This window comes from Pseudovibrio sp. SCP20 (assembly GCF_057774105.1).
In genome coordinates, this window is the sequence record NZ_JBYMDH010000001.1 from 1,494,504 (window position 1) to 1,552,174 (window position 57,671).

At 52.8% G+C, this 57,671-nt stretch carries 45 protein-coding genes (1 of these 45 only partly in view); 18 read left to right on the forward strand and 27 right to left on the reverse strand.

The window, feature by feature from the left end:
- Together AC3CB2_RS06565 and AC3CB2_RS06570 are read right to left on the reverse strand one after the other, a co-directional pair.
- On the reverse strand, nucleotides 1-932 hold the beginning of the coding sequence (locus AC3CB2_RS06565; protein WP_352929883.1) for a multiheme c-type cytochrome. It extends 2,410 nt beyond the left edge of the window; the window shows 932 of its 3,342 coding nt (coding positions 1-932); its start codon is at nucleotides 930-932; the stop codon falls past the left edge of the window.
- Between the two features lie 212 nt (nucleotides 933-1,144).
- Entirely contained in the window at nucleotides 1,145-3,178 is a 2,034-nt protein-coding gene (locus AC3CB2_RS06570) for a hypothetical protein (protein WP_352929880.1), read from the reverse strand.
- 516 nt (nucleotides 3,179-3,694) lie between these two features.
- Between AC3CB2_RS06570 and AC3CB2_RS06575 the strand changes: the two genes are divergently transcribed.
- On the forward strand, nucleotides 3,695-4,843 hold the full coding sequence (locus AC3CB2_RS06575) for an iron-containing alcohol dehydrogenase (protein WP_352929878.1): 1,149 nt from the start codon (nucleotides 3,695-3,697) through the stop codon (nucleotides 4,841-4,843).
- Nucleotides 4,844-4,987: 144 nt separating this feature from the next.
- Nucleotides 4,988-5,944 carry a bifunctional Delta(1)-pyrroline-2-carboxylate/Delta(1)-piperideine-2-carboxylate reductase gene (gene lhpI, locus AC3CB2_RS06580; protein ID WP_352929877.1) on the forward strand — a complete coding sequence of 319 codons (957 nt, stop codon included), beginning with the start codon at nucleotides 4,988-4,990 and terminating at the stop codon, nucleotides 5,942-5,944.
- 19 nt (nucleotides 5,945-5,963) lie between these two features.
- Here lhpI and AC3CB2_RS06585 read toward each other — a convergent pair whose 3' ends face one another.
- Both AC3CB2_RS06585 and AC3CB2_RS06590 read right to left on the reverse strand, forming a co-directional pair.
- Nucleotides 5,964-6,731: a transglutaminase-like cysteine peptidase gene (locus AC3CB2_RS06585; RefSeq protein ID WP_352931737.1), complete on the reverse strand. Its 768-nt coding sequence runs from the start codon at nucleotides 6,729-6,731 to the stop codon at nucleotides 5,964-5,966.
- A gap of 75 nt (nucleotides 6,732-6,806) precedes the next feature.
- The gene (locus AC3CB2_RS06590) at nucleotides 6,807-8,162 is read right to left on the reverse strand and encodes an HlyD family type I secretion periplasmic adaptor subunit (protein WP_352929876.1); all 1,356 of its coding nucleotides are present in this window, start codon (nucleotides 8,160-8,162) and stop codon (nucleotides 6,807-6,809) included.
- Between the two features lie 159 nt (nucleotides 8,163-8,321).
- Between AC3CB2_RS06590 and AC3CB2_RS06595 the strand changes: the two genes are divergently transcribed.
- Complete coding sequence (locus AC3CB2_RS06595) at nucleotides 8,322-10,649, forward strand: type I secretion system permease/ATPase (protein WP_352929874.1); 2,328 nt, start codon at nucleotides 8,322-8,324, stop codon at nucleotides 10,647-10,649.
- A 9-nt stretch (nucleotides 10,650-10,658) separates the two neighbouring features.
- Here AC3CB2_RS06595 and AC3CB2_RS06600 read toward each other — a convergent pair whose 3' ends face one another.
- Together AC3CB2_RS06600 and AC3CB2_RS06605 are read right to left on the reverse strand one after the other, a co-directional pair.
- Nucleotides 10,659-11,057 (reverse strand): hypothetical protein, encoded by a 399-nt coding sequence (locus AC3CB2_RS06600; protein ID WP_352929872.1) that lies wholly within the window; start codon nucleotides 11,055-11,057, stop codon nucleotides 10,659-10,661.
- 11 nt (nucleotides 11,058-11,068) lie between these two features.
- Nucleotides 11,069-12,496, reverse strand: a complete 1,428-nt coding sequence (locus AC3CB2_RS06605; protein ID WP_352929870.1) for a TolC family outer membrane protein — start codon at nucleotides 12,494-12,496, stop codon at nucleotides 11,069-11,071.
- A 305-nt stretch (nucleotides 12,497-12,801) separates the two neighbouring features.
- Here AC3CB2_RS06605 and AC3CB2_RS06610 point away from each other — a divergent pair, with 305 nt between their 5' ends.
- Nucleotides 12,802-18,066, forward strand: a complete 5,265-nt coding sequence (locus tag AC3CB2_RS06610) for a beta strand repeat-containing protein (protein ID WP_352929868.1) — start codon at nucleotides 12,802-12,804, stop codon at nucleotides 18,064-18,066.
- Nucleotides 18,067-18,120: 54 nt separating this feature from the next.
- On the opposite strand, the gene AC3CB2_RS06615 is transcribed toward AC3CB2_RS06610, so the two are convergent.
- The 4 genes from AC3CB2_RS06615 to tpiA form a co-directional block, all read right to left on the reverse strand.
- Nucleotides 18,121-18,975 (reverse strand): VOC family protein, encoded by an 855-nt coding sequence (locus AC3CB2_RS06615; protein WP_352929866.1) that lies wholly within the window; start codon nucleotides 18,973-18,975, stop codon nucleotides 18,121-18,123.
- 23 nt (nucleotides 18,976-18,998) lie between these two features.
- Nucleotides 18,999-20,627 carry a CTP synthase gene (pyrG, locus tag AC3CB2_RS06620; RefSeq protein ID WP_014285907.1) on the reverse strand — a complete coding sequence of 543 codons (1,629 nt, stop codon included), beginning with the start codon at nucleotides 20,625-20,627 and terminating at the stop codon, nucleotides 18,999-19,001.
- Between the two features lie 177 nt (nucleotides 20,628-20,804).
- Nucleotides 20,805-21,170, reverse strand: a complete 366-nt coding sequence (secG, locus tag AC3CB2_RS06625) for a preprotein translocase subunit SecG (RefSeq protein WP_014285908.1) — start codon at nucleotides 21,168-21,170, stop codon at nucleotides 20,805-20,807.
- Nucleotides 21,171-21,292: 122 nt separating this feature from the next.
- On the reverse strand, nucleotides 21,293-22,042 hold the full coding sequence (gene tpiA, locus AC3CB2_RS06630; RefSeq protein WP_014285909.1) for a triose-phosphate isomerase: 750 nt from the start codon (nucleotides 22,040-22,042) through the stop codon (nucleotides 21,293-21,295).
- 245 nt (nucleotides 22,043-22,287) lie between these two features.
- Between tpiA and AC3CB2_RS06635 the strand changes: the two genes are divergently transcribed.
- From AC3CB2_RS06635 to lexA, 6 genes are all read left to right on the forward strand, one after another.
- The gene (locus AC3CB2_RS06635; protein ID WP_352929863.1) at nucleotides 22,288-24,174 is read left to right on the forward strand and encodes a SurA N-terminal domain-containing protein; all 1,887 of its coding nucleotides are present in this window, start codon (nucleotides 22,288-22,290) and stop codon (nucleotides 24,172-24,174) included.
- 145 nt (nucleotides 24,175-24,319) lie between these two features.
- Nucleotides 24,320-25,357 (forward strand): anthranilate phosphoribosyltransferase, encoded by a 1,038-nt coding sequence (trpD, locus tag AC3CB2_RS06640; protein WP_352929860.1) that lies wholly within the window; start codon nucleotides 24,320-24,322, stop codon nucleotides 25,355-25,357.
- A 13-nt stretch (nucleotides 25,358-25,370) separates the two neighbouring features.
- Entirely contained in the window at nucleotides 25,371-26,162 is a 792-nt protein-coding gene (trpC, locus tag AC3CB2_RS06645) for an indole-3-glycerol phosphate synthase TrpC (protein WP_352929857.1), read from the forward strand.
- A gap of 59 nt (nucleotides 26,163-26,221) precedes the next feature.
- Entirely contained in the window at nucleotides 26,222-26,725 is a 504-nt protein-coding gene (gene moaC / locus AC3CB2_RS06650; RefSeq protein ID WP_054785298.1) for a cyclic pyranopterin monophosphate synthase MoaC, read from the forward strand.
- The gene (locus AC3CB2_RS06655; RefSeq protein WP_352929854.1) at nucleotides 26,722-27,936 is read left to right on the forward strand and encodes a molybdopterin molybdotransferase MoeA; all 1,215 of its coding nucleotides are present in this window, start codon (nucleotides 26,722-26,724) and stop codon (nucleotides 27,934-27,936) included. Before moaC ends, AC3CB2_RS06655 begins: the two co-directional genes overlap by 4 nt.
- 263 nt (nucleotides 27,937-28,199) lie before the next feature.
- Nucleotides 28,200-28,922, forward strand: a complete 723-nt coding sequence (gene lexA, locus AC3CB2_RS06660; RefSeq protein WP_041768631.1) for a transcriptional repressor LexA — start codon at nucleotides 28,200-28,202, stop codon at nucleotides 28,920-28,922.
- Here the strand turns inward: lexA and AC3CB2_RS06665 are convergent.
- A complete protein-coding gene (locus tag AC3CB2_RS06665) occupies nucleotides 28,818-31,001 on the reverse strand; it encodes a ComEC/Rec2 family competence protein (protein ID WP_352931735.1) in 2,184 nt (727 codons plus the stop codon). The two genes, lexA and AC3CB2_RS06665, sit on opposite strands and share 105 nt — an antisense overlap.
- Nucleotides 31,002-31,522: 521 nt before the next feature.
- Here AC3CB2_RS06665 and gltX point away from each other — a divergent pair.
- The 4 genes from gltX (at nucleotide 31,523) to AC3CB2_RS06685 (ending at nucleotide 35,827) form a co-directional block, all read left to right on the forward strand.
- Nucleotides 31,523-32,947, forward strand: a complete 1,425-nt coding sequence (gene gltX / locus AC3CB2_RS06670) for a glutamate--tRNA ligase (RefSeq protein WP_352929850.1) — start codon at nucleotides 31,523-31,525, stop codon at nucleotides 32,945-32,947.
- Between the two features lie 231 nt (nucleotides 32,948-33,178).
- Nucleotides 33,179-34,471, forward strand: coding sequence for a citrate synthase (gltA, locus tag AC3CB2_RS06675; protein ID WP_008546659.1), 1,293 nt, complete (start codon nucleotides 33,179-33,181; stop codon nucleotides 34,469-34,471).
- A 241-nt stretch (nucleotides 34,472-34,712) separates the two neighbouring features.
- Complete coding sequence (locus tag AC3CB2_RS06680) at nucleotides 34,713-35,165, forward strand: hypothetical protein (RefSeq protein ID WP_352929847.1); 453 nt, start codon at nucleotides 34,713-34,715, stop codon at nucleotides 35,163-35,165.
- A gap of 176 nt (nucleotides 35,166-35,341) precedes the next feature.
- Nucleotides 35,342-35,827, forward strand: a complete 486-nt coding sequence (locus AC3CB2_RS06685; RefSeq protein WP_054785292.1) for a hypothetical protein — start codon at nucleotides 35,342-35,344, stop codon at nucleotides 35,825-35,827.
- Nucleotides 35,828-35,840: 13 nt separating this feature from the next.
- Here the strand turns inward: AC3CB2_RS06685 and AC3CB2_RS06690 are convergent, their stop codons facing one another.
- Entirely contained in the window at nucleotides 35,841-36,305 is a 465-nt protein-coding gene (locus AC3CB2_RS06690; protein ID WP_352929844.1) for a GNAT family N-acetyltransferase, read from the reverse strand.
- 297 nt (nucleotides 36,306-36,602) lie between these two features.
- On the opposite strand from AC3CB2_RS06690, the gene AC3CB2_RS06695 reads away from it, so the two are divergent.
- The 3 genes from AC3CB2_RS06695 to AC3CB2_RS06705 are packed head-to-tail and all read left to right on the forward strand — an operon-like array spanning nucleotide 36,603 to nucleotide 38,043.
- On the forward strand, nucleotides 36,603-37,058 hold the full coding sequence (locus tag AC3CB2_RS06695) for a hypothetical protein (RefSeq protein WP_352929841.1): 456 nt from the start codon (nucleotides 36,603-36,605) through the stop codon (nucleotides 37,056-37,058).
- A gap of 12 nt (nucleotides 37,059-37,070) precedes the next feature.
- Nucleotides 37,071-37,577 (forward strand): hypothetical protein, encoded by a 507-nt coding sequence (locus AC3CB2_RS06700; protein ID WP_352929838.1) that lies wholly within the window; start codon nucleotides 37,071-37,073, stop codon nucleotides 37,575-37,577.
- A gap of 10 nt (nucleotides 37,578-37,587) precedes the next feature.
- Entirely contained in the window at nucleotides 37,588-38,043 is a 456-nt protein-coding gene (locus AC3CB2_RS06705; RefSeq protein WP_014285922.1) for a hypothetical protein, read from the forward strand.
- 135 nt (nucleotides 38,044-38,178) lie between these two features.
- On the opposite strand, the gene lpxB is transcribed toward AC3CB2_RS06705, so the two are convergent.
- The 14 genes from lpxB to rpsB form a co-directional block, all read right to left on the reverse strand.
- A complete protein-coding gene (lpxB, locus tag AC3CB2_RS06710; RefSeq protein ID WP_352929834.1) occupies nucleotides 38,179-39,375 on the reverse strand; it encodes a lipid-A-disaccharide synthase in 1,197 nt (398 codons plus the stop codon).
- Nucleotides 39,372-40,232, reverse strand: a complete 861-nt coding sequence (locus AC3CB2_RS06715; protein ID WP_352929831.1) for an LpxI family protein — start codon at nucleotides 40,230-40,232, stop codon at nucleotides 39,372-39,374. The genes lpxB and AC3CB2_RS06715 overlap by 4 nt, the downstream gene beginning before the upstream one ends.
- A 17-nt stretch (nucleotides 40,233-40,249) precedes the next feature.
- Complete coding sequence (lpxA, locus tag AC3CB2_RS06720) at nucleotides 40,250-41,050, reverse strand: acyl-ACP--UDP-N-acetylglucosamine O-acyltransferase (RefSeq protein ID WP_352929828.1); 801 nt, start codon at nucleotides 41,048-41,050, stop codon at nucleotides 40,250-40,252.
- A gap of 8 nt (nucleotides 41,051-41,058) precedes the next feature.
- Nucleotides 41,059-41,535, reverse strand: coding sequence for a 3-hydroxyacyl-ACP dehydratase FabZ (gene fabZ, locus AC3CB2_RS06725; protein WP_014285926.1), 477 nt, complete (start codon nucleotides 41,533-41,535; stop codon nucleotides 41,059-41,061).
- 123 nt (nucleotides 41,536-41,658) lie between these two features.
- On the reverse strand, nucleotides 41,659-42,723 hold the full coding sequence (gene lpxD / locus AC3CB2_RS06730) for a UDP-3-O-(3-hydroxymyristoyl)glucosamine N-acyltransferase (protein ID WP_352929825.1): 1,065 nt from the start codon (nucleotides 42,721-42,723) through the stop codon (nucleotides 41,659-41,661).
- Nucleotides 42,724-42,790: 67 nt separating this feature from the next.
- Complete coding sequence (gene bamA / locus AC3CB2_RS06735; protein ID WP_352929822.1) at nucleotides 42,791-45,148, reverse strand: outer membrane protein assembly factor BamA; 2,358 nt, start codon at nucleotides 45,146-45,148, stop codon at nucleotides 42,791-42,793.
- A gap of 201 nt (nucleotides 45,149-45,349) precedes the next feature.
- The gene (rseP, locus tag AC3CB2_RS06740; RefSeq protein WP_008547147.1) at nucleotides 45,350-46,486 is read right to left on the reverse strand and encodes an RIP metalloprotease RseP; all 1,137 of its coding nucleotides are present in this window, start codon (nucleotides 46,484-46,486) and stop codon (nucleotides 45,350-45,352) included.
- 39 nt (nucleotides 46,487-46,525) lie between these two features.
- On the reverse strand, nucleotides 46,526-47,698 hold the full coding sequence (gene dxr, locus AC3CB2_RS06745; protein ID WP_352929819.1) for a 1-deoxy-D-xylulose-5-phosphate reductoisomerase: 1,173 nt from the start codon (nucleotides 47,696-47,698) through the stop codon (nucleotides 46,526-46,528).
- Nucleotides 47,699-47,753: 55 nt separating this feature from the next.
- A complete protein-coding gene (locus AC3CB2_RS06750) occupies nucleotides 47,754-48,644 on the reverse strand; it encodes a phosphatidate cytidylyltransferase (RefSeq protein WP_352929816.1) in 891 nt (296 codons plus the stop codon).
- Nucleotides 48,644-49,417 carry an isoprenyl transferase gene (locus tag AC3CB2_RS06755; protein ID WP_008546902.1) on the reverse strand — a complete coding sequence of 258 codons (774 nt, stop codon included), beginning with the start codon at nucleotides 49,415-49,417 and terminating at the stop codon, nucleotides 48,644-48,646. The genes AC3CB2_RS06750 and AC3CB2_RS06755 overlap by 1 nt, the downstream gene beginning before the upstream one ends.
- Before the next feature lie 23 nt (nucleotides 49,418-49,440).
- Entirely contained in the window at nucleotides 49,441-49,998 is a 558-nt protein-coding gene (frr, locus tag AC3CB2_RS06760; protein WP_008546529.1) for a ribosome recycling factor, read from the reverse strand.
- Nucleotides 49,999-50,095: 97 nt separating this feature from the next.
- Nucleotides 50,096-50,815, reverse strand: a complete 720-nt coding sequence (gene pyrH, locus AC3CB2_RS06765; protein WP_008546436.1) for a UMP kinase — start codon at nucleotides 50,813-50,815, stop codon at nucleotides 50,096-50,098.
- Nucleotides 50,816-50,880: 65 nt separating this feature from the next.
- Entirely contained in the window at nucleotides 50,881-51,804 is a 924-nt protein-coding gene (tsf, locus tag AC3CB2_RS06770; RefSeq protein ID WP_054785282.1) for a translation elongation factor Ts, read from the reverse strand.
- Nucleotides 51,805-51,972: 168 nt separating this feature from the next.
- The gene (gene rpsB / locus AC3CB2_RS06775; protein ID WP_014285935.1) at nucleotides 51,973-52,770 is read right to left on the reverse strand and encodes a 30S ribosomal protein S2; all 798 of its coding nucleotides are present in this window, start codon (nucleotides 52,768-52,770) and stop codon (nucleotides 51,973-51,975) included.
- A 358-nt stretch (nucleotides 52,771-53,128) separates the two neighbouring features.
- Here rpsB and AC3CB2_RS06780 point away from each other — a divergent pair, with 358 nt between their 5' ends.
- Nucleotides 53,129-53,815 (forward strand): hypothetical protein, encoded by a 687-nt coding sequence (locus AC3CB2_RS06780; RefSeq protein WP_352929809.1) that lies wholly within the window; start codon nucleotides 53,129-53,131, stop codon nucleotides 53,813-53,815.
- 105 nt (nucleotides 53,816-53,920) lie between these two features.
- Here AC3CB2_RS06780 and dnaE read toward each other — a convergent pair whose 3' ends face one another.
- On the reverse strand, nucleotides 53,921-57,355 hold the full coding sequence (gene dnaE / locus AC3CB2_RS06785; RefSeq protein WP_352929806.1) for a DNA polymerase III subunit alpha: 3,435 nt from the start codon (nucleotides 57,353-57,355) through the stop codon (nucleotides 53,921-53,923).
- Between the last annotated feature and the right edge of the window lie 316 nt (nucleotides 57,356-57,671).

Genomic DNA, 57,671 nt, shown 5'->3' on the forward strand with positions numbered 1-57,671 from the left:
CAAATGGATACTTTCCCAACCATCGCATGAGTAACAATCAGACGACCATCATTCAGCAGTGCTAGACCACGCGGCGTTTCTTCACTCTCCACTTCCTGAAGAACACCACGGTTAGGATCAATTGCAATTAGCTTGTGTGCTTCGAACAGAGACACCCAATAGACATCGTTTGCCTTGTCATAGACGATACCAAACGGACGGTGATCTGTTTTGAACTCAGAAAGCACCTTGTTGGTTTTCAGATCAACAAAGACCACACGGTCGCCTGTGTAATCAGTCAGGCCAACAACACTGCGCTGACCGTCCAGCGCAACACGGCGAACGTCTCCACCAACTGTGATTTCGTGGAGCAAACCTTTAGTGCTGCGATTAAGAACAGACACGCTGCCTGCATCAAAATTTGCAGAAATCAGTTTTGTGCCATCCTTATTGAGGACAAGGGAGCCACTTTCAACGGCAGCATAAGCTGGCACCATGAGTGCCACTAGCGCCAGCAGAAATGGAAAGATCCAGGCTGCAACCTTGACCATGGAATAGCGTTTGGCGTGATGGAACACCAAAATGGATACTGGGAGCGCTGGCAACAGGTGCAGCCAATAGGCCAACTGCCCTAACACGTTGCCTCTATTACCAAAAAACGCGAGATATATGCCGCTCAGCACCAATAAGACCAGAGCAATCTCAATCATTTGTCCTGTTCGGCGCAAGAAAGGACGACCGTTGCGCTTGATAAGATCACGATGAGAAAACCAGAACGGAAGAACAAACAAGGGAAAGAGGATGAGAGAAACAACAAAGTGGACGGCAAGCGTAGGCTGAATGATTTGCCACGGGAGACCAACCACATCCCACAGCATCAATCCGCTGATAGTGAGGAAGTAAAGCACGAACTCAGCATGTTTGCTTTTGTAACCAAGACGCTTCCAAAACACTGCTATTGCGCCGGGTTGTGCTGGCTTAGGTCCGTTTGCAGGTACACTATTTTTGCTTGCATCATCCATGAGTACGGATCGATTCTTTTGTAGGATTATTGGTTTTGTTGTCTCTATAGCTAAATGCGAATGCTTCGCATTTGACTTAAGTTAACAAGCAGAAGAAGCCGGGATGTTTTACACCCCGGCTATCATGATTTTCGGTAAACTACTTATTTTACAGCAGAAACCTTGACCTTACCGGCCATCACCATAGCTGTACCAGCCTGCACGACCTGAGGAACGCCATCTGCATCAGTGTCGATATCCTCACTGCCTGCAACCACGTTCTCACCACTGTCGCCAAGCCACTCCGACAACTGCATGCCTTCGTTCACATTGCGGCCATTGATGACAGTGCGGAACCAGCTCTCATAACGTCCAGTCAGGCTTGCCAGATCCAGCAGAGGCTCGCTTTCACCTTCACTGTTGCGCAGGATCAGCATTGCGCTGCGCAGGCCCGCGCTGATTGCAGCGGCAGTGTATGGTGTGTGCTCAGTTGGCTGACCCGGAACCGCAGCATAAGTGCCAATTGCCTTGTCATACATCTTTGCTTCAATGGTCAGGAACAGCTTACGCGCTGCCTCTTTGTAGGCTTCATCCTTGGTTGCAAGAAATGCTGAAGTCAGGCCATGAACAACTGCAAACTGAGAGCCAAGGCTCTGCCCGGCTTGTGCGCCTTTTCCGATCTCAAAGCTATCAACGGCCAGACCGTTATCAGCAATCAAGTTCTTCAGGATGAAGTCTGCTTGTGCTTTGATCAGCTCCAGAGCGCGCTTACCACGTGCAGTATCAAGGCTTTCACCGGCATCAGCTGAAGCGTAACCAACAGCCAGAGCATCCTGAGAACGCTGGAAGATGTTCAATGCCTGCAAAGCATATGCAGCGTCGTAGGTGGTTACTGTAGCGCCCTGCTTGCCGTCATAAAGATCAACCAGAGTGCCTGCTTCTTTATTGAAGTGAAGCGCATCAAGGTTTTTGAAGGTTGCATTGGTTAGAACACTGGCCGCAGAGAAGACATCATCAGTAGCAACGTCATTCATTGGGTCGTTGTCTTTGTTCAGATCAGCTGCTGCTGCAAACGGAGCACCATCAAACACCGCCAGGAACGCAGGATTCTGGTTGGTGTTCACTGTACGCTGATCGCTATAGGCATAGATCTCAGCCAAAGGCCACAGCATCAGCCATGTATCGCGCAGTGTTGAAGCACCATCGATAACCTTCAAAGATCCGATTGCCTTTACTGAGTTTTCGGTCTTTTCGGTCACTGCCACTTTGCGAGGGAACCAGATTGGTCCGTTTGCAGGATCATAGGACGCAGTCAGCTTCGCACCCAGCATCTTACCATCATAACCAAACTGATCACGCAGTGTGACCAGACGATCATTGATCATTTCAGTCAGGATAACACCGTTAAAGCCATCCGCAGTGGAAACGCCAAGTGCGTGTACGCCGTCCTGATCCATGACAGCGCTTTCAGCTTCGACTTCCAGATCATCAGCAATGGTGTGCATGCCGCCCATAAAGTCCTGCGCCCACATCACGTCCTTCAACATGATGCCGGCAGCAGCACCCGGGTTGAAGGATTTGTCCATGCCATCTTCCTTCCACGCAAGCGATGCGTAGTCGCGGAAGTAAGCCGGAATATCGACCTTTACGATCTTGGACTTTCCATGCGCGTTCAGGATCTCTGCTTCATCACCAGAAACAACCGAAGTGTCGACTGCCTGCCCAAACTCAGGAAGAGCAGAGACATATGGGAAGGTGATCGGATACATGTTGAGCGGGATTTCTTCGGCTGGGAAGGCAACGGATCCAGCCAGCTCAATCACGCGCTTACCAAGACTTTCCAGAGAACCACCACGTGTCTTATTCAAAGGACCATTGACGATATGCGGACCCATTTTGGACTGGTAGTTCACCGCATACATCGCTTCTTCAGAGTACTCGTAGCTCTCGATTCCGGCTGCATAGTCAAAAGCAGTTGGCTGGTTGACGAGGTTTGGATCCAGAACATCAAGATCCAGACCAAGGCCTTCAGCCAATGGCTCACCGGAGAGCTCAAACTCGGTATATGCCAGGAAGCCACCAGCCGGATCGAAGACCTTATCGAGAACCTCGACTTTTACCTCAGGAGAACCAGCCAGTGCTGCGGAGCTGATTGCCACTGCGGACGCGAATGATAGAAGTGCTGTTTTGTTCAACATGCTTTAACTCGGAATCTCTTTATGAGGATGTGGCCCAACATGAGCAAACCTCCCCTATCCCCCTCCAATGCGCCGAACCAACCAGGGCAAAACTGATCGCTTCCCGCAATTGAGAATGATTTGCAATCCGAGAAATATGGAAGAGACTTCCTGTCGCAAATGACAAAAGTCAAATATGAGTTAAATAATCAAGATTTAGAAATACTCAAAAATACAATAGGTTATATGGATTAGTGACTACATTACATATCTTCAGGACCACCTTATTTCAACAATCCCAAAATCAAATCAGCACCTTAAATCATAACAGGGTTGTCACCTTACACCCTACAAATGATGCAGCGCGACGAGCTGGCTTTGGTGTAGAACTTACTCCCCCTCATCAATCACTCGCCTTTCAGAAAACATATCCTCACCCAATCATCTATTTAAGTGAATTAGTTTCACTTCGGCTCTTCAAACTCGGGAAATGTGCATTAAATTCAGGCTGCGCAATTTAATTGTCCGGGCAATCAAATGAAATTTAATTATCAAAACCCGACCAAGCTGCTGTTTGGTCAGGGACAAATCTCTGAAATTCACCACCAGATCCCAGCAGGTAGCCGTGTGCTATTTGCGTATGGTGGTGGGTCCATCAAAGCTAATGGTGTCTACGATCAGGTAACGAGCGCACTGGAAGGCTTCACTGTGGTGGAGTTTTCCGGCATTGAACCAAACCCGCATTTTGAGACGCTGGAAAAGGCTGTTGATCTGGTAAAGGAACATGACCTTAACTTCATTCTCGCTGTTGGGGGCGGGTCTGTCGTTGACGGGTGCAAGTTCGTCGCTGCAGCCGCTCATTATTATGGCGACCATTGGGATATCCCAAGCGGCAAACACCGCATTCAAAAAGCCACTCAATTGGCATCCGTGTTGACACTGCCAGCAACCGGTTCTGAGTCCAACGGCAACTCCGTCATCACGCGCAAGTCTACAGGTGAAAAGCTGGCCTTCGGCTCACCGCATGTCTATCCGGTTTTCTCTGTGCTGGATCCGGACACAATGAAAACGCTACCTGAGCGCCAGATTAAGAATGGCTTGGTCGATGCATTCGTTCATGTATGTGAGCAGTATCTGACTTTCCCGACGGGCGCACTGGTTCAGGACGGTTACGCAGAAGCACTCCTGCGTACGCTCATTCAACTAGGGCAAACATACTCTGAGCGAGACACAGACGAGTGGCGTGCAAATTTGATGTATGCAGCCAATCAGGGTCTGAATGGATTAATCTCCTGCGGCGTACCGCAAGACTGGGCAACTCACCAGATTGGCCATGAGTTGACTGCTTGTTATGGGATCGACCATGCTCAGACACTCTCCATCATCCAGCCAAGCCTTCTGCGTAGCCAGATTGAGTTGAAGCGGGAAAAACTGGAGCAGATGGGCACCACGGTTTTTGCCTTACCGAAAACCGAAGATCTTGCGGAAAAGACGGTTGATGCCATCGAAGATTTTTATCAGGAGCTGGCAATGCCAATCCGCCTCTCCGATGCAAAAATCACGGAGCAGAATGACATCGACACACTGATGCAGATCATTGAGGGGCGAGACTTCTTGCAGGCCATTGGTGAGCACGGCAAGATCACCCCTGACGTGATCAAAGAAATCGTGTACGCAGCACGGTAAACAGATCAGCCCGCCGATCAATCGGCGGGCTTTTTTGTGGGAACCTCTCATCCTCTATGAAATCTCAAGTGACAAACCCAGCCCTCCGCCAGTAATCCTGTGAGATATCAGAGTACTCTTCGCAGATTATGAGGGAGCAACGGGATGTTGCAGCTGTCCGACACTCAAACAAAAGACGCCCTGCCCTTCCAGCCACTGGTGGAAGCCTTGAGAACCATGTTTAGGGAAGGCTGCGAAATGCCGGTTCGGCACCATCACACCATGGGTGTACCGGACAAAGCAGACGCCACTCTCCTTCTCATGCCAGCCTGGCAGTCGGGTGCCTATTTCGGTGTGAAGCTGGCAAGCGTTTTCCCAAGTAACGCAGACTTGGGTATTCCTGCAGTTTCAGCTACCTATCTGTTATCCGATGGAACAACAGGCGCTCCGCTTGCCTTGGTTGACGGAGGAGAACTGACAGCACGCCGCACCGCAGCAGCCTCAGCTCTAGCTGCAGATTACCTTGCGCGCAAAGATGCAAAAACACTGACCATGGTCGGAACTGGCCGTCTGTCCGCCAACCTCATCGAAGCACATTGCGCAACCAGACAGATCGAAACCGTCTACCTCTGGGGCAGGAATTTCGAAAAGGCACAGCAAAATGCACAAGATTTTAGTGCAACGCTCGGCCTCAACGTGATTGCCGAACAGTCATTGCAAAAGGCCGTTGGGCAAGCAGACATTGTTTCAGTGGCAACACTCTCCAATGCGCCGTTAATCAAAGGCGAATGGCTGCCAGAAGGATGCCATCTCGATCTCGTCGGCGGGTTCACCCCTAATATGCGCGAAGCAGATGACACAGCAATCACCCGTTCCAGAGTATTTGTCGATACACGTGCGGGCGCCATGAAAGAAGCAGGTGATCTGACCATTCCGCTCGCAAACGGCACTCTGAAGCCTGAGGACGTAATCGCAGATTTATACGACCTGACCCGAGGTGGAAATCCAGGTAGAACGAGTAATCAGGAGATCACCTTCTTCAAGTCCGTCGGGGCTGCGCTGGAAGATCTGGCAGGCGCGATCCTCGCCTACGAAAACTCAAAGGAACTCCAAAGGGCCTAAATGCAAAGGCTCAGCATTGCTATCCATTACGGTGCTGAGCCCAGAACCTTTGCCGCATCTCAGCAGTTCTGAAGTGAGTAAAGTGCGCATCACGCTGCATGGAAACCAAAGGCTGGTAATGGAGAAGGTCAATTTCTTTTGTAGCCACCGGACGCAGACTATCAAGCACATACCGCTCCCCCTGAAACTGCACTGAAGTCACAGCATGGATAACCTGCCTGCGACTGTCTTTTACCACAATGAAGCGTAAATCCGCTTCCGCGTAGCCCAGCGCAAGCAGGCTGAAGTACTTGGCGATGGCATAGTCCTCGCAATCACCCCTATACCCGAGAAACTGCAAGGGTGCACGCCAGACGTCTGCATGCCCAGCGGCGACAGCTTGCGGGTCATAACCCGCACTTTCATTGATGTAGGAGTTGAGCAAGGAAAGCTGGCGCACCGACTGTGTCTGCCCTACCCCACGCACAATACGAGACCAATAGTCAACCGAGCCAGCACAGCGCACGTTGCCGGCAATGCACTCTTTCAGCGAAGCCAGCTGCTGATCACATTCCGGCAGCACAGCTTCCCATTTTCTAAAAGCCCGGCTGTTTCCGCCAGAAATCTCAACGGAACCGAACAGCCCAAAGCTCTCTTGTGATTTTCGGTTTGCTGGATTGGTGAAGCGGATAAACGAAAACAGACGGCGACGGCGTATTTTGCTGGGATAATCAAGTTTTACAGTATGTGCCTGCCCTCTGGAGATGCTGGACACAATTCCGGAAAGAAAGGCGGCTTTCACCACCATCCCTATAAAACTTCGTCGCAGCAAACCGCGTTTTCTACGATGTTTGCCCCGGTATTCCGGAAGAGCCATAACGCATTACCGTTCTCTTAGCGCCTCCTCACGTGCACGATTAACCGGCTTAAGAATGTAAGAAAGCACACTCTTCTCTCCGGTGAGAATATCGACGGAGGCGACCATCCCCGGCAGGATGGGAAGACTCTTGTTGCGACTTTCTAACTCCGTTTGCTTGGTTTTGATAGTTACGGAGTAAAACTGCTCATGGGTGACTTCATCGTAAACAGTATCTGCAGAAATTCCCTCAACTTCTCCATCAAGCCCACCATAGATGGAAAAATCATAGGCGCTTAATTTTACAAGTGCCTGCTGGCCCTGATGGATAAAAGCAATATCCTGCGGTTTGACCTTAGCTTCCACGAGCAGAATATCTTCAACGGGCACGATGGTCATCAACTGCTGCGATGGTGATGCAACACCGCCAATCGTGCTCACATCAATTGTATTCACAATGCCATCCATAGGAGCGCGAATTTCAGCCCTCTTGACCTTATCGCCAGCCCCTTTTGAGGTTTCGGTAATGATATCCAGCTGTGCCTGTACCTCACTCATCTCAGCTCGGGCAGCTTGACGGAACTTGATGTAAAGGCTCTCAATCTCCTGTTCAGCCTCATCAACAGCTGCTTGCAGCCGACCTTCAGTTACCCGAAGCGTATTGATCTGCCCTTCCAGATCTCCAATCTCCCGCTGCAACTTGAGCATATCAGTGCGCGGGATAATCTGCTTTTCAGCAAGGGGCGCCTTTAACTCACGCTCTTCGTTTGCAAGGCGCAGCAACTCCATCAGTTTACGCTTCTGGTTCTCAGAGGCTTCCAGTTCTGCCATACGCTGCGCAACACGAGATCGATTGATGGCGACCTGCCCTTTCAGCCCTTCTATATTCGCCTGAAACAGAGAAAGCTCTGAGGCGACAGTCTGAGGGGCTTTCTCCTGATAGTGGTCAGTATAAGACAGCTCCTCACCCCTTTGTGGCCAGACCGATTGGAACTCCAGCCGCTCCCGCGCAATCTCCAAAGCAAGTTGCTTGGCGACAAGTTCTCCAAGATTAGAAGAAAAGCCAGTATCATCCAAGCGGATCAGCACATCTCCTTTGCTGACGAGATCTCCGGTCTTAACCAGCACGTCCTTGACGATCCCGCCCTCAAGGCTTTGGATCACCTGTATTTTTGCCGAGGGAATGATCCGCCCGTCACCACGTGTCACCTCCTCCAGTTGAGCCCAACTGGCCCAAACAACAAATGAAACAAGAAGAAGACCGATGAGCAGGATCAACAATCGTGTTCTGGCAAACACAGCATGCTCCAGCCCAACGGAAACCTGAGCAGCTCCTTTGGGAAGCTGGGCAGTTTCAGAGCCCGAGCCAATCCACTTTCTCATCAGCTCCTTTAGATTCAACAGGCGCAAAGATGATCCCCCTAGAAACTCCCCAACAACTTCCAGAGGCACGCAGCCAACCGGAATCAAGCTATCCTGACCAAGGGTAACTCTCCTTGTTTTTTCTGAATACTACGGGGATCTATTGCGGAGAATTGCAGGTTGGAACTGACGGAAACGGCCAAGCCAAAAACCAAAAAAGAAAAGACGCAGGCTTCTGGAAAAGAGGCCAAACCAGACGTGCCCAAAGCGTCTTCTGACCATGACGATGCATTGGTGATTGAAGGACATGTTTTGGAGGTCCCGCCTGAAACTGATAAGCCCCAAGAAAAGAACTCACCAAAAACACAGCCCAAGGAAGATACAGCAGGACCTCATATCTTAACCGAGATTGATCCTCTCAGAGGATGTCTTGAGATCCTGCTTGTTCAGCACAATATGCCCGCTAACTCGGAGAACCTGATCGCGGGACTTCCCTTGGCAGATGGAAAGCTGACTGAAGATCTGCTGCAAAGAGCACTCCAGCGCGCTGGCTTCTCCACGAAGGCATTCCATCAAAAGATCACCGATCTGTCTTCTCTCTTGTTCCCTGCAGTACTCACGCTGAAATCTGGCGGCGCGCTGGTGGTTCTGGAAAAGTACGATGAGCACTCCTATGCCGTTGCATTACCCCATGCAGATGGTGGAGCAGTCCTTGCGAAACTAGATGAACTTCAAGCCCTTTGCAGCGGCACTGTGATTGTCGCCAAGCCTTTTTACAAACCGGAACGCGCTGAAGACGAAGTAAAGGACCAGGAACAGTCTCACTGGTTCTTTGGCGGCATCAAAGCAGTCGCACGCGACTATGTCTTCGTCGCACTCGCAGCAGCCTTCATCAACTTACTCGCTTTGGCCTCACCTCTGTTCACAATGAACGTTTATGACCGCGTGTTGCCCAACTCGGCATTCCCTACTCTCTGGGTTCTTACGCTCGGTGTCACCGGCGCTTTGCTCTTTGACCTGCTTTTGAAGACATTACGCGCATCCCTCATTTTCTTTGCTGGTAAGCGCGCTGATCTGATCATCTCGTCCCGACTGTTCGATCAGGCCATGCATCTGAAGATGTCTCACAGACCTAGCAGCACCGCTGGCTTTCTGAACGAAATGCGCGAGTTTGAGACCATCCGCGAGTTCATGACCTCAGCAACAATCGCCGCGATTACGGATCTTGCCTTTCTGGGAATGTTCCTCGGGCTAATCTGGTACATCGGTGGCCCAATGGTCTATCCGCTTTTAGCTGCCATAATCGGTGTGGTCGCAATTGGTTTGATCATGCAGTTCCCGATTAAGAAAGCCGTTGAAACCACCGTCGCAGATGCCACACTCCGAAACGCCTTACTGGTTGAAAGCCTGTACGGACTGGAGACAATCAAACTCCAGAGAGCCGAGGGCCAGCTGCTGGGCAAATGGGAAAGTGCCAGCGCAGCAGCTGCAGCAGCCCAAAATAAGGTCAGATCCCTCTCCACGTGGGCATTGAACCTGACAGGTTTCCTGCAACAGCTCACCACCGTCGCTCTCTTAGTGACAGGAGCCTATCTCTTCTCAGAAAAGCTCATTTCCATGGGTGGCATTGTGGCATGCGTCATTCTGGGCGGTAGAGCCGTTGCCCCGCTCGCTACGCTTTCCAGCTTCCTTGCTCGCTTCCAGCAAGTCAAAGCCGCATACAAACGCCTTGATGCCATTAATCAGTTACCTAGAGAAAAGCCCTGGGCTTCCAGACATCTGACTAAAACCATTGATGAAGGCCAGCTTGCTCTGAAGAACCTCAGCTTCACATACCCGCAGTCGGAAGAGCCATCTCTCAGAAACCTCAATCTTTCAATCAAGGCAGGTGAACGCATCGCGATCCTCGGTCCGGTTGGTTCCGGAAAGTCGACACTAGGCCGCCTCCTAAGCGGTCTTTATGCGCCAGAAGCAGGCAATTACTCCGTCGACAACCTGGACCATCAACAGTTCGCTCCCACTGAGCTAAGAAGGTCCATTAGCTATATTGGACAGGATGCCAGCCTCTTTTCAGGCTCTATCAGAGACAACATCAAGTTGGGACGTCCGGAAGCCTCTGATGCTGATCTGGTCAAAGCCTGCGAGCATTCCGGCGCTTTAGAGTTCATCGACGCGCACCCCCACGGCTTTGCCAGATTGATAGAAGAAGGCGGAAGAGACTTATCTTCAGGGCAACGACAAAAACTGATACTTGCAAGAGCGTTTATGGGTAATCCAAAGGTGCTCTATCTGGATGAACCAACTGGCATGATGGACGGGCAAACAGAGCAGCAGTTTATCAACGCGCTGTCATCTGCCATAAAACCAGAGCAAACACTGATAATCGCAACACACCGAACCGCGCCGCTCTCACTGGTCGACAGACTGATCATACTAGATAAAGGCCGCATTCTGGCAGATGGACCAAAAGAAAAGGTTATCCATATCCTCTCAAAGGGAAATGGATAACCAGAAGACCTAATACTCTCTCATGTACTCATGAAAGCAAAGGCAGCGGTTGACGGCCTCATCATCCCAAACCGCCTCTTTCATGTATCCAATAGCCACGCCGCACCAATCCCGCGTTTCTAAGGCCCAGTCAAACCGCAGTTGCACAATGGTCGCCTGCTGAGCGGCCACAACGATTGTGTTGGCCTCCTCAAAGTAATCACGCACCCGAATGGAGATCTCATTGTGCAGCTCCTCAGGATGCTGAAGATTGAAGTTATAGCAAACGCCTCCACGGTAATAATCAGAGGTCGCCACTGAAAGGTCCGCACTTGTCGCTTCACTCGCCCAAATGCTAAACGATGCCGCTGCACCCCAAAACAAGAGCGCGGGGCCACTCACCAGCTTTAGCAGCTTATGCAGGTCCATAATCCCCTCCCTCACTGTTTTGGCTTGGGCATAGCAACAGGCGTGCCTCGCACCCACTGAGCAGTAACTCCCGGCAAAGCTTTACCCGGCAACCAGCTCTCTGTCTCTTCATCATCCCGTACTTTGCGATAACCGGCTTCCGCTTGTGCCGGAGGCTGAACGTCAAACGCCTCCAGCAATCCGCCCATAGCAGCAAGTAGCCGGTAATTCGCAAAAGTCTGCGCATACCGCGCAGAAATCTCAGAAACCTCAGTGAAGAACACCGTGTTCTGCGTATCCAGAACATCCAGCAGGGTGCGCTGACCAACTGTGAACTGCCCTTCATAAGAAATCAGCAGTTGCTGTGACGCTGACAGCTGCTTTTTGATGATCGCAAGCTGTTTGGAAAGCTCCACCCGCCGGATCCATGAAGCCCGCGTCTCACGTTCCACTTCACGATACGCACGTGCCGTCCGCATGCGCGCCTCCCCAGCGCGTTCCACCTGTTCTGCACGCCGGTTCTTTGTGATGTTGCCGTTGAACAGGTTCCAACGCATCACGACCAGCGCAGTCGCCTGATTGTTCACGCCGGGAAAACCGTTGAGGTTTTCGCCCACACGTGACGACAGTTCCAGATCAAATCTGGGATAGTAGTCTGCCTCCGCAATCTTAATCTGAGCGTTTGCAGCATCTACATCCGCTTTGCGTAAGGCAATCAGCGGGTTGTTGCGCCGCGCCACATTCAGGACCGCTGGAAGCGTGCCCGGAATGCGGCGCGTCACACTTGGCACGCCCCCCAAACGCCCCACTGGTTTGCCAACCACCTCAATAAACGTCGCCTCGGCCAGTTCCAGCTCTTCAACGACTTCTTCCAGCGCCAGTGTTGCAGCAAACACTCTTTCGCTGGCCTGCTGAACATCAGCCACCGACACGACACCGCGTGACAAGCCCGCGCGCATATCCGACGCAACCTTGCTGTGATAGGCAATATTACGCTGCGCCGCCTGTTTGACCTCAGAAAGTCGGGAGACCTCTACATAAGCCCGCACGGCACTCAAGCCAATGAACTCAGAACGCTCCCATACGCGGAAGGAAGTCGCATCAAGGCGCGCCCGTTGACGTTCAATCTCATAGGTCGTCGCAAAGCCATCAAACAGCTTTTGCCGACCTGTTGCGCGAACTTCATAAGGGCCATAGAAGAACTGATCGCGTTGGCGGGTAAAGCTTCTGTCCGCCCACTCCGCACCTCCACGAAACTCCAGATCAAGACGCGGCAGCCATTCGCCTTTGGCCTGCTTCAACTCAAAGCCGATCGCATTGCGATCAAACACTGCTTCACCAATTTCGGGATTGCTGTAAACGGTCAGATTCACTGCGTCTCTGAGAGACATCGCGTGACCTGCTCCGCTCAACAGGCCAACTGCAGCAACGCCAAGGAAAAAAGGCGTAAACAACTTCATACACACGCCCTCTACGCAATACTTAAGACAACCGGGCAACTGAAGCTTTAATTTACTTTATTTTAATATAATGTCATTCCTCAACCAATTAAGTGTAATAAATATCAATAGCTCAAAAATTAATAACAATAGCACTTCATAAATTCGAACACGAATACATGTCATTTATACGTATTGCATAATGTATATATAAATTTGAACCCTATTTGATTTAGAATTCGGCAACACAATTTCATCCTTGCAACATTTTCCTCCTCGGAGAATGCCCGCCAACATCTTGTTCCTGCTTGCAAAGGAAGACCTGTATGCCGACGATCAGAACTGATGAAACGCAAGTCCCCTCAGCCCCGGACGCTTCTTCAGAACAAGTTGTTGAGCTGCAACCTAATGAGGGCCCATCCGCTCCCCCTCAAAGCCGCCTTATCATTGAACTTCCGCCAGATATTGCAACCGATCTGGAAAACCAGCCGGATGCCCCACCACGCGGCATAAACCTGCTGCTGAATGAGGTTGAATGGGACCCGGTCAGAGAGGTTTTACTGCTTCCCTCAGGCTTGGAACTCGCAGGCATCCAGACAGCCAATAACACCACCCAGATCACACTTGCTGATGGTACACTGCTGATCATCCAGGGACACAGCGAAAATCCTCCATCCATTGAGATTGAAAATCAGATCCTCACTGCACAGGAGATTCAAACAGCGTTTGCCGCTGCAAGAAATGCAGAACCGAGCGCTGGCCCGGAGGCCTCATCAGGTCCGTCCAGTGGGTCAGAACCCTCCAGCGGCAACAACGAGCCACAATCTCCATTACCAGCAAACGAGGACCTGACCGGAAGCGGTAATGATTTTGAGCCTATTCCGATCGCCGTTCAGCCTTCCTTTCCAATCACTCCGCTCCTGTTCCCCTCAGAACGCAGCGAAGAGTTTCTGGAAAGAGACTTCGGGGATGGAGCCTTTGAAAGCAACGAGCCAATCATCTCCAGCGCAGATCCATCTGATCCAACAGTGCGCCCCGCTTTCTTCGAGGGTAACACCGATGATGTGTATGAGGCAGGCCTGGCAACTGGCAGCAATGCTGGTCAGGCTGTGACCCAAACGGCAGGCCCCATGAACATCCAGAGCGGATCATCTCCGCTCCAGACACTCGAAGTCTGTGATCCGACACAGGATATTTGGATTGATGTGACCAATGGCGGCCAAATCATCACACCTCATGGCACCTACACCATCACAGCTCATCCAGACGGAACATACAGTTGGACGTACACCCTCGATGCAGCGGGTGATCACAGCAACAACGCTCAACAAGACATGTTGAAAGTTCGTGTTACGAACGAAGAAGGCAATCAGGCAACCGGCGACATCGCCATCAACATCGTCGACGATGAGCCACTCATCGATATCACCGATAACCCGGCTCAAGTGGCTGAAGGCGATACCCTCACGAGCAGTTGGTCTCTCAATCCCGGAGCAGATGGCGTAACGCACATAACCGTGTCTGTCCCCGGTGAAACGGATCAGACAATCGCACTGTCGGGCAACACATCCGCCACCTTCACGCTACCCAAAGGCACACTCACCGTTAATCCAGATGGCACCTACTCCTTTGAAGCAGCGACTAATCTGGATAACGACGACCCGCAAGAGCAAAGCTTCACCATCACCGCAACCGATGCGGATGGAGATACGACAACCGACACCCAGACCATCACAATTATAGACGGCACATCGCCAACACCGCCAGACAATCTGCCCGGAGAAGCCGTCGACCTGATCCTTACCGTCAATGAAGCTGCTCTTGATACAACGCAGGATCAAAATGATCTGGCCGCTGGAAATATCAATGGATCCGATCCAACAAGCACTGCTGAGACAGAGATCTCCAGCATTCTCACCTTCACTGCGGGCTCGGACAACCTCTCCACCTTTGCCTTTGGTGATCCCTCAGGCATCACCATCACCAACGGTGATGCGGCTCTCAATGTGAGCTGGACGGTTAGCAATGGCCAGCTCATCGGCTCCATAAACGGCACGCCAGCAATCATTCTGGCGCTCAATGCAGTAGAGATCCCTGCAGGCCAACAAGGCGCCGCACAAGTCACCGCAACACTCACAGATGCCTTCCCTCATGATGCAAGCGGAGCCCCCATCAAGATCAACGGCATCACCATCAATGCCTCAGACCACGATGGCGACACTGTCACAGCCGACATTCAGGTCAACATAATCGACGATGCACCGCAGCTAGACATCGCTGATACACCTGCATCAGTTGCAGAGGGCAACACCCTTAACGGAACATGGACGCTCAACCTAGGAGCAGATGGCGTCACACATATAACCGTGTCTGTCCCCGGAGAAGCGGATCAGACAATCACCCTGTCCGGCAACACCCCCGCTACCTTCACGTTGCCGAAGGGAACCTTAACCGTCAATCCAGACGGCACCTACGCCTTTGAAGCAGCAACCAATCTGGATAATGACGATCCACAAGAGCAAAGTTTCACCATCACTGCAACAGACGCAGATGGAGACACAACAACCGATACCCAAACCATCACCATCACCGATGGCACATCGCCAACACCGCCAGACAATCTCCCTGGTGAAGCCATTGATCTGATCCTCACAGTCAACGAAGCTGCCCTTGATACAACGCAGGATCAAAATGATCTGGCCGCTGGAAACATCACCGGTTCCGACCCAACAAACACTGTTGAGACAGAGGTCTCGAGTTCCCTCACCTTCACCGCGGGCTCAGACAACCTCTCCACCTTTGCCTTTGGTGATCCCTCAGGCATCACAATCACCAATGGTGATGCGGCTCTCAATGTGAGTTGGACAGTTAGCAACGAACAGCTCATCGGCTCCATAAACGGCACACCAGCAATCATTTTGGCTCTCAATGCATCTGAGATCCCTGCAGGCCAACAAGGCACCATACAAGTCACAACAACGCTCACAGATGCTTTCCCGCATGATGCAAGCGGAGAGCCGATCAAGATCAACGGCATCACCATCAATGCCTCAGATCATGACGGCGACACTGTTACAGCGGACATTCAGGTCAACATAATCGACGATGCACCTCAGCTGGACATCGCTGATACACCTGCATCAGTTGCAGAGGGCAACACGCTTAATGGAACATGGTCTCTCAATCCCGGAGCTGATGGCGTCACGCATATAACCGTGTCTGTCCCTGGCGAAGCGAACCAGACAATCGCCCTTTCTGGCAACACATCCGCCACCTTCACGCTGCCGAAGGGAACCTTAACCGTCAACTCAGATGGCACCTACTCCTTTGAAGCGGCAACCAATCTGGATAATGACGATCCGCAGGAGCAAAGTTTCGCCATCACCGCAACGGATGTTGATGGAGACACGACAACCGACACCCAGACCATCACAATCACAGACGGTACAACGCCAACACCACCAGATAATCTCCCCGGAGAAGCCGTCGATCTGATCCTCACCGTCAACGAAGCTGCCCTTGATACAACGCAGGATCAGGATGATCTGGCCGCCGGAAACATCACCGGGTCCGATCCAACAAGCACTGCTGAGACGGAGGTCTCCAGCTCCCTCACCTTCACAGCCGGCTCAGACAACCTCTCCACTTTTGCCTTTGGTGATCCATCCGGCATCACCATCACCAACGGCGATGCCGCTCTCAATGTGAGCTGGGCTATTAGCAATGGCCAGCTCATCGGCTCCATAAACGGCACACCAGCCATCATTTTGGCGCTCAATGCATCTGAGATCCCCGCAGGCCAACAAGGCACCGTGCAAGTCACAGCAACGCTCACAGACGCCTTCCCGCATGATGCGAGTGGAGAGCCAATCAAGATCAACGGCATCACCATCAACGCTTCAGACCACGATGGCGACACTGTTACAGCGGACATTCAGGTCAACATAATCGACGATGCACCGCAGCTAGACATCGCCGATACGCCTGCGTCCGTCGCCGAAGGAAACACTCTGAACGGCAGTTGGTCTCTCAATCCCGGAGCAGATGGCGTCACGCACATAACTGTGTCTGTCCCCGGTGAAGTGGACCAGACAATCGCATTGTCCGGCAACACATCCGCCACCTTCACGCTACCGAAGGGAACCTTAACCGTCAATCCAGACGGCACTTACTCCTTTGAAGCCACAACCAATCTGGATAGTGACAATCCGCAAGAGCAAAGCTTCACCATCACCGCAACGGATGCAGATGGAGATACAACAACCGACACCCAGACCATCACAATCACAGACGGCCCCAATCCGTTCGGGGGCGACATCATCGCACTAAGTCTTGATGAAAGCGCGCTTGGAGAGCAGATTGGCAACAATGATCCCACCGGGGATGTCATCGGCTCCAATCCAGCAAGCACAGCAGAAACTCAAAGCGATACACTCAGCTTCACAGCTGGTTCTGACAATATCGTCAGCTTCACTGTAGGAGATACCTCCAGTATCGAGGTTCGGGACGACAGTGGAGCTGTTGTAACTTCTATCAACTGGGCCCTGTCCGCTGACAAGCAAACCCTGACTGGGTCAATCAACGGTCAAAATGTCATCCAGCTGTCTCTAACCGGATCAACCATCCCTGCAGGCTCCACCGGCACAGCTCAGATCACAGCAACACTTCTTGCCGAGTTTCCTCACGTGACCAACGGAACCAGCGACTTCACCATTTTGGGTGTGCCCATCATTGCGACTGATACAGATGGGAGCACGGCTCTTGGTTTCACAAACATTTCGATCAAAGACGATAGTCCTGATGTGGATATTTCAGATACTCAGCTTATTGTCTCTGAAGGTGAAACCATCACTGATACGTTCTCCCTCAGCTCGGGAGCTGATGGGTATAAGCAGGTAACGGTCTATACAGACATCAACAACCAACACATCGTCAGCTTAGCTCCAAACACACAAACTACGCTCTACACGAAACAAGGAGAGCTCACCATCCATTCAGATGGGACCTGGGAGTTCACAGCCAGTACGGGGCTGGACTTCAACCAGACACAAACTCTGCAGTTCTTCATATCCGTTGAAGATGGGGATGGCGACACAGATACGGATAGTCATCTCATTTCTATCAAACCAGCAGCATCGCCTATTCTCGGCACCTCAGGCAACGATGTCCTCACTGGTACCCAGACAAGCGAACTCATCAAAGGCCTTGATGGTGATGATACAATCGATGGTGGAGCTGGGCGAGACAAAATCGCAGGTATGGGGGGTAAAGATACGCTCACTGGTGGAGAGGACAGCGATACGTTTGTACTCGATCTTTCCAACCTCACCGTGGCAGATCTGATTACAGATTACGATTCCACCGGAGAAGATGCAGACAAACTGGATGTAACGGAACTAATTGGCACAGAAGAGATCACGCAGCAAAATGTGGGAGATTATTTCCAGCTCTCAGGCGGTATCCTGAGCTTCGATCAGGATGGAGCTGGCACCAATCATAACATGGTACAGGTTATGGAGTTTTCATCACCACCAGCTCAGCTGGAGCTGATCGTGGATGAAAATCAGGCACCAGTAGTCGTAACTGCATAAGGTTCTCAGCAAAGAAAAACCCCGGAAGCAACGCTACCGGGGTTCAAAACACGATCAGCTGCAGAAAACAGTCACACCGGCCATTCGCTCGGGCTCTATAACCCAGAAATCACCGTGCTTGCGTCCACCAAGAGCCTTGGCATAGGAAGAAAAGCTCTCAAGATCTTCTGCAGCAAATCCCAAGGCAGCCAGCTTCAGACCTTTGCGGTCAACAGGCGCCTTCACACCATAAAGGCTTTCATAAGCGCTTGGTGACAGCACCTTTACAGTCCCACGAGCAGTCTCAATCTCAACACCGAGACTAGAAAGTCGTGCAGTACGCTCTCCAATGAATGCCTTGAGGAACTCATGATGGTCTGCCGGATCATCAGCCACGAAAACCACCTCAGTCAGATCGCGAACAGTGTTCGGATGCGACTGATAGTCAGCCTTCCAGAAGTTCTCAGGAAATTTGTTGTGGCAAGTGAAGAAGCCCATTTCCGCACTGAGCGGATCAGTGGTGAACGTCAGATCAAACGCGACCTGGCGTTCTTCACCTTCTGGCGTCACAGCAATCCGCTCAAAGGAAAATGGCGCGTACTCTGCAAGGCCAGCTGCATTGTAGGCCCTACGATCTTCCGCAGCGCTAGTGCTGTCCATAACAAACATGGAAGCACCTTCGCCCTTCAGCAGAAAGTCACGGTTGAATGCACCGAAAGAGAAAACGCCTTCACTCGGCTCTGTCAGCTCAGCACCTTCGCCAATCGCCAAAACCTCAAGGAAACTACCATTCAGCTGGACGAGACGGTTCTCAGTTCCCCAAGGATGACGCGCAGTTGGCGTCACCTTGAATCCCAGCTGTTCCCAGTGTCCTGCTGCATCCTGCAAAGAGTTTACAGCAAGCACAATGTGGTCAATTCCCTTGGTCAAAGCGTTTCCCCCAAAACAGCAGATTAAACCAGACGGCTGTTGTCGCGCGCAGCACCTACAAATGAGGAGAACAGCGGATGCGGCTCAAACGGGCGGGACTTCAGCTCTGGGTGATACTGCACACCGATGAACCACGGATGGTTGTCAATCTCTACAGTCTCAGGCAGAACGCCATCTGGTGACGTACCAGCAAAGATGAGGCCAGCTTCTTCAAGCTTCTCACGATAGCCGATGTTCACTTCATAACGGTGACGGTGACGCTCGGAGATCTCGGTAGAATCATAGATCGCAGCAATCTTACTGTCAGCTTTCAGAACCGCATCATAAGCACCAAGGCGCATGGTACCGCCCAGATCGCCTTCCGCATGACGCTCTTCTTTTTCGTTTCCGCGAGTCCATTCAGTCATCAAACCAACAACTGGCTCTTTTGCAGGACCAAATTCGGTGGAGCTCGCATCAGCGATACCAGCCATGTTGCGAGCAGCTTCCACAACAGCCATCTGCATACCAAAGCAGATACCGAAGTAGGGAATGTTGTTCACACGTGCATAGTGTGCGGCAGCGATCTTACCTTCAGATCCGCGCTCACCAAAGCCGCCAGGAACAAGAATACCGTTCACATTCGCAAGGAATTCGCTTGGGTCTTCTTTTTCAAAGACTTCAGATTCAATCCACTCAAGATTGACCTTCACACCATTCGCAATGCCGCCGTGAACCAGCGCTTCAATCAGGGACTTATATGCATCTTTCAGAACGGTGTACTTACCAACGATTGCGATGGTGACTTCACCCTCTGGGTTAAACAGAGAATGAACGATGGTTTCCCAACGGGACAGATCAGGAGCCGGAGCACCTGTGATACCAAATGCATCTAGAACCTGCTCATCCAGACCTTCTTTGTGGTAGGCCAGCGGCACTTCGTAGATGCTCTTTGCATCATATGCAGGGATAACAGCTTCTTCGCGAACGTTACAGAACTGGGACAGCTTGCGACGCTCATTCTCAGGGATCTGGCGATCACAGCGAACCATGAGAATATCTGGCTGAATACCGATGGAGCGCAGCTCTTTAACAGAGTGCTGTGTTGGCTTGGTTTTCATTTCACCAGCACTTGCAATGTAAGGCAGCAGTGTCAGGTGGATGTAAACAGCCTGTCCGCGTGGCAGATCGTTGCCAAGCTGACGAATAGCTTCAAAGAATGGCAGACCTTCAATGTCACCAACGGTACCGCCGATTTCGCAGAGCACGAAATCATAGCCTTCATTACCGTCCAGAACGAAGTTCTTGATCGCGTCAGTCACATGAGGAATCACCTGCACAGTACCACCCAGGTAATCACCGCGGCGTTCTTTCGCGATAATGTCCTGATAAATGCGACCAGTGGTAATGTTGTCCTGCTTGTTTGCCGGACGGCCAGTGAAACGCTCGTAGTGACCAAGATCCAGGTCAGTTTCAGCGCCATCATCGGTCACATAACACTCACCATGCTGGTAAGGGCTCATGGTACCTGGATCAACGTTCAAATAAGGGTCGAGCTTACGAAGTCGCACCTTGTATCCGCGCGCTTGTAAAGCCGCACCAAGAGCTGCGGAGGCAAGTCCCTTCCCGAGAGAAGAAACAACACCACCGGTGATGAATATGTACCGTGCCATGGATCGCTACCACGTTAGAAAGGGCGGAATTTATCAGTAGGGAAGCACACTTAGAGTAGTGCCTGATAATCCAATACCCTGGATATTTGAGTTATGTCTGAACGCACGAATGACGGACACTGCACAAGGTGCGGTGCCGTCAAACGTATATTTCAACTGTTTCTGCTTTACAGCAGATTACTGTGCAGGTGGAACCTGCGGGCCAGTTGGCTGACTTTGCTGCTGAAGCTGGTCAAGAAGACCATTGCCGCCGCCCTGCTCTGTACCCTGAGTTGCGGAACCGGCTGGAACCTGATCAAGCAGAGAACCTGGACGCTCGTCGTAGCGTGCCAGCAGAGAAAGAGCGAGTGAAGTTGCAAAGAAGCAGACAGCAAGAATCGCAGTACCGCGTGTCAGCACATTTGCTGTACCACGGCTGCTCATCACACCACCGCCGCCACCGCCGCCAATACCCAATGCGCCGCCTTCGGAGCGCTGCAGTAGAACCATTGCTACCAGCGCAACGACGACCATCAGGTGGATAACAATCAGAACGGTTTCCATAGGTATCCGTAGGTTTAATGAATTCGTTAGTCGGCCTTCTAACCGAATTTGCTGCGCCTTTCTACCCTAAAGGCGCAGCAAATTGGTGGACTGCTAAGAATATTATTATAATCCGACTAATATTAGCCGCGATAAGCCTCAGCGATTCCAAGGAAATCCGCCGCTTTCAGGCTTGCACCGCCAACCAGTGCACCGTCAACGTTTTCAACCGCAAGCAGTTCTTTTGCGTTGGTAGGCTTAACAGAGCCACCATAAAGGACGCGCATTTTGCCGCCAATCTCATCGCCAAACTGCTTAATGAGTGTTGCGCGGATAGACGCATGAACTTCAGCCACATCAGCAGGTGTTGGCGTCAAGCCAGTGCCGATTGCCCAGACTGGCTCATAAGCGATCACAGTGTTCTCAGCGGTTGCGCCTGCTGGCACAGAACCAAGAACCTGCTTGGTAACAACATCAAGAGTGGTGCCTGCGCGGCGCTCGCTCTCAACTTCACCTACACAAACGATGGCAACCAGACCAGCGCGGTAAGCAGCTTCTGCTTTCTCGCAAACATCTGCGTCAGATTCGCCATGGTCTTCACGGCGCTCGGAGTGACCAACAATAACAAATTTGCCGCCAGCATCACGGATCATCTCAGCGGAGATGTCGCCAGTATGCGCGCCGCTTTCTTTAGCGTGGCAGTTTTGGGCGCCAATCGCGATTTTGTCCTGAGAAGCAAGCTGTGCAACCAGCAATGCAGGAGGGCAAATCAGAAGCTCTACTTTTTCGGCAAGTGCTGAGTCGTATCCCGCACCCATAGCTTCCAGCTCTGCAGCAGAAGCTTTGGTGCCATTCATTTTCCAGTTACCAGCAACAAGTGGCCGATTAGTCATTTGATCCGTTCCCCAAATATGAATTCTAGATTCCCATATGGAATGTGTGCTCACTAGCAGAAAAAACACTTAAGTCCCATAGTGGATTACCGCTAGTGCGATGAACTTCGTATCTCACGGCGAATCTCACAGGCTTTATGTTGTGTAAACTTGCCCCACGGCGAAAGGAACACTATTATCCGGCGGCCTTGCATGTGTGCGCGGGGAGACTGTCCCTCGCCTTCAACAAGAGAACGGATAAAATTATGCTCGACGCGCTACGTAATAGCGTAGGTTCCTGGTTTGCAAAGATCCTGATCGGCCTTCTGGTGCTCAGCTTTGCAGTTTGGGGGATCGCTGACGTCTTTACTGGAATCGGCTCCACATCTGTTGCCTCAGTTGGTGACAAAGAAATTTCAGCTCAGGATTTCCAACGAGCTTATTCACGCGAGCTCGACCAGCTGTCACGCCGCGTCGGCCAGCCTGTCACACAGGAACAGGCCGCTGCATTTGGTGTACCAGCTCAGGTTCTGGGCCGCCTAGTCGCTGAAGCTGCGCTTGATAATGAAGCATCAAAGCTGCGCATCGGCGTTTCAGATGAAGCAATCATCAAAACCATTCAGGAGACACCAGCCTTTCAGGGTGTGAATGGTTATGACCGCAATCGTCTCGGTCAGGTACTTTACAATCTCGGCATGAGCGAAGACGAGTTCGTCATGCAGCAGCAGCTCGTCGCAGAGCGCCAGCAGCTCGCCGAAGCCGTTATTGGTGGCATTGTAGTGCCAGAAACCATGCTCGAAGCTTTCGACAAGTACGCAATGGAAGAGCGCACTGTTGAATACCTCGTACTGCCCAAAAGCTCTCTGACCCACGTTCCTGCGCCGACTGACGAAGAACTCAACGCGTTCTTCGAAGAAAACAAAGGCAACTATAAAGCACCTGAGTACCGCAGCGCGACCATCATCGAGCTGACATCAGACAAAATCGCAAAGCCTGAAAACGTAACGGACGAAGAGATCGCTCAGGAATATGAGCGCACCAAAAACCGTTACCAGTCTCAGGAACAGCGCCGCATCTATCAAATCTCCTTCCCAACCAAACAGGAAGCAGAAGCTGCTGTGGTTGAGATGGATTCTGGCAAGACCTTTGAAGACCTGATGAATGAGCGCGATCTGACCGAAAAAGACGTCGATCTCGGCCTCATGAACAAGGCAGGCTTCCTTGATCAGAAGATCGCAGACGCTGCGTTTGCTCTACAAGAAGGTCAGGCAAGTAACGTGGTCGAAGGCCAGTTCACCAACGCCATCCTCTTTGCAAAAGAAATCAAACCAGCTGCTGTTCAGCCAATTGAAGACGTGAAAGACGAACTGCGCACTGTCGTTGCTCAGGCAAACGCCGCTGATGAAGTGGAAGACCTCTTCAACGAAGTGGAAGATGCACGCGCAGGCGGCAGCACCTTTGAAGAGATCGCAGAACGCTTTGATCTGGAGTTGATCAACACCCCTGCTTTCGACGCCTCCGGCAATAACGAAGCAGGCGAAACCGTTGAACTGCCAGTCGCAAACGAGCTGACCACAGCCGTCTTCTCAACCGATGTTGGCATTGAAAACGATCCGCTGGAAATCGGCCGCACCGGTCACCTCTGGTACGAAGTCAAAGAAGTCACACCTTCCCGCGACAGAGAACTCTCTGAAGTCAAAGAGGCTGTGACCGCTGACTGGGCAGCAAACCGCACCGGTGAACTGCTGGAAGAAAAAGCCAAAGCCCTGATTGCGGAAGTGGAAGCAGGAAAATCGCTTTCCGAGATCGCAGCAGCTGAAGGCCTGACAACAACGACCTCTCAGCCATTCACCCGCAACGGTGGCGTACAGGGTCTTTCCGGCTCAGCTGTTACAGCAGCCTTCTCCGGACCTAAAGGCACCGCAGCGCAGGTTCCTGGCAACAATGAAGATCGGATTCTTCTGGTTCTGACGGACACAACAGCTCCGACCTTCATGACAGAGTCAGAGAACGCTCAGCGCATCAACACCCAGCTGACAGGCGCACTGGAAAGCTCATTGCTTAACCAGTTCATCAACCAGCTGGAACAGACTGAAGGCGTCCTCATAAATCAGGCAGTCTTCAATCAGTTGACCGGCCTGGATCGCCAGTAGACAAAACCTTGTCGAAAACAAGCCCGCCACACTTTTAAGTGTGGCGGGCTTTTGTTTATCTCCTAGACAGCCCTCCTAAAGCTATCTAATAGTTAGCCTTTGTGTACATTAAGGAATTACCTGAGGGATTGAGGGAGTTTTCGCCGTGAGCAATTTGAAAAATCTCATTGGAATTGTCGCTGACGGCAACGCACTGGACCGGTCTCAGGCCCGTGAGGCATTCGAGATCATCATGTCAGGCGCCGCAACTCCTGCTCAGATTGGAGGTTTCCTGATGGCCCTGCGCTTGCGCGGCGAAACCATCGACGAAATCTCCGCAGCAGTCGAGACCATGCGCGCCAAGATGATCCCGGTAAAGGCACCAGACCACGCCATCGACATTGTTGGCACTGGCGGTGATGCATCCGGCTCCTACAACATCTCAACCTGCACAGCGATTGTGGTCGCAGGCTGCGGCGTAACAATTGCCAAACACGGCAACCGTTCCCTCTCCTCCAAATCAGGCTCTGCTGAAGCGCTGGCTGAACTGGGCATCAATCTGGATCTGGACGCAAACGGCATCAGTCATTGCATCCACGAGGCCGGCATCGGCTTCATGTTCGCGCCAAACCACCATAAAGCCATGCGCCACGTTGGCCCGGCTCGCATCGAACTCGGCACCAGAACCATCTTCAACTTGCTCGGCCCTCTCGCCAACCCGGCAGGCGCAAAGCGCCAGATGACCGGCGTGTTCGCACAGCAATGGGTTGAGCCGCTCGCCAACACCCTGAAAGAATTAGGTACAGAGAAAGCCTGGATCGTCAACGGCTCCGATGGCATGGATGAAATCACCACGACCGGAACGACCTTTGTCGCCGAACTGAAAAACGGCAGCATCAACACCTTCACCATCTCACCAGAAGATGCAGGCTTGCCTGTTGCAAAGACGGAAGATCTGAAGGGTGGCGATCCAAAAGAGAACGCTCAAGCCCTGCGAGAAGTACTGCAAGGCGCCAAGAACGCGTACCGCGATATCGTCCTGCTCAACTCCGCAGCGTCCCTGATCGTTGCTGATAAAGTCTCCACCCTCACAGACGGTGTAGAGATGGCTGCACAGGCAATCGATACAGGTACCGCCCTTTCCCGACTGGACAAACTTGTTGAAGCCTCCGACGCTGCAACAGCTGCTAACATGAAACTCTAAGACCACGGATCCCATGTCAGATATCCTTAAGAAAATCGAAGCTTACAAACGTGAAGAGATTGCCGCTGCAAAAGCGCAAACTTCTCTGGCTGATCTGGATGCGGCGATCAAGGCAGCAACTCCAACCCGCGGCTTCGCAAACGCACTGAAAGCAAAGCATGCAAACGGTGAGTACGCGCTGATCGCTGAGGTAAAAAAAGCCAGCCCGTCCAAAGGCCTGATCCGCGCGGACTTTAACCCGCCCGCACTCGCAAAAGCCTATGAAAAAGGTGGCGCGGCCTGTTTGTCCGTACTGACCGACACACCGTCCTTCCAGGGCAAGCCAGAGTACCTCGTCGCAGCCCGCAATGAAGTCTCCCTGCCAGTCCTGCGCAAAGACTTTCTTTACGACACCTATCAGGTGCATGAGGCCCGCGCTTGGGGTGCAGACTGTATCCTTATCATCATGGCAGCCGTTGATGATGCATTGGCCAAAGAGCTGGAAGACACAGCTTTTGAGCTTGGAATGGATGCACTGATTGAGGTGCATGATGAGGCTGAGCTGAAACGCGCGCTGAAGCTCACCTCACCACTCGTCGGCATCAACAACCGCAACCTGAAAACATTCGAGACATCGCTGGAGACCAGTGAACGTCTTGCCCCATTGATCCCGCAAGACCGGATCATCGTGGGCGAAAGCGGCCTGTTTACTCCCGAAGATCTTTCCCGCATGGAAAAATCCGGCATCTCCACCTTCCTCATCGGTGAAAGCCTGATGCGGCAGGACGATTTAGAGAACGCCACCAAAGCGCTGCTTAAACGCTAAGAAAATCAACAGCCTGCAAAAGGCAATGACCTGAACAAACTGTGTCCAGAGGCAAGAAAATGTCAGAACTTTCTCCAAAACTCACTCACCTTGATGACAGTGGTGCGGCTCATATGGTCGACATCTCGGAGAAAGAGGTCACCTCACGCATCGCCCGCGCTGGCGGTCAGGTGAAGATGCAGCGTGAGACTCTGGACATGATCCTTTCCGGCAATGCCAAGAAAGGCGACGTACTGGCAACGGCGCGCATCGCCGGCATCATGGCTGCCAAGCGCACCCATGAGCTGATCCCGTTGTGTCATCCGCTGGCTCTTTCCAAGGTACAGGTGGACTTCACACCAAACCCGGAGCTGCCGGGCATTGAGATTGAAGTCTTCGCAAAGGTCTCTGGTCAGACTGGCATTGAGATGGAAGCGCTGACAGCTGCTTCTGTTGCGTGCCTGACGATCTACGATATGGCCAAAGCCGTTGATCGTTCCATGGAGATTGGTGAGATTCGCCTGCTGGAGAAAAAGGGTGGTAAGTCCGGTCACTATCTGGCTGAGGAGGATAACTCCAAATGAGCCTGATCAGCATCGAAGAAGCACTCGACCGCCTCCTCAAGGACGTAAACCCAACCGCAAGCGAAAGCTTACCGCTTCTGGAAGCAGGCGAACGCGTGTTGGCACAAGATGTTGCCGCAACCCGGACCCAACCTCCGTTCTCCGCCTCCGCAATGGATGGTTATGCTGTAAAAGCAGCTGACACAGAAGATCCTGAGCGCGCACTAAAGGTTATCGGTGAAGTCGCTGCCGGGCATAACTTCGACGGCACACTGCAAGACGGCGAAGCCCTGCGTATCTTCACAGGTGCACCGGTCCCAGCTGGTGCGGATGCGATCCTGATGCAGGAAAATGCCCGCCGCGACGGGGATAACCTGTTCTGCCAAGAGAGCGTAACTGTTGGCAAGTTCATCCGCCCTGCCGGACTGGACTTCCAAGAAGGCCAGATCCTCCTCAAAGCAGGCGCCCCACTCGGCTTCCGCGAGCTTTCCCTTGCAGGCGCGATGAACCACGCAAGTTTGCCGGTGCGCAAGAAGCCGGTTGTCGCCATCCTCGCAAACGGAGACGAGCTTGTTGAACCGGGTCAGACACCGGGCCCGAATCAAATCATCGCTTCCAACCAGGTCGGCATCGCAGAGTTTGTGAAAAACTGCGGCGGTATCCCAATGATGCTGGGCATCGCCCCGGACCAGCCTGAAGAAATCACAGCTCGCGTCAAGCAGGCAATTGAGGCCAAAGCCGATGTTCTGGTCACGCTCGGCGGCGCATCTGTTGGCGACCACGACCTCATTCAGGACGTGCTCGGAGCAGAAGGCATGGAGCTCGGCTTCTGGCGAATTGCCATGCGTCCGGGCAAACCACTCATGGCAGGCGCTCTTGGCCCGATGAAAGTCCTCGGCCTGCCGGGCAATCCGGTATCAAGTCTTGTCTGCGCCCTCCTCTTCCTTGGACCTCTCCTCGACAAAATGCTGGGCCGCACAGTAGCTTTGGCAAATCAAGGCGTTACCAAAGCCACGCTGACCGCTGACCTGCCTGCAAACGACCTGCGTCAGGACTACCTGCGCGCCAGCCTGAGCACCGACGCGCAAGGCAATCTGACAACCGAGCCGTTTGGTAAGCAGGATTCCTCAATGCTTGCACTGCTCACCAAAGCAGACGCTCTGATTGTTCGCCCGCCACACGCACCGGCTGCATCGGCAGGCGAAAAAGTTGAGCTTCTCAAGCTACGCTAAATCCGAAAGACGAGAGTGGACAACCCCTGTCCACTCACCCATCAAAATCCAATTCCCCCAGTTCTAGCAGGGCTTAAACGCAACAAACCCATTGCAGAACACAATGAGAACAGGTAGAGTACGTTCGTGTTTTGTCCTCCCAATCGCAGAAGTTGAAGTCTTTCAGCTTGTTGGGAATGCAAATCAACGAATGGTCATCTCCGGAACCGGAGAGTATGGCCGCTCACTTTCAATCTGCGCTTAGGAGCGAACGGGGATAAAAGATGCTTACACAGAAGCAACACGAGCTTTTGATGTTCATCCATCAACGCTTGAAGGAAGCAGGTGTTCCACCCTCCTTCGATGAGATGAAGGACGCGCTGGACCTCCGTTCCAAATCCGGCATTCACCGGCTGATCACAGCTCTGGAAGAGCGCGGCTTCATTCGCCGCCTGCCAAATAGAGCCCGAGCGCTGGAAATCCTCAAGCTGCCTGAATCCATTGCACCCGGCCTGAAGCCTGCGGCCAAGGAAAAGGGCTTTGCGCCTGAGGTCATTGAAGGCTCGCTGAGCAAGAAGGTCGCCACGCCGCCCCCACCACGCACACCGTCTCCTGACGAAGTGCCAACGCTGGAAATCCCGGTGATGGGCCGCATTGCAGCGGGTGTACCAATCGAAGCAATCCAGCATCAGAGCCATTCCATTGCAATGCCTGCAGACCTGATGGGCCGCGGTGAACACTACGCGCTGGAAGTCAAAGGTGACTCCATGATCGACGCAGGCATCTTCGACGGGGATACAGTGCTGATTAAACGCGGCGACACTGCGGATAACGGTGAAATCGTCGTGGCGCTGATCGATGATGAGGAAGCAACCCTGAAACGCCTGCGCAAAAAAGGTGCCTCAGTCGCGCTTGAAGCGGCCAACCCCGCCTACGAAACTCGCATCTTCGGCCCGGGGCGCGTCCGCATTCAGGGCAAGATGATTGCGCTCTTCCGCCGCTATTAAAGCGCTGGTTGCTATAGGCAATTTAGGATTCCAAGGTCTGCGCTGAGCATCATATGCCCAGCGCACTTTTTTTATTTTATGCCCGTTTTCCGCTTGGTCTGACAACCAGATGTAAACCGAGCCTCGTTCTCCAAAAGTCTTCTGATCCAAAACCAGCTCAGCATTGCAGCTGAAAGGGGCTTGAGCTTGGGTCACTATGATGGATGCCAGCTGACAATCAGCCTCCAGAACGCCCTCCACCTTCGACTGCGCCAGAATGACTGACGGCCTTTGCTCCCCTCCACCGCCCATCGCTCCGTGCGGGTATAACGCCAACACACAGCCCTCCTCATCACAGGAACGGTCTGCTGCCCGCGTTTTATGCTCTTTGAAGGAGTTCGCAGAGTATCCCCCTACCCGCAGCAGGCTATCAGCAGCGAACGACATACGTGAAGATGTGAGGCGGAAGGACCCGTCCTCACCATAAAACCCGATATGCTTACCTGCATCGGCAATCATCACATCAGGTGGCTGTTCCACCACAAAGCCTATGAGGCCCGCTGCAAATGCTGGTACGGAAAGCCATTTCAGACGCAGCGGCATGATGCAGAGTGTGATACTTGCAAGGATCACCAACAGGTAACCAGAGACACTGGCAACACCCAGATTGGTGAGCCCATCACTCAGCGCGCTCACCCAGTAGGCTGCCTTCAGCACCAGAGATAACCCCACCTCCATGCCCTGCAGAAAGAACGCATCAGCGCCAAGTGGGATCGTGAGCAGGGCAAGCAGGCCAAGGGGCATAACCACAAAGGTCACCAGCGGCATGGCCAGCACGTTACCAACCACCCCATAGGGTGCGATCTGCTCAAAGTGCATTGCAGCAATTGGAGCGGTTGCGGCGCCTGCGATCAGGGAGGTCATTGCACAGGCAAAAAGCCACTTTGCGGGCTTTCTGAGAGTGCGCAGAACACTAGATTTCCCTTTTAAAACATAGGTTTCCCGATCGTCCCGAAGCCAGTCTTTGCCAAAGGAGTAAGCTGTCAGCAATGCGAGGACGGCGATGAAGGACATTTGGAAGCCCGGGGATAAGATCTCCTCTGGACGCAGGCTTAAAAGGAGGAGGCAGGCGAGAGCAAGTCCGCGCAGGCTGAACGCACGGCGACCAAGCAGTCCAGCGCATAAGATCAGCACCGCCATCATGTAAGCCCGCTGTGTGGCGACAGAAGTCCCTGACAAACTGAGATAAACCGTTGCCGCAATCAACGCGGCGATACTAGCGTAAACGTGAATATGTCCCTTCAAAGCAAGGCTTTGACTAAGAGACAGAACCAGCCGCGCCGCGAGGAAAACCAGAGAGGTCACCAGCCCCATATGCATACCGGAAATAGCGAGGACATGTGCGAGGCCGGCGTTGCGCAGGGCGTCTTTATCAGCGGAAGCCAGATAGTCCCGTTTACCTACAAGGAGAGCAACAGCAAAAGCACTTTCTGGCGAATAATCCAACACCCGCCGGATGCGTCCAGCGATACTGCTTCGTATCGTATCCACATGCTGCAGAAATCCAGTGCCCCCATCACGGGTGAGCACAACAGGCCTGGAAAGCGCATAACCAACCGCGCCGATCCCGTCAAAAAACGCAGTTCGGGCAAAATCATAGCCGCCGGGTCGCACAGCCCCACCAGGCGGCAGAAGACGCGCCTTCAGCTGCATCTTATCCCCCATCACCGGAGCTTCTTTCATCCCTTTCAGGCTAAGCCGGATTTTGTAGTAAAGCGGAGTTGTCCCCCTCTTGGAATGTTCCAGCACCTCTCCGAGGATCACAGAGTAAGAGTGCTGCCCAGACTGCTTGAGACCGGTGACAACTCCCTCCACCTTCCGCGTAACAGGACGCTCCAGCGGGTCGCCGCGCGCAAATTCCACGCGCAAATCCGAGAGAAAAAAGCCGAGCGCAAAAAACAAAAGCGCTGTAATACCGATCGTAGACCGCCCACGCTTCATTCTGCGAAAAACAAACAATCCCAATAAGATAGCGGAAAGTCCGCTTAAAACACTGTAAGGCTCGGCAGGCAGCGAAAAATATACCAGTACGCCCGCCATATGGCTCAGCGCATACCATACAATGCCCTGCCCGCGATCCCAATCCTGAGAGAGAGCCGTGCGGGCATAACTTATTACCGCCGGCCAATCCGGCCTCACTATCCAGAAAAATGCAGCACGAATGGCCAACGCAGCCGCAACACATCGCTCCCACACCCCAACACGCTGATTTCCCTCATGAAAGCACTCAGTTGCGTTACTATGTGCGTTTTTTGCGTTGATTTGCGTTTTTCTGCGTTGCTGTGTTCTCACAGGCTCCAGAACATCCTCAGCGGGCAACAGATCCCCCTCAAAGGCTGAGGAAGAAAACTTATCCCCCTTCAGGCAAAGCGCGTCTATTCTGGGAGCCGAACCACCAGATTGCGTCTTGTCTGAGGATGATTGCCCCTCGCGCACCCTTAAGTCCCTTTCTGCCACTTGGGAACTTTTCAATGCTATGGTACACAGCCCGCAGAGATACGGCGCCCCGCCGTAATTACCCCAAACTATTCGAAGTAACTTGAAACTTTTCCGGACGAGCTATGACTAAACCTGTCGTCACGCGCTTTGCGCCTTCTCCTACCGGCTACCTGCATATTGGTGGCGCCCGTACAGCCCTGTTCAACTGGCTGCTGGCTAAACACAGCGGCGGCAAAATGCTGCTGCGTATTGAAGACACAGACCGGTCCCGCTCCACCGAGGAAGCTGTAGACGCACTTCTGGATGGCCTGTCCTGGCTGGGCATGGACTGGGACGGCGAGCCGATCTCCCAGTATGGCCGTGTTGATCGTCACCGCGAAGTGGCGGAGCAGATGGTTAAGGAAGGCACAGCTTACTATTGCTACTGCACGCCGGAAGAAGTGAACGAAATGCGCGAGAAGGCCCGCGCAGAAGGCCGTCCGCCGCGCTATGACGGCACATGGCGCGATCGTGACCCGTCTGAAGCTCCGGACAGCATCGCTCCTGCAATCCGCCTGAAAGCGCCGCTGGAAGGCGACACCATTGTAGAAGATCAGGTTCAGGGCACAGTCAAATTCGCAAATGAGAATCTGGACGATCTGATCCTCGTGCGCTCTGACGGAAACCCGACCTATATGCTGGCTGTTGTTGTCGACGACCACGACATGGGCGTAACCCACATCGTGCGCGGTGATGACCACCTGACCAACGCTGCACGTCAGACCCTGATCTACAAGGCTCTGAACTGGGATGTGCCAGTTATGGCGCATATCCCGCTGATCTACGGTCCGGACGGCGCAAAGCTCTCCAAGCGCCATGGTGCGATTGGTGCAGAAGCATACCGTGCAATGGGCTACCTGCCGTCCGCGATGCGCAACTATCTGGCACGCCTCGGCTGGTCCCACGGCGATGACGAGATCTTCTCCACCGAGCAGATGATCGAATGGTTCGGTCTGGACGCATGCGGCAAGTCTCCTTCCCGCTTTGACTTCAAGAAGCTGGAAAACCTGAACGCACACTACATGCGCTCTGAAGGCGACGAAGAGCTCTACCAGCACTTCCTCACCTACCTGATGGATGTGGAAGGCGGCGCTGACGTGATGGCGTGGCTTGCAGGAGATGGCAACCAGGACAAGTTCATGGCCGCCCTGCCAGGCCTGAAAGAGCGCGCAAAGACCCTTGTAGAGCTGCAGGAATCTGCACGCTATCTGTGGGTTCAGCGCCCGCTGGATCTGGATGCAAAGGCTGAAAAGATCCTGTCTAACGAGGCAAAAGCTGTTCTTGGCAAGGTGCTCCCAGCTCTGGAAGCCCTCACCGACTGGACCGTGGAAAGCACTGAGACTGCCGTTAAGGCAGTAGCGGAAGCAGAAGAGCTGAAACTCGGCAAAGTAGCTCAGCCATTGCGCGCTGCACTCACTGGTCGTGGGACATCCCCAGGCATCTTTGATGTGCTTGTCGTGCTCGGAAAAGACGAATCTTGCGCACGCATTCGTGATTTTGCAGCGTAATCCGCTGAAATTTCAGAGAAACTACCGCTACAAATGCCCGTTGGTCGTAGCGGTAGTTTCACTTATAACTAAAAGCGGTGGTTGCGGGTGCTTGCCCCATCGCGGCAAATGATATAGGCAGTTCCACGACAACACTCTCCTCCGGGCGGAAACGTCAGATCATGCAGTGTATTCATTTGTACACAAATGGAACAAGTCGCATGAGGAGATACAAAATGGGGGTTGCCTGATATGAGCGACAAAACAGCGAAACTGACTATTGGAGACAACAGCTGGGACTTTAACGTCCACTCTGGCTCCATGGGCCCTGATGTTCTGGACATCGGTTCGCTTTACAAGCAAACTGACCACTTCACACTGGACCCTGGTTTCACATCAACTGCCTCATGCGAATCCAAGATCACTTTCATCGATGGTGACGCAGGTACTCTGCTTTACCGCGGTTACCCGATTGAACAGCTCGCTGAACACGGCGACTTTTTGGAATCCTGCTACCTGCTGCTGTACGGCGAACTGCCAACACGCGCAGAAAAGGACGACTTTGTTCACCGCGTAACCTACCACACCATGATCCACGATCAGATGAGCTCTTTCTTCAAAGGCTATCGTCGTGACGCCCACCCAATGGCAGTCATGACCGGTACCGTTGGAGCTCTCTCGTCCTTCTATCATGACAGCACCGACATCTCCGATCCACACCAGCGCATGGTTGCTTCCCTGCGCATGATCGCGAAGATGCCGACCATTGCTGCAATGGCCTACAAATACCACGTTGGCCAGCCTTTCGTTTACCCAAGAAACGATCTGGACTACGCATCCAACTTCCTGCACATGTGCTTCGCAGTTCCATGTGAGGAATACAAAGTAAATCCGGTTCTGGCTCGCGCTATGGACCGTATCTTCATCCTGCACGCTGACCACGAGCAGAACGCTTCCACCTCTACAGTCCGTCTTGCTGGTTCTTCAGGCGCGAACCCATTTGCATGTATTGCAGCTGGTATCGCATGTCTGTGGGGTCCATCCCACGGTGGTGCAAACGAAGCAGCTCTCAACATGCTCTCCGAAATCGGCTCTGTTGACCGTATTCCTGAGTACGTTGCACGTGCAAAAGACAAGAGCGATCCGTTCCGCCTCATGGGCTTCGGTCACCGCGTCTACAAAAACTACGACCCACGCGCACGCATCATGCAGAAAACCTGTCATGAAGTGCTTGCTGAGCTGGGCCACCAGGACGATCCGCTTCTCGAAGTGGCAATGGAACTGGAAAAAGTTGCTCTCACCGATCCTTACTTCGTTGAGAAGAAGCTTTACCCGAACATTGACTTCTACTCCGGCATCACCCTGCGTGCTCTGGGCTTCCCAACCACCATGTTCACCGTGCTCTTCGCACTGGCTCGTACAGTAGGTTGGATCGCACAGTGGAAGGAAATGATTGAAGATCCTTCCCAGCGTATCGGTCGTCCACGCCAGCTGTACACCGGCTATTCCGAGCGTGACTATCAGCCAATCGACCAGCGTCGTTAAAAACATTCTGTCGAAAAGCGGTCTCCGGTTTTCGGCAAATGTAGCGAAGCTCAAGAAGCTGATTAGCGATACTTCAGAAAAAGGAGGCATTTTGCCTCCTTTTTTATTTGAAACATTCCGTTTGCATTCAGCCCCTGCAAACCATGAGGCATCTTAATCCTGTTCTTGCCTCGCCACTTCCCTATCCTCAACCTTTGAGCCAGCGTCTGGCATGCCACCGGCATCAGGAAAGGAAGTGTTGATGCGCCTTGTACCTCTCCCCGTTTTTGCGGCTGTTGCCCTCTTCTCAACCGGCCTGGCACCCTACGCATTAGCCAACACAGACGTTACAGAAGCGACCAGAGACGTTTCCATCTCCGAGCTCAGCATGCAGGACGGCACCTCAGACAACTCCATCTGCGTTGAGCGCTACGGTGACGGCTACACGGTCTCCCCCTCCAAGGAAGCGCCAAAGCGCACCTACATCAGCGACAAAGGCCACACAGTCACTCTGGTAGACCGCAGCGAGATCATGGGACAAGGCATCTTTGCTGAGCATGACCGGTTCATGATGACATTCCCGGGCAATGAAGAGGAAGAAATTGAGGTCACACAGTTCGTCACCGGCCTGATTGGCGGAGACAGCTACAGCGGTGTCTTCACGGATGGCACCTGCACAGGCAAGGTTTCCGTTGGCCCATGGACGCTGCCCTAAGACTCTCTCAAACCCAACCGCAGAGCCTAGGATTTTTCTCAAACACAGGCTGGTTCAGAACTGATGCGTTAAGCGGCACTCTCTAAACTCCGCAGGCAGGCAACTGGCAGCAACGCAGCCGCCACACTTTCCGAAATGAGAGGTAGGACACAGCAGGGATCGAAATGGGAGTGTATATGCGCCTAAACCAACTGAAGTATGCAGGTGTCTTGCTCGCCGTCACCCTTGCTATGCCGGGGCCAGCCCACAGCCAGTTCATTCATCGCGACAACCGGGCAAATCCGTTCACCGACCTAAAGCGCCTCTCCACATCCCGCCAGATCTCCATTCAAAGCCTGACTGTCCTTACAGATGCGGTGGGCGTTGAGTTCTGCAAAGAGCGTTATGGCAACGGCTACACCGTTTCTCCGAACCCCAATGGACGGCGCGGCCAGTTTGTCAGCGATAAAGGCCACAAGTTCAGCCTCTACGCCCGCAGTGAGCTGCGTGGGGATGGCATCTATGCCGAGCACTCACAGGTGCTGATCACCTTCCCCAACGAACCGGATCAGGAAGTAGAGATCACCCAGTTCATCACCGGCTTCATCAACTCAAAAATGTTCAGCGGCGTCTTTTCTGACGGCGTCTGCTCCGGCAGGTTCTCCGTCATCAATGTTAAATGACACCGTCTGCTGACTACGCGCTCACTTCCAGACACTTGCTGATGGATGTCTCGGAGGTTTTGTAGGTCCGGAACCCAATCGCTTCATAGTAGCCCAGCCCCTCCGGATTGCTCGCCCCAATGGTCGCATCAATCTTCTCAAGGCCAGCCCCTTGCGCAGCTTCCAACGTGGATACAAACAGCACCCGCCCAACACCACGGCGCGCCGCACTCGGGCGCACATGCGTGCCAATAATGCCCCAACCCGGCGTCACATCGTATGGATTGCCTTCTGAAGCACGTTTCAGGATCTGCAGGCCGAGCAGAGCCCCATCCTCACCTTCAACCACAGAGCAGCGAATTCTGTCTGCATGGGCAATGTAGTTCGAGCGCACATACTCTTCATCGCTCGGCAGGCTCCGCTTTCCAAGCGCTGCCAACTCCTGCAAAAATCCGCTGACTTCCGCAGCATCCGCCAGAACGGCTTCTCTGACTTTCATGAAAGACCTCAAAGTGTGGATGTGCCCTAAACCACGACTGCGGCGGGCAATAAGAACAACAGAGCGGCAACTCTAGCACAATGCCTCAGGCACAAACGCCTACCCAACGCGCAAACCTTCAGTTTTCACCTATGTTTATGTGTAGTGCATTAGAAACTGGCTAAATCCAAAAGCACGCTTCAAACCTATTCTTCATCCTAATGAAAATCAAAGCGCAACAGGAGCATTTGCGTTAACGCAGCAGGACTACTCTTTGCGCGGCCTTTGGCCGGAAAAAGCAACGAGTGGTGGCACCCCATGAAGAAAATTCTCTGCGCAGCAGCAAGCCTCGGCGCAATCGCCTTTGTCAGCACCGCAGCACTGGCAGACAATCACAGCCTCGGCAGCGACAACGAAACCGTCACATTCTCCGACCTGACAATGGCAGATGGAACGCCCGATGACGGCACCTGCGCAAAACGCTATGGATCAGGTTACAAAACCACCGATCACCCCGACACAAACTCACAGGAAGCCCAGAAAACAACGACTGAGGGCCACGACATCATCATCTCCTCCACCGGAGGCACCATTGGTGATGGCATCCTGTCCATCGAGAATGAGTACGAGATCATCTTTCCCAACGATGAGCACAAAGAAGCCATCGACGTGAAGATGTTTGCCACCGGCCTGATCGGCAGCGGCACAGCCTCCGGCGTCTTTTCCGACGGCACCTGCCGCGGCAAGGTCACCATCCAATCTGCGCAGCAATAGGATAAACGCCCGATGAAAGCTGTCATATGTGCAGCTCTGAGCTTGTTTATTTTTGGCCACGCAACAACCGTGGCTGAAGCGCTAAGCATTCGTGTTGGCCTCGGCGATAAAATCACGACCTTCTCGAATGTCACCCCGCTCCACAACAAGGCAGATGCAAGCATATGCAAACAGCGCTACGGCAAGAGTTTCATAACAAAAGGCCATGCAGCGACGATTGAAAAGGAACGTCTGGTTACCACCTCCGAAGGTCAAAAGATCGAACTCATTTACCTAGGTGGATATGTCGGAAGCGGAGTGTACTCCATTGAAAACCAGTACAAGTTCACCTTTCCAAATGAAGGAAACCGACAGCCAGTCAAACTGCAACTCGCAGCAACAGGCTTTATAGGCGCAGGCCGCGCCACCGGCGTTTTCTCAGACGGCACATGCGTCGGCGAAATAACAATCGAGCTGACAACCTTGCACAACGGCAAGACCTACTCGTCAAAACAGAGCAATGGCCCAGACAAGAAGTAGTGAGAATATCATGAAAGCTCTATTCTATCCCGCGATCATCCTTACGACACTGGCCATCACCAGCACCTCTGCGCTGGCCGTCGCCCAAAGGTTGGGTCCGGGCGACAAAGAAATCACCTTCTCCAACCTCTCCATGACAGACGGCAGCCCGGATGACGGCACCTGCGCCAAGCGCTACGGCGAAGGCTTCACCACCAAGAACCACCCAGACTCCACCAATGACGCCCTCAAACGCGGAACCGACAAAGGCCACGACATCCTCGTGATTTCCATCGGCGGCAGCGTGAGCGCTGGCATTTTCTCCATTGAGAACGAGTATGAAATCATCTTCCCGGATGACGAGAGCAAAACACCCGTTGATGTGGAACTGGCCGCCACAGGCCTCGTGGGAAGCCAGGAAGCCACCGGCGTCTTCTCAGACGGCACCTGCCGCGGCACTCTCGATATCAAGGTGCTGAGTAACTGAGCACATACAAAAAAGGCCTGAAGTTCCCCTCAGGCCTTTCAGATTTCAACTTAAAGCACCGCTTTAAGTGACAGATCAAATGACTCTTCGTTTTCAATGGACTACACCCACTTTATGAATCATTTTGAAAAGCACTTAAACTGAGAGACCAGCCGTCTCCAGAATGATCCGCGCAGCTTTACCCGCCTGGCTTTCACCTTCAGGCAAACGCATCTTTTCATCAATACGAGAAAACGCATCCAGCTGCGCCTGCCGCTCCGGACTGTTAGAAAGCAGCGCCAGAACACCCTTACTGAGAGCTTCAGGGCTGGCCTCTTCCTCAATGTACTCTTTGATGCTGTAATCACCCAGAACAAGGTTCGGCAGCACAATAGTGTCCACCGCAACAATCTTGATAAAGCGGTTGATCTGCTTCAGACGGCGGAAGAACCAGTCCAGCTTATACGCAATCACCATAGGCACACCGGCAATCGCCAGCTCCAGAGAAACCGTTCCACTCGCCGCAAGCGCTGCATTGGCACGCCGCAGAGCTGCAAACTTTTCAGCCTCTCCCGTCACAATACGCGGCTGCACACTCCAAGACTTTACGCCTTCGCGAATGCGCTGTTCCTGATGCGGCACCGCCGGAATGGTCACCTCCACATCCGGGTCCTGCGCACAGATCAGCTCAACAGCTTTGCCAAACGGCTCCAGCAACCGCGAAACCTCGCTGGTTCGAGACCCCGGAAGCACCACCAGTTGCTTCTTGCCATCTCCCAACTCAGCACGCTCACCCGCAGCAGGACGCAGATCACTCAAACGCTCAATCAGCGGATGCCCTACATAATCGCAGGGCGGCCCACCAAGGCGCTTATGTGCATCCGGCTCAAACGGCAGCAGCGCAAGCAGCTGATCAACATAAGCCGCCATCTTCTTCGCCCGGCCCGGACGCCACGCCCAAACAGACGGGCTCACATAATCCACCACCGGAATATGCGGCGCTTTCTTGCGTACACGCTTGGCCACATTATGCGTAAAATCCGGGGAGTCGATGATAAGCAGCAAATCCGGCTGCTCGGCAATCACTGCATCAACTGTCTGATGCACGCGGCGTATAATGGTTGGCAAACGCTCCAGCACAGCCGTGATGCCCATCACGGCAATATCGTGCAGCGGAAAGATGGACTGAACACCCTGCGCAGCCATCCGCTCTCCACCAAGCCCGCAAACCTCAAGGCGATCACCAATGCGCGCCCGCAAGGCTTTGATCACTTCAGCACCGAGCTGGTCACCGGATTCTTCACCAACAACAAAGAACAGTTTGAACGGCTTTACGGCTTTCAACTCGCTCATGTGTCAGCCTCTTCGCCGCGTGTACAGCCATAAAGAAACACACCCAGCTCATCGCAGAGGCGCTCAACTTCATCGCGATGAGCAACAAGCACACGCCCGGCCTCCACGCAAACGCCTTGCAGCTGCGCCTCAGCGGCTTTGCGGATGGTTTGCGGCCCAATGCCCGGCATATCCAAACGAAGGTCCTGCTGCGGCTTAGAACACTTCACAAGCACACCCGCAGCCCCTTTTGAGCGAACCCGTCCGTTTTCACGCAAGGCGGCAACACGTTCAAGCATGGCATCCGTGCCTTCCGCCCCTTCAACGGCCACAACGCGCGCATTAACAGCAATCGCGCCCTGCCCGATATCCAGCCGGCCCAGTGCATCCACCGCCTCAATGGCAAGCGTCATATCACTCAAGGCTTTTTTGCTCGGCTTAGGACCAGCCACATGCCCCGGGCTTGCAACCAGCTCAGGAGCAACTTCATGAGCACCAACCACGTGCAGTCCCTCTCGCTCAAATATCCCAGCAACTTTCACCAACAGATGATCATCACCGCCAACCACAGCAGCAATAATACGCGGCAAGCGCCACATCGTACCAAAATCCCCAAGGATGGATGTGAAATCCGGGCGCCGCTGCACACCGCCGATCAAAACAACGTCACGCACGCCTTTAGATTTCAGCGTCGAGAACAGCTTTCCAATCTGCCCCCAGCCAAGCTCGACGGGATTAAACGCAGAAAGGGAGGCATCTGCCTCCCCCTTAATCGCAATAGTAACGACTTCACGCCCTTGCGCCATAGCTGAACGAATGACCAGACCCGGCAAATCGCCACCACCAGCAATCACAGCAATAGGTGCCTGTTTCACCATGAACTCAAAACAGACCCTTATTCGCCATTGTTGCGCGGCGTACAAAACCGGCGCTTCTCATCTTCCAGCATGAACGACGTCATCGTCTGCACACCTTCAAACTCAGCGTATTTGGTGCGCGCAGCCTCAGCGCGGGACCGCAGCGTTCCTTCCTCGCTGTTGAAGACTTCCTTATAGGCTCCACGAAGAGCATGGATTTCTTCACGAGAGAAGTTGCGGCGCTTCAAACCAATCAGATTAAGCCCGGCAAGGCGCGCGCGATCACCAATAACGGAACCATAAGGGATCACATCAAACTCAACGCCGGTCAAACCACCAACGATGGCATGCGAACCAACACGGCACCACTGACGCACAGCAGACAGACCACCAAAGATCACAAAGTCTTCAACTTCCACATGACCGGCAAGCGTCGCATTGTTCGCCAAAATGACGTTATTGCCCACGATGCAGTCATGCCCCACATGGGTGCCCATCATGAACAGACCGCCACTACCAACCCGCGTGACGCCACCACCACCGGCAGTGCCAGGGTTCATGGTCGCGTGCTCACGGATCTGGTTGTCTTCACCAATCTCCAGAAGCGTATCTTCGCCGGAAAATTTCAGATCCTGCGGCTGATGCCCCAAGCTTGCAAATGGAAAGACCTTTGTCCGGGCACCAATGGTTGTCCGTCCTGCGATCACCACATGTGAAACAAGCTCTACATCATCGCCAAGTGTTACCTTGGGCCCCACCATGCAGTAAGGACCGATCTTGACATTCTCTCCAAGTACGGCCCCATCCTCGATAATTGCGGTGGGATGAATCTGTTGCATCAATGACCTCAATTCGCCTCGTCTGAATCGACAAGCATCGCGCTGATTTCAGCTTCAGCGACCTTCTGACCATCAACCATTGCAACACCTTCGAACTTCCAGATGGTTGCGCGGTTGCGGATCTTCTTCACATGAAAGCGGACCTGATCACCAGGAACCACTGGCTTACGGAACTTACACTTATCGATGGTCATAAAGTAAACCAGAGAAGGCACATCCGTCTTTTCACGGGCATGAACGCAAAGCGCACCAGCAGTCTGAGCCATCGCTTCGATAAGCAGAACACCCGGCATTACAGGCTGGCTAGGAAAATGCCCCTGAAAATGTGGCTCATTGATGGTTACATTCTTGATACCAACACCAGAATTATCACCGTCCATATCTACGATACGGTCAATCATCAGGAATGGATAGCGGTGGGGCAGCAGCTCCATAACCCGCATGATATCCGCAGTTTCCAGTGTTTTGGTCTCTACATCACTCATAATAATGCCTCAGCAATATTGGTTGGACTGGCGCTCGCCTCTCATAGAGACAGTGAGGACACGCCCTCCTCGTTCACCAGCCACCCCAGTTAACTTTCGGGAGAAACTCCCGGTTCTAATCTGTTACTTCTTGCCGCTCTGAGACGTCAGACGACGCAGTACGGTCATTTCCTTGAACCACTCACGGATCGGCCGTGCCGGAACACCACCATAACGCCCACCTGGCGCCAGATCGTCGTGTACAGCACTCACACCAGCAACCTGCGCACCCATTCCAATGCGAACATGACCGGAAACACCAGCCTGCCCGCCCAGAACGACGTAGTCCTCAAGGGTCGAACTTCCGGAAATCCCCACCTGAGAAACAATCACACAGTGCTTGCCGATATTCACGTTGTGGCCAACCTGAACCTGATTATCAATCTTGGTCCCATCGCCCACAGTCGTATCACGGTTCGCACCGCGGTCTATACAGGAGCCAGCACCAATTTCAACATCATTTCCTAGCATAACTCGGCCCAGCTGGGGAACCTTGATATGTCCGCCTGGACCCATCGCAAAACCAAAGCCATCCTGCCCCAAGCTTACGTTTGGGTGAATAATGACGCGGTCACCAAGCACGGAATGCTGCAGGCTGGCGTTTGCTCCAATGGAACAATTCTCACCCAACTGACAGTTGGCAGCAATCACTGCATTCGGACCAATGCGAGACCCAGCCCCAATCACCACGTCAGCGCCAATCACGGCACCCGCTTCAACAACAACACCTTCGCCCAGCTTAGCACTCTCTTCAACATAAGCACGCGGGCTAACAGAAGTTTCGCAAGTTACAGGAAGCGGCCGCATAGCATCCGGATAGAGCTCCGCCAGAACCTTCGCCAACGAACGATACGGCTCTTTAGCAAGCAGCGGAACAACACCTTCAGGAACCTTCTCCAGATGCTTCTTGCTCACCAGACAAGCCGTTGCCTTTGTGCCTTCAAGCTGATCCAGATACTTAGGGTTATCGATGAACACGAGCGTTCCAGGAACGCCTTCATCCAACGGAGCGACACCGGAAATGGTCAGCTCACGATCACCACGAACAATCTCTGCCCCAGCCCATTCAGCAACTTGCTTAACTGTTATTGTTTGAGCTTCAGGGAAGAAAACCGGGCTCATTTCAGACTGATTTGATGGTTCTGTCATAGGGTCCTACAAAAAAAATCGGCCGCCGAGGGTTTCGGCGACCGATTATAATCAAATTTTAAGCGGATCAGAAGCGTGTACCACCACTGAGCTTGAATACCTGCGTTTCATCAACATCGTTTTTGAGCACAGGCCAAGCAAAGTCAGCACGCAGCGGTCCAAACGGAGACTGCCAAAGCACACCAAAGCCCACGGATGCACGCAGATCGAAGTCTTCAGACTGGATGGTGTCGCCAATCACACTGGAAAGTTCGCTGTCGATACCCCACAAGGAACCTGCATCAGCAAAGACTGCACCAGACAATCCAAGTTCTTCAGGGAAGACCGGGAACGGGAACTGACCTTCAACAGTACCAGCAACGTAGTACTTACCACCAAGTGCATCACCACCGGTCTCATCACGTGGACCATAACCGTTGGTTGCAAAACCACGAATACGATCAGGAGAGCCCTGGAACTGGTCCGTTACACGCAGACGATTTCCGATGGATTCGATGTAACCAGCTGAACCCTTCACAAAGCCAACAAGACCCCATTCAGCGTAAAGCTCTTCGAATGCACTCGCTTTAACTTGACCGCGAAGATACTGAGATTCACCACCCAGACCGGCAATTTCCTGCTCATAAGAAGCAACATAACCATCGCGCGGGTTCAGGTTGTTATCCAGCGTATTGTAGACAAAAGAGAAGCCAGCAAGAGACGTCGTGTATTGACCGAGTGAGTCACAAACACCCAAAGACACACCGTCTGCACAATCACTAATACCAGTAGAGTCACTACGGGTCAGATCACGCTGATAAAGCTTGTAGAACAGGTTCAGCGTCAACTCGTCTTCACGAAGCGGAAGACCGAAGTTCACTGCACCACCAGTTGTCTGCTCTTCGTATGCACGTGTGCTGTTCTGGTCGTATACGCGGCGGTATACATCCAGACCTGCGGAGATACGGCGGCCCATGAAGAATGGTTCAACGAACTTGAACTCATACTTCTGGTTATCGGTACCACCACCAACAGCAGCTTTCACGTACTGACCACGGCCAAGGAAGTTGCGCTCGGTGATGGAGATATCACCGATCACACCATCGGAGGTGGAGTAACCCACACCGAATGAAACTTCACCGGTTGGCTGCTCTTCAACATCCACATTGATGATCACACGGTCAGGAGCGCTGCCCTGCTGGCGGGTAATGCGAACATTCTTGAAGTAACGAGTGTTACGCAGACGACGCTCAGCCTTATCCAACAGGATTCGGTTGTAAGCATCACCTTCAGCGAGATCGAACTCGCGGCGGATCACGTATTCACGCGTACGATCATTACCGCGAACATTGATACGCTCAACATAAACACGAGGACCTTCTTCGATCAGGTAAGTGATCGAAACAGTCTTATTCTCGTAGTCACGCTCACCGCGAGGGCGAACCTGAGCGAACGCGTAGCCTGCTTTGGAAACTTCCAGCGTCAGAGCTTCAAGCGTCTTTTCAACTTCGAGAGAGTTGTAAGTATCACCAGACTGAGTGCGCAGGTACTGACGCATCGCTTCTGGATCGATCGCGGACAGAGAAGTATCGATTTCGATATCACCGAACTCGTACTGTTCACCTTCATCAACCGTGAAAGTTACGTAGAAGATGTTCTGCTCGCGGTCCAGATCTGCAACGGCAGAAACAACGCGGAAGTCAGCGTAACCCTTCTGGTAGTAGAACTGACGCAGAGCTTCCTGATCCACCTCAAGGCGGTCCGGGTCATAAACGTCGGTTGTACGCAACCAGCCAAGGAAACCACTTTCGCGGGTCTGGATCTGCTCACGCAGGTAGCCGTCGGAGAAAGCTTTGTTACCGATGAAGGAAATACGGGCAACGCCTGTCTTATCACCTTCTTCAATTTCAAAAACCAGATCCACACGGTTATTGGCACGCTCAATAATCTTCGGCTCAACAGACGCACGATAGCGACCGGAGCGACGATAAGCTTCCAGAAGGTTCTGAGCATCAGACTGAACACGCGCCCGTGTCAGCATGGACCGCTCGGAAGAACGCACAACTGATTGCAGAGCCTGGTCTGTCAGTCGCTTGTTACCTTCAAAGGAGATTTTGCCGATAACTGGGTTTTCTTTAACATCAACAACAAGAGTGCCGCCGCGCTGCTCGATGGAAACATCAGCAAACAGACCGGTCGCATAAAGCGTAGTCAGGCTCTCGTCGATATCAATTGCAGAAAACGATTTTCCTGGACGGATAGTCAGGTAGTTACGAACTGTTTCATCTTCGATGCGGGTAGCACCATTGACTACAATCTTGTTAACCACCGCGGCCTCGGCAACCCCTGCTCCGATGAACGGAACCCCAACCGGAGCAACTGTACTAGTAGCTGCAACGGCCATTGCCAAAAGCGACACACGTGACAGGTTCTTAAATGACTGCATAGAACTGCTATGCCTTTTATTTTCAGCCTGAAGTTGCACTAGTCCCCTGATCCTCAGATCACTAATGCGCCTCAGGGTAATGGATAGAATCTGAAACACCTAGGAACTTTGTACAAGGTTTTCAGAGTAAAGCAAGGCGCCACAACCGGATTTAATGCAATTTGCCCAATCCTTTGCCCAACCTTCGGTTACGCAACTTACCTAAGAGCCGATTATCGACCGCAGATCATTCCAGGTCGCAAAAACCATTAGAAGTAGAACCAGAGTGATTCCGATACGGAACCCGAAATCCTGCAGTTTTTCACTCAACGGCTTCCCCCTTACAATCTCGATGATGTAGTACAGCAAGTGCCCCCCATCCAGCATGGGAACCGGCATGAGGTTGAGTAAACCAATAGAAATTGACAAAACTGCGGTAAGGTTAATTAGCGGTAAAATACCATGGGTCGCAACTTGCCCTGAAATTTGCGCTACGCGAATCGGACCACCCAGTTGATCCGGATCTTCTTTACCAAGGAAGAGACCGCCAATATAACCCAATGTCCTGTCTAGAATATACCATGTCTCTTTTACCCCTTCACCTACGGCTTCCACGGGGCCAAATCGCTTCACTATGATATCTTCTTGGGAAGTATTCCTCTGAATACCCAGAATGCCAACTTTCTGAGTGTTTCCAAAACCATCACTAATTTCCTGCAGTTCCGGCGTTGCAGTCAGACGCTCAATCGCATCTCCGCGCTCGACATCGATTTCCATCGGAACGCCTGCGCTCGCGGTCACGAGACGCTGTACATCACTGAAGCTCTCCACAGGGCTGCCATCAATGGCAACAATCAGGTCCCCTGGCATCATGCCAGCCATCTCGGCGGCACTGCCCGGACGCACCTGATCCACGCGCGGCAATGTTTCGTATTTTCCTAAAAATCCAAACATTGCTGCAAAGATAAGAATAGCGAGGATAAAATTGGCAATAGGCCCTGCGGCCACAATTGCGGAGCGCTGCCACGGGTTCTTTGCAAAGAATGCAGTCCGGCGCGTCTCTTCATCCATTCTGGCTTGCTCATCACGGTCAGGAACACTTGCAGCATTCTCATCACCGGAGAACTTCACATAGCCACCCAGCGGGATGGCACAAACCTTCCAGCGCGTACCGTGTTTATCGTCACGACCAAACAGCTCCGGCCCAAACCCAACTGAAAACGCAAGAACCCTGACGCCGCACCAGCGCGCAACGAGAAAATGCCCCAGTTCATGGAAAAACACGACCACGGTAAGCACAGCCAAGAAAGGGATGATGACTCCGAGCGAACCACCAAGAACTGAACTCAGAACGTCCATGCGAACAGCCTTACCTTATTTTTTGCAGGAAGCGCCGGATTAGGCAGCCATCTTCCCAATAACTTCGTTTGCAACTCGACGCGCTACCTGATCCAACTGAAGAATCTCCTCCAGCTGATCTGAACAATCTAGCATATTTTGCGTATGAAGCCGATTCAGAACATCCTCAAGAAGCTCTGGTATCTGCAGGAAACCGATCTTCCGTCCAAGAAACGCTTCCACAGCAACTTCGTCAGCTGCATTAAAAACAGTGCCTGCCCCGTCACCCATCTCCATCACACGCCGTGCGAGTGAAAGAGCAGGAAAACGCTCTAAATCAGGCTTTTCAAAGTCCAGACGCCCGATCATCCCCAGATCAAGATCCGCAACCGGAGCTGTCTTGCGGGTTGGCCAGGCCAGACAGTGAGCAATAGGTCCACACATATCCGGAACAGACATATGGGCCAATAATGACCCATCACAATATCTAACCATCCCATGGACAATTGATTGTGGATGGACCACCACATCCAGCTGATCCGCCGTAATCGGGAACAAATGGAAAGCTTCAATCAGCTCCAAACCCTTGTTCACCATGGACGCACTATCTATGGTGATGCGCTGCCCCATGGACCAGTTTGGATGCTTCAAAGCCATCTCAGGCGTAGCAACCCGCATCTCGTCCAGTGTGGATTTACGGAACGGCCCACCAGATGCAGTGACAATCACCTTGTCGACGGCTTTAGGGTCATCCTGCTCAAACACCTGAAAGATCGCATTATGCTCAGAGTCCATTGGCAGCAGTTTGGAGCCGTGCTTCTCAGTAAGCCCACATACAATAGTGCCTGCACATACCATGGTCTCTTTATTAGCCAGCGCAATATTACTGCCAGCCTTGATGCCTTCAACGGTCGGCTCCAACCCAGCCGCACCAACCATGGCTGAAACAAGCAGATCAACTTTCTGACCAGCCGCTTCCAGCACCGCAGCACGGCCTGCAGAAACCTCAACACCAGTACCGGCCAAAGCATCCTTCAGCTCCTCATACTTGGTGGCATCGCCGATCACAGCACGTTTTGCATTGGTTTCGCGGCACGCTTTGGCAAGTGCCTCAACATTCCGGCCCGCAACAAGTGCGTTGACCTCATAGCGCTCAGGGCTGTGGGCGATAACTTTGAGCGTACTGGCTCCAACCGATCCGGTTGCTCCCAACACTGAGAGGGACTTTGTCATATCAACAACCCTTGCAAATCAAACACTCAGCACATGAAGCTGTAAACAGGCATCCTTAGGACGCAAAGAGCATCAACCCAGCGTTTGGATTAAACAGCTGACCGCCAAGCACAACACCAATCACATAGGAGAACACTGCAGCCGCAACAAGACCATCCACACGATCAAGCAGGCCGCCATGCCCAGGAATGAGACGGCTGGAGTCCTTAACTTTAAAGCGACGCTTCATGGAACTTTCAAACAGATCACCAAGCTGGGAGACCGCAGAAAGCACAACAGCAAGGCCAAACGCCCAAATCAGTTGAGATCCACCAACAGCAGCAACAAAACCCATTCCCAGCAGGGAAGAGAAGAACACGCCGCCAAGCGCGCCGCTCCAGGTCTTATTTGGAGAAACAGCAGGCCAAAGCTTAGGACCACCAAAGCTGCGACCACAGACATAGGCTGCAATGTCAGTACCCCAGACCACGAGGAAGAGGTAAATGATGAAGAACAGACCTTCATCCCCTTCCCGCAATGCCAGAAGCGAAACAAAAGTCAGGCCAGCATAAACATAGCCTTCACTCACCCAGCGCGAAACACGGTCGAAACCACCAGCGCTATAGAGCACCACGGCACCCGCAATCAGCGCACCGGCAATCCAGAGCGGCTGGGCCTGAAAATAGGCAAATCCAATAAACAGAAGAAACAGGTAACCCAACAGCACAACAGGACGCTGGGTGTTTTGCAGAATGATCTTGTACCATTCCCAATAAACAATCAGCATACCAACCAGCACAAGACCGGCAAACCAGAAACCACCTGCCCATGTCAGCGCCAAGGCGACAGGAGCTAGAATAACTGCGGAAAGAGCGCGTACCAGCAAATCAGGGTTTGCATTAAGTACGCGCCGGATAATTCCTCCGGAGGCGCCTTCAGAATTGTTCTGATTGTTTTTATCAGGCATTACGTCCCAGTCGCGTCAGAGCTCAAACCCCCGTACCGCCGATCGCGGTTAGAGAACGCCAGCAAAGCATCGTCAAAAGCACCTGAATCGAACTCAGGCCAGGGCGTAGGAGCGAAATAGAATTCGGCATATGCTGCCTGCCACAACAGGAAGTTGGAAAGACGCTGCTCTCCCCCCGTGCGGACAATGAGGTCCGGATCCGGCATTTCATGGGTATCCAGACAAGCGCTGACATCATCCTCCCCGATGTCAGCAGCCTTCAACTCACCAGCTTCCACGCGTTCGGCCAGCTTACGGGCAGCCCGGACATATTCGTCCCGCGCACCGTAGTTAAAAGCAATCACCAGGACCAACCCGGTGCAATGCGCAGTTTTCTGCTCCGCATCATTAAGCAGGGTCAGCATGGATTTATCGAGATTTTCCTTGGATCCGATAACGCGAACCTTCACATTGGCTTTCACCAGATCTTTCAGGTCGTCGTAGACAAACCGGCGCAGCAAAGCCATCAGGAAGGAAACTTCCTGTTGCGGGCGCGACCAGTTCTCGGAGGAAAAACTAAACAGCGTCAGGTAGGAGATCCCGCGCTTTTGTGCGTGTTTAACGGCTTCGCGCAGTGTTTTCACACCGCGCCGATGCCCTTCAGTACGCGGAAGACCACGACGCTGAGCCCAACGCCCATTGCCATCCATGATGATGGCGACGTGACGAGGCACACTCAAAAGTCCGATGTCGGAATTTGTATCTACTGCCTCAAATTCAACAGTCGCCGTCATATAGTCCCCGCTCTCAAACAGGATTAAACCTGCTTGATCTCCTGTTCTTTTTTGGCAAGTACGGAATCGACTTCGCCAATGATGTCGTCAGTCATCTTCTGAACCATGTCAGAAGCAGAACGCGCATCGTCTTCGCTCATTTCACCAGCTTTTTCGAGCTTTTTGATGGTGTCCATACCATCACGGCGAACATGACGTGCAGCGATCTTTGCTTGCTCGGCATATTTATGCGCAACTTTGACGAGTTCTTGACGACGCTCTTCATTAAGCTCAGGAATTGGCAGACGCAGGATCTGACCATCCACAACAGGGTTCAGACCAAGGCTGGATTCACGGATTGCCTTTTCAGTGGCAGCAACCATGGACTTGTCCCAGACCTGAACAGAAAGCATGCGAGGCTCTGGAACACTTACTGTTGCGACCTGGTTGATCGGCATTGGAGCGCCATAAGCGTCCACACTGATTGTGTCCAGCATACTTGCAGAAGCACGACCAGTACGAAGACCAGCAAATTCATGCTTCAAAGCTGTGATCGCACCATTCATGCGGCGGTCAAGATCGTCATAGTCCAGCTCTGACATAATTTCCTCTTTCACCTATCATTTATCGGACCGGCTTCCGAAAATTGAAAACCGGCCCGGGTCAAATTCTAACTTTTAAAACGCCAGTTGACGTTGATCAGTCTTCAATGACCGTAAATAGCCCCTGCCCGCGCAGCACATTAACAAGCGCGCCGGAGGTCTTGATGGAAAAGACAACTACAGGAATAGAGTTGTCTCGGGCAAGTGCAATCGCGGTCGCATCCATGACTTTCAGGTTCTTTTCAAGAACTTCCCCTGGTGTAAGCGTCTCAAAACGCTTCGCATCAGGCTTCAGCTTAGGATCAGCGTCATAAACGCCATCAACACTGGTACCCTTAAGGAACACATCGCACTGCATCTCTGCTGCGCGCAGCGCCGCACCAGAATCAGTGGTAAAGAACGGATTGCCCGTACCACCAGCAAACAGAATAACGTCCCCGTCTTCCATGTAACGCTCTGCACCGCGCTGAGTAAAGCTCTCACAAATAGAAGGAACCGGAACAGCAGAAAGCACACGCGCCTGAATACCGCGCTGACGCAGGGCATCGGCAAGCGTGAGCGAGTTCATGATTGTCGCCAGCATACCCATGTGGTCACCGGTGACACGGTTTCCGCCTTTGGCAGCCAAAGCCACACCACGGAAGATGTTACCACCACCAACAACGATGCCGAACTGCGCACCCAGGTTTACAGCCTCTGAAATTTCCGCCGCTACCCGTTCAACCACCTTTGGATCGATGCCAAAGTCCTGGTCGCCCATCAGCGCTTCCCCTGAAAGTTTCAGAAGAACTCGTTTCCAGCGAACACCATCAGACATAGTAAACCTCTTTTCATGCATCCAGATACAAAGAGGGCGTCGACTGAGTCGACGCCCTCAATAAATTAGTTACCAGCAGCAGCAGCAACTTCAGCTGCGAAATCTGTTTCTTCTTTTTCAATACCTTCACCAAGGGCAATGCGAACAAAGCCGGTGAGTTTGATTGGAGAACCGATTTCTTTAGCTGCTTCTTCAACGGCCTTCTCTACAGTCAGATCAGGGTTGATAACGAATGACTGCTTAACCAGTGTAACTTCTTCATAGAACTTACGCAGGCGACCTTCAACCATCTTTTCGATGATGTTTTCAGGCTTACCGGACTCACGAGCCTGTTCCATGTAAACAGTGCGCTCACGCTCAACTGCTTCTGGATCCAGTTCGTCAGTGTTCAGTGCCATTGGGTTGGTCGCAGCAACGTGCATTGCGATCTGCTTGCCCAGTGCTGCTAGCTTGTCTGCATCGCCTGCAGATTCAAGACCAACCAGAACACCGATCTTGCCGAGGCCTTCGCCAGCAGCGTTGTGCATGTAAGAAGCAACAACACCTTCGGAAACAGACAGACCAGCAGAACGACGAAGGGTCATGTTTTCACCGATGGTGCCAACAGCTTCCTTGATTTCGCCTTCAACAGTACGGTCTGTGCCTGGGTAAGGAGCAGCAGCCAGCTTCTCAACGTCGCCATCAACGGTAAGAGCGGTCGCAGCAATGTCACGAACCAGTTTCTGGAAGTTGTCGTTACGTGCAACGAAGTCTGTTTCGGAGTTAACCTCAACAACAACAGCTTTGTTGCCTTCAGCTGCAACTGCAACAAGACCTTCAGCTGCAACACGGCCTGCTTTTTTAGCAGCCTTTGCAAGGCCTTTGGTGCGCAGCCAATCAACTGCAGCTTCCATGTCGCCGCCTGTTTCTTTCAGGGCAGCTTTACAATCCATCATGCCAGCACCGCTAGTTTCGCGGAGCTCTTTCACCATAGCAGCGGTAATGCTCATCGTACGCCTCATGGACGGGAGTGTGTCTAAAAAAATCGGAGGAAACCGACTTCCCTACGGATCTATCCGATTTATCGCATAGCGATTGTGACGGTTCGGCGCATGCGCACAAACAATCACATAAAAACTGGAGGGGAAGCGCATAAATGCGCTTCCCGAGAGAAAACCTTAGCCTTCGCTCTTGTCAGCAGCAGCTTCTTCAGAAGCTTCTTCAGCAAGTGCAGGCTCTTCAAGGAGTTCTTCAGATTCGCCGAGATCGATACCCATGGAACCGGATGCGCGTGCGATGCCGTCAATAGCAGCGCGAGCGATCAGATCGGTGTAAAGGGTAATTGCACGACCAGCATCATCGTTACCCGGAACTGGGTAAGTGATGCCATCTGGATCACAGTTGGAATCCAGGATCGCAGCAACTGGAATGCCCAGGCGACGAGCTTCCTGAATTGCGTTAGCTTCGCGGTTGGTGTCGATAACAAAGATCAGGTCCGGAATACCGCCCATGTCTTTAATACCACCAAGGTTGCGCTCAAGCTTCTGACGCTCACGGTCAAGGAACAGACGCTCTTTTTTGGTCATGCGGTTTGCATCACCACCGTCGAGCAGCTCTTCAACCTTACGCAGACGCTGGATAGACTGAGAGATCGTCTTCCAGTTGGTCAGCATGCCGCCGAGCCAACGAGCGTTGACGTAGTACTGAGCAGAGTTGCGAGCAGCTTCTGCAACAGCTTCCTGAGCCTGGCGCTTAGTACCAACCAAAAGCACGCGACCACCAGCAGCAACAGTGTCAGACACAGCTTTAAGAGCCTGGTGCAGAAGTGGAACTGTCTGACCAAGATCAAGAATGTGAATGTTGTTGCGAACACCGAAGATGTAGTTGTTCATCTTTGGGTTCCAGCGGTGCTTCTGGTGACCAAAGTGTACGCCTGCTTCAAGCAGCTGGCGCATGGTAAAATCAGGCAAAGCCATGCCTTTATTCTCCTTAGTTTTCCGGTTTAATCCTCCGCAGGGCAGCACAACCGTGCAACTCTCTAACCGGATGGAGCTCGCCACAAGGACAAACCCCGCCCTGCGTGCGGGATGGGGCGCTTATAGAACCCCTTTTCAAGAAGATCAAGCACTCAAGGTTTAAGATCAACATATAGGCCCGATTTAGTAAATCAGATCCCCCCTCACCGCGCTCACGCAACCAGAAAGTTTACCCCTCAAGCCAAAGCAACCTGCTGCGAAACCAAACTGTGGGTATGCGCATTACATATTATGTTTTCTCAAAAATTCATGGTTAACAAATCATCAACAAAAAGACTCAATTCGGACACATTTCAATATGGCACTGAAGAAACTCGTTGTAGCAGCACTTATTGCTATGACACTGGGCGGCTGCGCCAAAACCATCAAGCTTTCTGACGTTGATGCAAAGACAATCTCCCAATCAGCGGTAAAACCCGTCAAGAACCGGCATGTGAAAGAGAGCCACATCAACACCCATGGCATCCAGCATGGCCTTCTGGGTGTTGTTGTGACAACCGCCATGAATGCAGCCTCTGGCGCCTATGGCGAGATGGCCTCCATTCCGGCAGCAAAGCACGATCCACAAACCGCCATGCGCGAACGGTTGACTAAATATCTGCAGAAAACCCACAAGTTCCGCTTTAAAGGCACGATCAAGGGCCCATACAGCAAGCCAACCATCAGCGAGGAACAACGCGCAAAAGCTCTCACCAAGCTTGCCAAGGAAACTGGCTACTCCGGCTATTACCTGGATGTATCAACGGTCTTCTATCAATCAGAAATGGAAAGCGCAGGTTGGTTTGCAAACCTCGCCTACCGATACCGCGGACGCGCGCTTCTGGTTTCCGGCAAGGATGGCAAGATCATCGCCGCCTCTACCTGCTACGTTATGGATCACTCAGATTTAACAGATCTGGCTAACGAAGGACAAAAGGGCGTAGACCGCTTCGCCAGAAACCTTGGTTACGCTTGTGCTGAACAAGTCATCCAGAAAATCTTCTAAGACAGAAGTGAATGGCATGACCACCAATCAACGCAACATGCCCTGAAACAACAAACCCCGCCGATCATCTTCAGCGGGGTTCTTTTTTGCAAATGCCAATGCAGGCTAAGACATCTGGACGTCCATCACACCGGGGAGTGTTTTCAGCGCACCAGAGAGCTGAGGTGAGAGCTGGTAATTGCCCGGAAGTTTGACCTCCACCTCTCGCTGACCATCATCCAGCAGTACGACACAGCTTACTTCACCATCCCCACCGCGGCGCAATTGTCGCTGCAGGCTTGCAATCGGCTCATCAGAGCCAAGGAAGATGCGAAGGGTTCGATGTACCCTGCCCGCCACCTTCTCCAGCGGCTCGACCTGCGAGATACGAACGCTGACTTCCTCGTCCCGCATATCCGCCTGCACAAGCAGCACAACAGAAGCTCCCGGCTCCAGAAGATCGCGGCACTGGTTCAGCGTCTCAGAAAACATCACCGCTTCATACTGCCCGGTTGGGTCCGAGATGCGCACAATGCCCATCTGATTACCGGTGCGCGTCTTACGCTCTTGCTTCGCCGTAACCGTACCCGCCAGACGTCCGGCGGAAGAACCAGCCTTTACAGAGCGCTCAAAGTCCTTCCAAAGCTGCACACGCAATTTGGTGAAGAGTTCACGGTATTCATCAAGCGGATGCGCGGAGATATAGAAGCCAACCGCAGCATGCTCCTTTTGCAAGCGCTCCGACGGCAACCATGGATCGGTCGGATTAAGGATCAAAGGCTCAGGAGCATTGTCACCACCAAAGAAGTCGTTCTGCCCCGAATTCTTATTTTCTTCCGTACGCTGCGCCATGCCGATGATGCGATCCAGACCATCCAACAACTGAGCGCGGTTTGGATTGAGCTCGTCAAAAGCACCGGCAGAGATCAGGTTCTCGATGGTCCGCTTGTTCAGAACCTTCGGGCTGATGCGGGTCGCAAAGTCAGCCAGATCCTTGAAAGGCTCGTCACCACGCACCTCTACAATATGCTCTACCGCCTGTTCCCCCACGCCCTTGATCGCGCCCATGGCGTAAACGATCTTGCCGTCCTGCACATCAAAGTGCACACCGGATTTGTTGACGTTCGGCGGCACCACCTCAATGCCCATGCGCATCGCTTCCTGACGGAAGTCGCTCAGCTTATCAGTGTTGCCAAGATCGAGCGTCATGATACCGGCGAGGAACTCCACCGGATAATTCGCTTTGAGCCAGGCCGTCTGATAAGCCACTAGCGCATAGGCTGCTGCGTGTGATTTGTTGAAGCCGTAGTTCGCGAACTTGGCCACCAGGTCGTAAATCATACCGGCCTGGTCTTTATCCACCTTCTGCTCAACAGCACCCTCAACGAAGCGGGCACGCTGGATCTCCATTTCAGAGGCAATCTTCTTACCCATCGCACGGCGCAGCAAATCCGCTTCACCAAGAGAGTAACCAGAAAGCACCTGCGCGATCTGCATCACCTGCTCCTGATAAACGATAATACCGTTCGTCTCTGTCAGGATCGGCTCAAGCAATGGGTGAAGATAATCAGGCTCCTGCTCGCCATGTTTTACGGCGTTGTAAATCGGAATGTTGTCCATCGGGCCCGGACGATACAGAGCCACCAACGCAACAATATCTTCAAAGCGGTCAGGTCGCATCCCCGCAATCGCGCGGCGCATGCCCTGACTTTCCAGCTGGAACACACCAACGGTCTCACCTGCAGCCAGAAGCTTATAGGTCAGCGGATCATCAATCGGGATTTCTTCAATCTTCACTTCGATGCCGCGCTTCTTGATATGCGAAACCGCCGTATCAATCACCGTCAGCGTTTTGAGGCCAAGGAAGTCAAACTTCACCAGACCGGCAGCTTCCACCCACTTCATGTTGAACTGGGCAACCGGCATGTCAGAGCGAGGATCTCGGTAGAGCGGCACCAGCTGCTCCAGTGGACGGTCACCAATCACCACACCCGCCGCGTGGGTAGAGGCGTGACGGTAAAGGCCTTCCAGCTTCATCGCCATCTTCAAAAGGCGATCAACAACCTCTTCCTGCTTGGCAGCTTCACGAAGCCGAGGCTCCTGTTCCAGCGCCTCAGGCAAGGTACACGGGTTCGCCGGGTTACCAGGCACCAGCTTACTCAAGCGGTCCACCTGACCATATGGCATCTGCAGAACACGCCCCACGTCGCGCAGCACCGCCTTGGCCTGCAGCGTTCCGTAGGTGATGATCTGCGCCACCTGCTCGCGGCCATACTTACGCTGCACATACCGGATCACTTCTTCTCGTCGGTTCTGGCAGAAGTCGATATCAAAGTCCGGCATGGACACACGTTCCGGGTTCAGGAAGCGTTCGAACAGCAGAGAGAACCGCATAGGGTCAAGGTCGGTAATGGTCAGTGACCACGCAACCAGCGAACCCGCACCGGAACCACGCCCCGGCCCCACCGGAATATCTTCATTCTTCGCCCACTTGATGAAGTCCGCAACGATCAGGAAGTAGCCTGGGAACTTCATGCGGATAATGATGCCCAGCTCGTAGTCCAGACGGTCCCAATAATCTTTCTCTTCCAGATCCGGCGCCAGACCATGCACATCAAGACGCGCCTGCAGGCCTTCTTTCGCCTGACGGGTCAGCTCTTCCGCCTCTGCCCGTTCTGCTTCTTCCGCATCGGCATCTGCCCCGGCAAAGCGCGGCAGGATCGGCGCGCGTTTCAATGGGCGATAATGACAGCGCTGCGCAATCACAACGGAATTCTCAAGCGCCTCCGGCAAATCGGAGAACAGCTCCATCATCTGCTCGCGGGTCTTGAAACAGTGCTCTGGTGTTAGCTGGCGTCGATCGGTCTCAACAAGAACGCGGCCTTCAGAGATCGCGATCAGCGCATCGTGCGCTTCATAATCATCCGGGTTCGGGAAGAACGCTTCGTTGGTTGCGACAATTGGAATGTTCAGATCATAGGCAAGGTTCAGGAGCTCAGGCTCAACATCTTCCTCACCTTTCATATTGTGGCGTTGCAGCTCCACATAGAGGCGATCCCCAAACGTGTTCTGCAACAGCTCCAGACGGGACTTGGCAAGATCTATATGCCCTTCGCGAAGCTGAGAGTTGATTGGCCCTTCACTTGCACCCGTCAGAACAATCACGCCACCTGATTTATCAAGTACGCGTGAAATAGGAACATTCGCCTTGAACCCGGGCTCCGTATCAAGAAACGCACGAGACACCAGATCCATCAGGTTCTCGTAGCCCTCCTCGTTCGCTGCGAGCAGCACCAGATCGCTCACCGCATCATCACCGGAGACATCGGGCTGATCTTCGAAGTTGACAGAGACCTGACACCCAATGATTGGCTGCATCCCAGCGCCAAAGGCTTTTTCAGAAAACTCCAGCGCACCAAAAAGGTTGCCGCTGTCCGTGATTGCAAGTGCTGGCTGCTCATCCTTTGAGGCAAGGTCAATCAGCTTGCCGATAGGCAATGCCCCTTCAAGCAGGGAGTAAGCTGAGTGAACACGGAGATGGACGAATCCTGGAGATGACATCTTGAGCCTTTTGGTTCGCAAGGTGTGCGCGACAGTAGCACCTCATTTGGAGGACCCAAAAGCAAAATGCAATTCCTTGGCAAATCGCACCACCGGTTATCCCGAGTTTCCCAACGCCTACTCCCAAGGAACTTACGGGAGCATCTGTGTCAGAGCATCACCCCACATCAGGCAGCTGCTTGCAAAAAGTACAATAGAACCGAATGCTGCTGTTTCACGAAGTACGAATGACATAACAAACACCCTTAATTTGAACTCTGTTTGTATCTGTTATGTTCTATCAATGTTCTCATTTATACAACCCCTAACTCGGCTG

Bases quoted from the DNA above. Each gene is read 5' to 3' on its own strand.
- AC3CB2_RS06570 (WP_352929880.1), bottom strand. From the start codon at position 3,178: ATGTTGAACAAAACAGCACTTCTATCATTCGCGTCCGCAGTGGCAATC.
- AC3CB2_RS06575 (WP_352929878.1), top strand. From the start codon at position 3,695: ATGAAATTTAATTATCAAAACCCGACCAAGCTGCTGTTTGGTCAGGGA.
- lhpI (WP_352929877.1), top strand. From the start codon at position 4,988: ATGTTGCAGCTGTCCGACACTCAAACAAAAGACGCCCTGCCCTTCCAG.
- AC3CB2_RS06585 (WP_352931737.1), bottom strand. From the start codon at position 6,731: ATGGTGGTGAAAGCCGCCTTTCTTTCCGGAATTGTGTCCAGCATCTCC.
- AC3CB2_RS06590 (WP_352929876.1), bottom strand. From the start codon at position 8,162: ATGAGAAAGTGGATTGGCTCGGGCTCTGAAACTGCCCAGCTTCCCAAA.
- AC3CB2_RS06600 (WP_352929872.1), bottom strand. From the start codon at position 11,057: ATGGACCTGCATAAGCTGCTAAAGCTGGTGAGTGGCCCCGCGCTCTTG.
- AC3CB2_RS06605 (WP_352929870.1), bottom strand. From the start codon at position 12,496: ATGAAGTTGTTTACGCCTTTTTTCCTTGGCGTTGCTGCAGTTGGCCTG.
- AC3CB2_RS06610 (WP_352929868.1), top strand. From the start codon at position 12,802: ATGCCGACGATCAGAACTGATGAAACGCAAGTCCCCTCAGCCCCGGAC.
- pyrG (WP_014285907.1), bottom strand. From the start codon at position 20,627: ATGGCACGGTACATATTCATCACCGGTGGTGTTGTTTCTTCTCTCGGG.
- secG (WP_014285908.1), bottom strand. From the start codon at position 21,170: ATGGAAACCGTTCTGATTGTTATCCACCTGATGGTCGTCGTTGCGCTG.
- tpiA (WP_014285909.1), bottom strand. From the start codon at position 22,042: ATGACTAATCGGCCACTTGTTGCTGGTAACTGGAAAATGAATGGCACC.
- AC3CB2_RS06635 (WP_352929863.1), top strand. From the start codon at position 22,288: ATGCTCGACGCGCTACGTAATAGCGTAGGTTCCTGGTTTGCAAAGATC.
- trpC (WP_352929857.1), top strand. From the start codon at position 25,371: ATGTCAGATATCCTTAAGAAAATCGAAGCTTACAAACGTGAAGAGATT.
- moaC (WP_054785298.1), top strand. From the start codon at position 26,222: ATGTCAGAACTTTCTCCAAAACTCACTCACCTTGATGACAGTGGTGCG.
- AC3CB2_RS06655 (WP_352929854.1), top strand. From the start codon at position 26,722: ATGAGCCTGATCAGCATCGAAGAAGCACTCGACCGCCTCCTCAAGGAC.
- lexA (WP_041768631.1), top strand. From the start codon at position 28,200: ATGCTTACACAGAAGCAACACGAGCTTTTGATGTTCATCCATCAACGC.
- AC3CB2_RS06665 (WP_352931735.1), bottom strand. From the start codon at position 31,001: ATGGCGGGCGTACTGGTATATTTTTCGCTGCCTGCCGAGCCTTACAGT.
- gltX (WP_352929850.1), top strand. From the start codon at position 31,523: ATGACTAAACCTGTCGTCACGCGCTTTGCGCCTTCTCCTACCGGCTAC.
- gltA (WP_008546659.1), top strand. From the start codon at position 33,179: ATGAGCGACAAAACAGCGAAACTGACTATTGGAGACAACAGCTGGGAC.
- AC3CB2_RS06680 (WP_352929847.1), top strand. From the start codon at position 34,713: ATGCGCCTTGTACCTCTCCCCGTTTTTGCGGCTGTTGCCCTCTTCTCA.
- AC3CB2_RS06685 (WP_054785292.1), top strand. From the start codon at position 35,342: ATGCGCCTAAACCAACTGAAGTATGCAGGTGTCTTGCTCGCCGTCACC.
- AC3CB2_RS06690 (WP_352929844.1), bottom strand. From the start codon at position 36,305: ATGAAAGTCAGAGAAGCCGTTCTGGCGGATGCTGCGGAAGTCAGCGGA.
- AC3CB2_RS06695 (WP_352929841.1), top strand. From the start codon at position 36,603: ATGAAGAAAATTCTCTGCGCAGCAGCAAGCCTCGGCGCAATCGCCTTT.
- AC3CB2_RS06700 (WP_352929838.1), top strand. From the start codon at position 37,071: ATGAAAGCTGTCATATGTGCAGCTCTGAGCTTGTTTATTTTTGGCCAC.
- AC3CB2_RS06705 (WP_014285922.1), top strand. From the start codon at position 37,588: ATGAAAGCTCTATTCTATCCCGCGATCATCCTTACGACACTGGCCATC.
- lpxB (WP_352929834.1), bottom strand. From the start codon at position 39,375: ATGAGCGAGTTGAAAGCCGTAAAGCCGTTCAAACTGTTCTTTGTTGTT.
- AC3CB2_RS06715 (WP_352929831.1), bottom strand. From the start codon at position 40,232: ATGGTGAAACAGGCACCTATTGCTGTGATTGCTGGTGGTGGCGATTTG.
- lpxA (WP_352929828.1), bottom strand. From the start codon at position 41,050: ATGCAACAGATTCATCCCACCGCAATTATCGAGGATGGGGCCGTACTT.
- fabZ (WP_014285926.1), bottom strand. From the start codon at position 41,535: ATGAGTGATGTAGAGACCAAAACACTGGAAACTGCGGATATCATGCGG.
- lpxD (WP_352929825.1), bottom strand. From the start codon at position 42,723: ATGACAGAACCATCAAATCAGTCTGAAATGAGCCCGGTTTTCTTCCCT.
- bamA (WP_352929822.1), bottom strand. From the start codon at position 45,148: ATGCAGTCATTTAAGAACCTGTCACGTGTGTCGCTTTTGGCAATGGCC.
- rseP (WP_008547147.1), bottom strand. From the start codon at position 46,486: ATGGACGTTCTGAGTTCAGTTCTTGGTGGTTCGCTCGGAGTCATCATC.
- dxr (WP_352929819.1), bottom strand. From the start codon at position 47,698: ATGACAAAGTCCCTCTCAGTGTTGGGAGCAACCGGATCGGTTGGAGCC.
- AC3CB2_RS06750 (WP_352929816.1), bottom strand. From the start codon at position 48,644: ATGCCTGATAAAAACAATCAGAACAATTCTGAAGGCGCCTCCGGAGGA.
- AC3CB2_RS06755 (WP_008546902.1), bottom strand. From the start codon at position 49,417: ATGACGGCGACTGTTGAATTTGAGGCAGTAGATACAAATTCCGACATC.
- frr (WP_008546529.1), bottom strand. From the start codon at position 49,998: ATGTCAGAGCTGGACTATGACGATCTTGACCGCCGCATGAATGGTGCG.
- pyrH (WP_008546436.1), bottom strand. From the start codon at position 50,815: ATGTCTGATGGTGTTCGCTGGAAACGAGTTCTTCTGAAACTTTCAGGG.
- tsf (WP_054785282.1), bottom strand. From the start codon at position 51,804: ATGAGCATTACCGCTGCTATGGTGAAAGAGCTCCGCGAAACTAGCGGT.
- rpsB (WP_014285935.1), bottom strand. From the start codon at position 52,770: ATGGCTTTGCCTGATTTTACCATGCGCCAGCTGCTTGAAGCAGGCGTA.
- AC3CB2_RS06780 (WP_352929809.1), top strand. From the start codon at position 53,129: ATGGCACTGAAGAAACTCGTTGTAGCAGCACTTATTGCTATGACACTG.
- dnaE (WP_352929806.1), bottom strand. From the start codon at position 57,355: ATGTCATCTCCAGGATTCGTCCATCTCCGTGTTCACTCAGCTTACTCC.